This is a genomic window from Ignavibacteria bacterium (genome assembly GCA_016707005.1).
Lineage (GTDB): Bacteria > Bacteroidota > Ignavibacteria > Kapaibacteriales > Kapaibacteriaceae > UBA10438.
Map to the genome: position 1 here is coordinate 290,687 of JADJIQ010000001.1, position 57,671 is coordinate 348,357.

Genomic DNA, 57,671 nt, shown 5'->3' on the forward strand with positions numbered 1-57,671 from the left:
CGACGGTAACGCACTGGCTGCGGAGATACGAGCGGAGGTAGCGGCAGACGTCGCACGTCTGACGGCATCCACGGGGATCGTACCCGGCCTTAACCTTCTTCTCGTTGGTGAGGATCCTGCAAGCACGGTCTATGTGCGAAACAAGTCCAAGGATTGTGAGAAGGTTGGCATTCACTCCACCATCGTTCGTATGCCGGCAACGGCAACCGAGGAAGAAGTAGTGGAGCAGGTTCGTCAGTGGAACAATGACCCTGCCGTACATGGGATCCTGGTTCAGCTGCCCATCCCAAAGCACATCAATGAACATCGTGTGATACGATCGATCGATCCGGCCAAGGATGTGGATGGTTTTCATCCTGAGAATGCCGGCCGACTCCTCATCGGTCTCGAAGGCTTCATTCCGTGTACTCCATATGGGGTCTTGGAAATGCTCAAACGTTATAACATCGAAACATCAGGAAAACACGCCGTAGTTGTTGGACGGAGCAATATCGTTGGTAAGCCCCTTGCCATCCTTCTTGCACAAAAACGTCCGCAAGGCAATGCAACGGTCACGATCTGCCACACCGGCACACCGGATATTGCAGAACATACCCGACGAGCAGATATCCTTATCTCCGCTGTTGGTGTGAATGGTGTGATCACTGCGGATCATGTGAAGGAAGGGGCGGTTGTGATCGACGTAGGGATCAATCGCATCACTCTGCCTGATGGAACAACGAAACTGACGGGAGATGTCCTCTTTGACGAGGTTGCAGCAAAGGCCTCGGCCATCACCCCTGTTCCGGGTGGTGTAGGACCGATGACGCGGGCGATGTTGCTCCGCAATACCGTTACCGCTGCAGAGAGGATAGGGGGCCGATGAAACGTTCGCAATTACCGGTACTGTACTCGGACGAACATCTTGTTGTTGTGAATAAGCCCGCCGGTTTGCTTGCCATCCCGGACCGGTACGATGCGAACCTGCCAAGTGTGAAGTCCTTGGTCCGCGAGCAGTTCGAAAGTGCATTCACCGTGCACCGCTTGGATAAGGATACATCCGGCGTGATGATCATGGCGCTCACCCCAGAAGCGCACAAGGCCTTGAACGAACAATTCGAGAAGCACATTGTCACCAAGACCTATCTCGCCATCGTCTCCGGTATCGTAGACCGTGATGAGATAAAGATCGATATCCCGATAGCCTCAGATACTCGACGCAAGGGCCTAATGAAGCCTTCGGCCAAGGGCAAGGAAGCACACACGATCATGCGGGTTGTGGAACGTTTTCGTCTGGCTACGTTGGTCGAGTGCGACCTGATCACCGGACGTCAACACCAGATCCGTGTGCATTGTTCGGCTGTAGGCCATCCACTATTGGTGGATCAGGACTATGGCAAAAACAAGCAGTTTCTGCTCTCCACCATCAAGCGCCGGTACAACCTGGCCAAGGGTGCCGAGGAACGTCCGGTCATTGAACGCCTCACCCTGCACGCAAGCAGAGTGAGCTTTGACCACCCCGTCTCGGGCGAACGGATCACCGTTACCGCCGAGCCCCCAAAGGACTTCTCGGCGGCCATTCAGGTTCTCCGGAAATACGCAGCTCCATATGCATCAGCATTCGATGCTGAGTTCTTCTGAGGAACAGGTCGTATCTTCGCCTATTCTAGTCGCAGGAAAACGATGATCATCATACTGTTCGGAGCCCCCGGAGTGGGGAAGGGCACCCAGGCCGTCATCCTCGCCGAAAAGCTTGGAGTGGCCCATCTTAGCACGGGCGACGCATTTCGTGCAGCGATCAAAAATCAGACACCGGTTGGTGTCTTGGCCAAGGAGTATGTGGATGCAGGCAAACTCGTTCCTGACGAGATCGTGGCCCGCATCGTCGAAGAAGCCATGGAAGGCGAATCATTTGCCCTAGGCTGCATCCTCGATGGTTTCCCGCGCACGCGTCCACAAGCAGATGCACTCGATCGTATGCTCGCCGCCAAGGGTCTGAATATCTCATCGGTTGTCAATATCAATGTTGATGATGCTACCATCATCGGCCGACTCCTTCAACGCGGACGCGCCGATGACTCCGAATCCATCATCCGTCACCGACTTGACATCTACAACGATGAGACAGCTCCGCTTCTGGAATTCTATTCAGATAAGGGGCTCCTCACCTCCGTTGATGGCATCGGTGAAGTAGAGACCGTGAACGAGCGGATCCTTGCTGCTATTGCCTCTTCAGGTGTGACAGCACATCACGTGCCTGATACGACGTCTGACCGGACCTGAGAAACTGACCTACCTGTACGAGGTCATCTCCTGCAGTAAGCAGAGGCGACTCTTGATAGCCGTCTTCTTGCGCCTGCCCTAATCCAACATTGGCCAGAAGTGCATTGCACAGGCACTTTCGGTCTACCGTATCCTCAACCTTGCCGCCCTTGCGCACGTAGTCCTCTACGGGCTCAGATGCACACAGGTAGACGATGGCTCCATCCTCGCGGACGGCAACTTGTCGGAGATATCCTAGGTCACATTTGCGAGGTCGGTCCTCATACACAGACCGCTCAGACTGCGTGCCCGGTAACTGAACCACCTTGAACGGGAAGCCCGTAGGCGAAGCGTTCGGATCCGTGAAGACCGCAGAGCCCTCAACGACCTGTTGGCTCAAGATGCGCGATATCACCGCCTCGCGAAGGTGCGGTGCCACACCGGATTCTTCACAGAAGGCAAAGGCAGTGCCGACTTGAATTCCGGCTGCTCCACGCTCGATGGCCTCTGTTAGCTTCTCCGGAGATCCATAGGAGCCGGCCAACCAGAACGGGAGTCCTAGTTCCCGTATCTCTTCAAGGTCTGCGTGATCCTTCTCACCATAGATCGGTTCACCACGCTCATTGAGCTTCATTGGGCCGCGAGGAGGGGCGTTGTGTCCGCCTGCAAGTACACCTTCGATCACAAAACCTTCCACGGACCCGGTCGACTTTTTCACGAGGTGCGACGCAAGGGTACTTGAGGAAATGATGGCAAGGAAGGCAGGGCGCTTCAATGGTTGAGTGGGAAGCACATCCAAGGACTCTCTCGGTGAGACCGTGGTTGACACATCAGCATTGCCGGATGGCCCACTCAACGTGATCTTGATCGAGGCATTCTCGTGGAGAGAGAACCTGTCGAGCACTCCCGGGATCTCCCTAGGTACCCCGGCACCCATCAGAACATAGTCTACGCCTGCGAGCATCGCTCCGTAGGTGGCCGCGAGGTTCGACGTTTGGAGCTTCTCGAGAAAGTTGATGCCAACAATGCCATCGTGACCCTCCTTCGCAAGCCAAACCTCTACAAAACCGGATGCGATGTTGAGCCGTTGCAGTGTGCGAGTGGGTGTAACCGAGGGCACTGGACTCCTCTTGAACCGTTCGCCTGGCGCTATCCCTCCCTCGACGAAATAGCTTGCCAAGATCTCGGAAGCCACCCCAGGGTCAACGAAATGGGCCAATGCCCTTCGGATATGCCCTCCTGGGTCGCCGTTCTGCAGCCTACGGACGATGACGGAATTCAAGGCTGTACCGGATACTACTCCTAGCTCGCCTTCGGTAGAAACTGCACGGGCAAGACGCCAGTCGGAAACCCCAACTCCCATCCCGCCTTGTATGATTTTGGGTAATTGCATCAGATTAAAGACAAACCACTCCGAAATATATTGCACCCTTTGACCTTGTCGATATCCACATTGCTCTGTGGATATCCTGCACTCTCCATCGTTATCTAATGACTGGCGTAACAGTATGAAGCGGAAAGGAATAGCATGAGAAGTTAAAGTGACGTAATAAGAGGGAATGCAGATGTGGAATGAAAATTGATTACGTTTCCACACTTCGGTCTCTTTGTTACATTGACCTACGGTTTGGTGTGCGCCTTCTATTGGCCCTCTGTACATCGGTCCTGCTGACGCAGGGAATCCTCATTGCCCAGTCTCAACAGGGTGATGTGGTAGGGTCATTATCCGGAGGCGTAGTCAAGTACCAAGGTGAACTCTCCGATGACTCCTTCGGTCCGGGAGCGTTCTTTTCGCTCAGATATGCTGCCATGGATCGACTCTGGATCGAAGCCCGGTTCGGACTTGGCGAGTACCGCTGGAAGATCACTGACGCCAAGCTAGCTCGGTACCCTGACTACTTCGGAGCCAATGCGCAGATAGGTGACCTCTACCCTGCGTCCATCACCACGATCGAACCAGAAAACGAAAGTCGCGTAACACTTGGGGATCTCTCCGTGAGTTACGTGCTTGTTGACGGGATCCCGGCAAGCCCCTTCATCACTGCGGGGGTTGGTGTTGTCAACTTTGCACCGTCAACAAGTGAATCGCACACGCAATTGCCGAACTCAGCCGCTGGGAACTACCCCCACACGGTAGCCAGTATCATCCTCGGCGGGGGAGTCCAGATCCCGGTCTCGGAGCGAGTTGGCATCCTTTTGCGCGGAGAACACAGGTTTGTGTTTTCTTCCTATCTCGACGACATTTCGTTCAACGGAAGTAATGATGCGCTAAGCACTTTCTCCATTGGCCTAACCTATCGCTTTAATGAACCTGAAGCACAGGAAGCTGATCCGAGCTATGACAACGAATGCGAGTATTGTGAAAATTGTGGGGATAATTGCGATGAGTGCTGCGACGAGGTATCTGATTGCGATCAAAGGTGCTTAAGAGAATGTTCTAAGAACTGCTGTTGCTGTTGTGCACACTGTTGCTGCTGTTGCTGTGGAAAAGCAGCGACTCCTGCAGTAGAGGCGCCTGCGCCCGCACCCGCTACCGTTCCATCGCCTGGTCCGGGGCCTGTTTCAGCTCCAGTTTCAGGTCCGGTACCGGAGCCGATGGATGTGCCGTGTCCGGCCGGACAGCATCGGGAGTGTTATGGTCCACCGGGGTATGGTATATGTGTGGATGACGACCCGCCGAAGGGTCCGGAGCCGATCCTTTGGGAACTGGCTCGCCCCCTTGATGATGGAAGTCTTTTGCGTGAGGTTGACGGAAAATGGTACCGCAAGCAGATCCTGCCTGACGGAACAGTTCGAGTAACAAAGGGGCTCCTGCCGTTTGAGGCATCGGAGTGTAAAGAATGCAAAGAGAAACAACGCCGGGAGAATCAACGATGACAACGTTCCTCAAACACCTTTTCCTCAGCGCCGGCGTTATCGTGGTCTTGTCGTGCCCAGTGTCTGCTCAGTCACGTCAGGGCGACGTGGTAGGGACGATCAGCGGGGGGATCTACAAGTATCACGGCGAACTATCAGACGACTACTTTGGTCCGTCAGGGGCGATATCTCTCCAGTTCGCTGCAATGGACCGCCTATGGGTCGAAGCTCGGTTGGGGATCGGTGAGTACCGATGGAAGATCACGGAAGCCAAAATGGCCCGCTTCCCCCAATATTTTGGTCAAGGGGCTGTTATCGGCGATAAATACCCGGGCTCACTCACGACCATTGAAGCTGAGAACGAGAGCCGCGTGACTACGGCCGACTTCCTCGTCAGCTACGTACTCGTGGACAACATCCCCGCTGTGCCGTTTCTGACCGCCGGCATAGGTCTTGTGAACTTTGCCCCATCAAACAGCGGTGAACATTCTGCTCTACCCAACAACGAGGCAGGGATCTATCCAAAGACCGTTGCGTCCATACCTCTCGGTGGAGGACTCAGGATCCCATTCTCCAGAAGCGTTGGACTTCTCCTCCGTGGCGAGTATCGTTTTGTGTTCTCTGAGTATCTGGACGATCTGACAGAAGCTGGTGCGAATGATGCACTAACGAATATCTCGATCGGTCTCACATATCGGTTCAACAACCCAGAACCGAAGGCAAAACGTCAAAAACATGCCTGCCCTGTCTGCGGATGCGGAACACCGGGCGATTGTTGTTGCCAAGCTCCCATTCCGGCGCCTGTGCCAGCGCCCGTTCCGGCGCCTGTGCCAGCGCCAGTTCCAGCGCCTGTGCCAGCACCCGCTCCGGCGCCTGTTCCAGCACCTGTACCAGCGCCCGCTCCGGCGCCAGAGCCTGCACCAGAACCAGCGGTAGCGCCGACGCCAGCTCCAGCCCCGGCAAAGAAGCGGACGTCGTTTGCAAAGGACATTCGATTCAAGGTGAATACGGACGAGTTCGATTTTGACCAACCCGAAACAGCAAAGAACCTGAACGAGCTCTTAACATATATGCAGGAGTCGTGTGAGGAGTTGCAGGTGATGGTTGAAGGACACGCCTCAGCCGATGGTCCGGCCCAGCGAAACAAGGACCTATCAGATCTGCGAGCGCAGAAGGTTCGTCAGTGGCTTTTGGAGCAGGGTGTACCGCCAAACAAGGTTCGCGGAGCCGTTGGATACGGATCTGCTATGCCGCGTGTTAAGGAGCCAACACCGGCTCAATCCAAGAAGATGAGCAAGGATCAGCTCGAAGCAATACGTCGTCAAAATCGTAGAATCGAGGTAGCCGTCTTGCGGGAGTGCTCTGTGTAAATGAATTAAAATTCATCCTACATTCATTGGGTTCATGTGGAAAACTCCTAACTTGCTTTTCTCATGGTAACCCAACTCTCCACAAAGAAGGCAATTCGCGTCGCAGTATTCGTGGCGGTGTTCATCGCAGTGATGTCCATCAGCTTCATACTGCAGGCTCATGATGCGCCTGTTGGTACCGAGACTCTCATGGCCGCTCCGGCCCCAGTAGCTGAGACAGTGACAGCCGAGCCAGTTTCGTACGAGATGTCAGACGCTATAGATGGACTGGCCTCGTGGTATGGCGGACAGTTCCATGGCCGCCGAACAGCGAGCGGAGCCCGCTTCGACATGCACGAGTACACGGCAGCCCACCGCACACTCCCGTTCGGCACCGTCCTGCGAGTAGAGAACCCTAAGACCGGCAAGGCTATCCTTGTTGAGGTCACCGACCGCGGCCCGTTTATTCGTAAGCGTGTAATCGACCTCTCCTATGGCGCTGCCCGCGATCTCGGCGTATCCGTATCTCCCGTAGAGATCGACGCTCTCACCAAGACCGCCGTCTCGGAATTCTACGAAGAGAATGACAGCACGTTCCTCGTCTTCTCTCCGGATCTCAAGCCACTCGTGGTCAGAACCTCGAAGCTCGATACCCTGGCTGCATCCACAACGCTTACAAATGTTATGAAGAACCGGTCCGAGAACGAATATGTGATCATTCGTCCGGGCACCAAGGGGCTTACGTATACACGCGCCTGTATGGCGGGGGAATAGCGAATAGCGAATAGCGAATAGCGAATAGCGAATAGCGAATAGCGAATAGCGAACAGCGAATAGCGAATAGCGAATAGCGAATATCGGTCAGCTTCCTTGCAGGATCCACTTAACGATCCTCTTTACAACCTCAGGGTTGACCGTTTCACCGAGGCGTGACATTTCTTCATCCGTGCATTCGTCGCAGGTTTGAAACATGTGGTTCACGTCCTTGATAACCTCGATCACGGTTCGAGTGCGCTGAGACGACGTTTTCCGTAAGGCGGCAGCATGTTCTTCGCCAGGGATCTCCGTATCACGCTCTGCATAGAGAGCTAGCAACGGTTGACGCATTGCACTGAAATACTCCGATGGTTGATACCAAAGGTAGGATCTTAGCCAAGGAAGAAGGGATGAGGTAATATAAGCTTCTCTGCCGGCACGCTTGAATTGAGCAGCCATAGGGTATCGCACGAGCAGATCCGGCCGTTCATCAATGATTGAGTCTGCTAACTCGAGTATCCGGGGAACGACCACGCTATCAACTCCTCCCAACAAAACGGTGGTGCACCATTGATCGACCATACCGGTAGCAACCGAGATCAGCTCTTCGTCCGTTTCGCGGAGTCGTTCCCGAGCTGCGATCTGCGTTAACAGCGTATTCCGTCCATCCATCGCTGGTGTGCTCATGAACACGACACGCGACACACGATCAGGATAACGATTTGCGACAACGGCAGCAGCCAAGCCCCCTTCGCCGTGACCGATGATCACGATCCTTGATGTATCTATATGAGGATGGGTTCGAATCCGTTCAAGCGCAGCACTCATATCCGAAGCCTCATCGTCGATGGACGTAATATCTCCGGTTCCGGTGGACTGGCCAACTCCACGGTCATCGATCCGAAGTGTTGCGATATTCTTCTGTGCGAACAACGATGCAAGTACCAAATAGGGGGCATGTCCCGACGAGCCCCTTGCATTTCGGTCGGTCTGACCTCTGTCACCGGCAAGTATCACAAGAGGATACCTTCCGAGCGTATCCGGGAACGTGAGCTCTCCGGCAAGCATGATCCCGGCCGGGCGGTTTGGGAACCTGATCTCAGACGTGATATAGGGTGGGGCCTGCCCCGGTTCCTGCGTCCGCTCCTGAATGATGATCTTCTTCAACACTACAGGGGAGTTCGTCTTCCGCTGTTTCCAAACCCCGGTGATGGTAGGGGGCTGAGCACTCGCCTGACCCTCAAAGACCAAGTCGTCATTGACACTTGTAAACAAGAGTTTACCGTCTGAACATGACACTGACGAAAATTGATTGCCAAAATACCCGGAGTTGGGATTATCCCACGTGGCGTCACATGGGCCGTTCACATAGGCCGAGATATGGATGATGACCCTGTTCCGGAGTCCGGAGACCGTTGTTACATCTCCCGACCAAGCGCCAGATAGAACGGAATCCACTGTTGGGAGCATCGTTGCAGGGTCGGTCTGTGCCGCAATGTTCAGCCAGCAAAGGAGAGAAAACACGGCCGCCAGGAACACGCGAAGGAACATATTTGTTATCACTAGGATAGGTGGACGTGAAACTCTTGCACCTAATTTGCGTAACTGGCTCGACAAATCTTGTCGGGTCAATACTTTCAACGTACCGGAGCATCGTACTATGCGTCGACTTCTTCTAGCCCTCACTGTTATGTGTTTGGGCGTTCTGACGTCTTCTGCCATCACACTCGACGAGATCATTGCCAAAAATATCGAAGCACGTGGTGGTCTCGCGAAGATCAAATCACTAAAGACCCTGGTGATGGACGGAACGATGTCCATGTCTCAGGGTATGGAATTGAACTTCACTCAGACCCAAAAACGTCCGATGAAATTCCGGATGGACATGAGCTTCCAAGGAATGTCCATGGTTACGGCCTATGACGGCACTACCGCCTGGGGTATCAATCCAATGGCCGGCAACAAGCCGGAAAAGCAGCCGGCGAGCGAAGCAAAGCGTATGGCGGATCAAGCAGACATGGACGGATTGTTGGTTGACTGGAAGGACAAGGGCTATCTGCTAGAACTTGTTGGACCGGAAGATATCGACGGTGCAACTGCGTATAAGATCAAGATCACGGACAAAGACAAGGAAGTAAAGTTCATCTACATCGATGCTACAACGTGGCTCGATGTGAAGCTTAGCATGCGCATCAGCATGATGGGACAAGAAGCCGATGTGGACATGATGATGTCCAATTACCAAGAAGTTGGTGGTGTTCAAATGCCGATGCTGATGGAGATGCGCTCCGAAGGACAAACAATTCTCTCGATGTCCTACAGCAATCCAAAGGTGAATACGGATATCCCGGATTCCCGATTCGCCTTCCCTGGCGAAACTCCAGCAAAAAAGAACTGATCGAAATCTGATCGTAAACACTCCTACCCCCGCCACGAGCGGGGGTAGCTGTATGTATGAGGGAGAACCCATGATCACGCGATTCACCACACACCAATACGTATTCATCGCTCTGCTGCTTTGCGCGGGCAGTGTTCATGCACAGATCACCTTCTCAGGTGGTATGCTTGGACCACTCAGAGCAAGATCGCTCGGTCCGGCTGTGATGAGCGGCCGCATCAGTGACATCGCGGTTGTGGATACGGCACCCCGACGGTTCTATGTAGGTGCTGCAGGGGGCGGAGTATGGCGCACTACCAATGCCGGTGTGACATTCTCATCGGTATTTGATGAGTATCCTCAGTCGATCGGTGCCATCACGATCGATCAGAAACGGCCGGATACCGTGTGGGTAGGAACTGGTGAATCTTGGACGCGCAACAGTGTATCCGTTGGAGAAGGGGTGTACCGTACCACCGACGAAGGGAAGACGTGGACGAAGTGCGGTTTGGATTCCACCGAACGCATTTCGAAGATCATGATCCACCCCAAGGATCCGAAGACGATCTATGTTGCTGCGCCCGGTCCACTCTTTAATGACAGCGAACATCGCGGCCTATACAGGTCAACTGACTTTGGCTCTACGTGGTCAAAGATCCTGAGCGGTGATGCCCGAACGGGATGTTCAGACGTGGTGATCGATCCGAAGAACCCAAAGATCATGGTCGCTGCCATGTGGTCGTTCCGCCGAACACCACATTCGTTCGTTTCCGGCGGTCCCGGATCCGGGATCTTCCGGAGTACGGATGCCGGGAATACTTGGACTAGGGTGCAGAAGGGGCTGCCCACCAGTGAGATGGGAAGAATTGCACTCGCGATGTCTCCACAGGATCCAAAGCTTATCTATGCTAGCGTGGAATCCAAGGAGTCCGCGATGTATCGTAGCACCGATGGAGGTATCTCGTGGGAACGCCGGTACGTTGGCTCTGTTGTTGACATTCGCCCCTTCTACTTCTCTCGACTCGTCTGCGATCCGAAGGACAAGAACGTTGTCTATAAGTGCGGAATGCAGATGTATCGCAGTGACGATGGTGGTCTGACGTTTACAACCATCGCCCAAGCGGCCCACAGTGATCATCATTCTGTGTGGATAGACCCATCGAATACCCAGCACATTATCCTTGGCACAGACGGTGGGGCGTATGAGTCCTATGAGCAAGGAAAGTCCGTTCGATTCTTCCAGAATCTTCCGATATCACAATTCTATCATGTTACAACCGATGACGCCACACCCTTCAACGTGTATGGCGGACTGCAGGACAACGGTTCTTGGCGCGGCCCTTCCGATGCAGATGGTGGTATCACCAATGGTACATGGAAGTTTGTAGGGGGCGGAGATGGATTCAATGTTGCTCCGGAACGAGCCGATGCGTCCATTGTCTATTGGGAATCACAAGGCGGTAATCTGAACCGTACAAACCTCCGAACGAAGGAAACAAAGAACATCGCTCCAACCCCGGAAGACGGTTCTTCCAAGCTTCGGTACAACTGGAATACTCCCATTGTGCGCGGCAAAAGAGCCGGTGTAATCTACGCGGGTTCGCAATACCTACACAAGAGCACGGACAAGGGCGATACCTGGGTGCGAATCTCCGCTGATCTCACAACGAATGACAGTACGAAACTCACACAAGAAGAAAGCGGCGGACTCACCGTCGACAACTCGTCGGCCGAGAATCACTGCACCATCTTTGCCATCGCTGAGTCTCCGCTGAATGAGTCGATCGTATGGGTCGGTACAGATGATGGGAATCTGCAGCGCACAACTGATGGCGGCACATCATGGAAAATGGTAGCGCCTCCATCCTCAATACTTCCGAAGAATACGTGGGTTTCATCCGTTGAACCGTCTTGGCACGATGAAACAACCTGCTACGTAACATTCGATGGTCACATGGGTGGCGATATGAGAACGTATGTGGCGCGTACAACAGATCTCGGTGCCACATGGACCATACTTCCTATGACAGATGTAAGGGGTTATGCCCACGTCATCCGTCAAGATCCGGAGCAGTCAAGGATCCTCTATCTCGGTACCGAATTCGGCTTGTGGATCTCCCTAGACACTGGTGCAACCTGGATCGCATTCAAGAACAACCTTCCCACAGCGGCTGTTCGCGATATCGCGTTTCAACGTCGTGATCATGCCCTCGCGATCGCAACACACGGAAGAGGGATCTATGTGATCGACGAGCTTGATGTACTCCGAGCGATCGACCCATCCGTGATCCGTGATGAGATCACACTTCTACCAACTGTTCCTGCAATACGAACGCAGGGTGGTGGAGCCGGACGTTGGTTTGGCGGAGACGCTGATTATGTCGGAGAATCAAAAACCGAGTCAGCACGTGTGTGGTACGTATTGAAGGATCGTCATGTCCGCGGCTCCTTTACGATCACGATCAAGGACAGTTCCGGAACCGTGATTCGATCCATTCCCGGGTCCTCGAGAAAGGGGCTCAACAGCGTTGAACTTGCAATGCGTAAACCAGCCCCGTTAACAGCGAGTTCGGAGGTAGGAGGAGCATTTGGCTCGCTTATCGGTCCGCTTCTTGCTGAGGGGACGTATACAGTGGAACTCAATAAGGCGGGGACGATTGCTACCACAACCATACGCGTTGTGACCGACTCGATCTACGGACATAGTGACGCAGACAGGGAAGTACAACAACAGCTTGTGGCTCAATTGTATAGTCTCAATGAAGATCTGGCTATCACTGTTGCCCAGGTACAGGCTGGTCGGGATGAGTTGTTGCGTCGGCTTGCCGATTCAACACTTACCGATCAGGCAGCCAAGGCAAGGATCAAGGCTGGGTTCGATTCGCTCGACGCATTGAACAAGGAGCTCGTGAACACAAAGGTTGGATTGATCACCGGCGAAGAACAACTGCGCGAGAGACTGTCTTCGCTCTATGGCGAGGTGAATGGGTTCCTCGGTCGTCCAACGAGCAGTCAGCAATCCTTGGCCTCTTCACTAGGAGCACGAGTGGCGTCGGCAACGAACCGAGCCCAAGAACTTCTCTCACCATGGGGACTTGAATCTCGCCGCGCCGTAGAGGACAGACTTCGCAAGGCACGAGGCAGGAAATAGACCGTTTCAAGAGGGGGCTCGCCGTATCTTCGCAGTCTAGCATTCATGAACTGGACTTACGTGATGAAACGTACCCTCGTCTTCTACATCATAGCTGCATCATTCGCCATCCTCACACAGGGTTTCCAGTGTGCATCGTCGGAACTTGCCACTGCTCGTAAGGCCATGCAGGCCCAGGACTACGTCAAGGCAAAGACCGCTATCAATAAAGCACTTGTGACAAATCCCAATGACTGCGATGCATTGGTGATGCTTGGCGAGGTGAACGAAGCCCTGAAGGACACGGACGGAATGGTAGAGGCATATGGCAAGGCTCGTCTGTGCCCGGGCGTGAAGCCTGAGCAACAAACGATGATATCGGTCAACCTTTATAACCTCTGGGTAGGACAATACAACGGAGGGATCACAAACTTCAATAAGTATGTTGAGGCAAATGATACCCAACGGCTTAGTGATGCTCGAACAAATCTTGAGCGTGCCCTCGAGATCAAGCCTGAATATTCAGATCCTCTCGTTCTGCTTGGACAGATCCTGGAGATCAAGGGTGATACTACCAAGGCCATTGAGATCTATCAGCGATGGTGGGAAATGGAGCGTCCGGGTTTCGAAATCTTGCGTTCCAAGAACATCACAATGATCTCTACACGCGGAGACGTGATCAAGGCATTGGGCACTGCAGCCTTTACAAAGATGGACAGCATCACGAATGGCGTGATCTATAAGGACCGGTTTGACGTTGGTGGACGAGATCTCATCGTCTTTACGATGGCTGAAGGGGCGAGTGAAGCAGTCATCGAAGGATGGACCTACAATGCACCGGCATCGGTGTCAGAGATGGAGAAGTGGCGCACTCGCAGCGCTACGATAAGCCCCCTGAAATCCCTGGCATTCATTGCGTATCAGAGAGGCACCTACACGGATGCACTTACCTGGACCAATCTGGTGATGCAGGCGAAACCTACCGATCAAGAGCTTGTTCCTCTTCGTACGCAGCTTCTTCAGAATCTTGGCAAAACAGATGAAGCAATGGCCGAACTCAAGGCGCAGATCGCGAAGGAACCAACAGTTGTACTGTATCGACTTCAATATGCGGCCATGCTCTCTGGAGCAGGGAAGTACGAAGAGTCCGTGTCAGAGTACAAAAGCGTGATCCAGATGGAGCCTAACAACGAGACTGCTCTGTACAACCTTGCAGCCAACTACAAGAATATTGCGAGTACAAAGCAGAGAACAGAACTGGAGAAGATGGACAAGAGCAAGAACTATCGTCCAGACACAACCTATCTGACCGATCTCAAGACATCTGCAGAGTATTTCGAACGTCTTCGTAAGTCATCGTTCAAATACCGCGACGATATCGTCGTCCTAGAGCAGCTTGCAAATGTCTATGAAGTCCGAAAAGAGACAGCCAAGGTGAAGATGCTCATCATGGAACTGGAGGCTCTAGAGGACAAATACCGCACAAGCAAGGATTATTACCTCATCATGGAGGGGCTGTATGGCCGCAACAAGATGGTGGACAAAATGAAAGAAGCACAAGAGAAAGGAGCCAAACTATAATGGCAAACAACCCAAATAACCCCAACGATCCGCAAAACCAGCAGCAGATGACCATTGAACTCGGCGAAAAAGAAGCCGAAGGTATCTACTCAAACCTTGCGATCATTTCCCACTCACCCGCCGAATTCGTGGTGGATTTCACACGGATCCTTCCTGGGGTGCCAAAGGCTCGGGTTCACGTTCGGATCGTGATGACTCTCCAGCATGCCAAGCTTCTCCTGCACGCCCTTGCCGATAATATTGGGAAGTATGAGAACCAGTATGGCGAGGTTCAGGTTGACGGGCAACACCAGCCGTTTCCGCCAGGTGTGACGAACATCAACTGATCCTTCGTATCTTTGAAGTCTTGTCAAATCGAGTCAAACCGAAAACCCTGGTGTAATTATGAAGCGTACGTATCAACCAAGTCGTCGTCGCCGCGTCAACGTTCACGGTTTCCGTGCCCGTATGGCAACTAAGAACGGCCGTAAAGTCCTTGCACGCCGTCGTGCTAAGGGCCGCGCCCGTATCGCTGTCAGCTTCGCACGCTAAGAAAAGCCCCCTCCCATGGTCGTTCGACCATTAAAGGGTCAAGGCGCATTCAATGACGTAATGCGGTCCGGTCGTCGTACAACGTCCGGGCCGCTTTCGTTGACGGCGGCCTTTTCCGGCGATCGTTCATCAGTCGAGACGTTCACATTTGGCGTCACGATCGGCAAGCGTACGGCCAAACATGCCGTTGTGCGAAACCGAGTTAAGCGTCTCCTTCGCGAAGCCGTTCGCCGATCGGTTCCGGCACGATCCCAAGCACTCTCTCGGGCCGGCATCCATACAGTCGTTCTCGTGTGGCGTTCTGCACCCAAGTCTCCAATGCTACTGCGCCTCTCGGATGTCCATCCCCATGTAGCCGCAGCCCTAGACCAAGCGATCTCCGTATGCAGCAGAAACGCCTAACCCCGATCGCTGTTGTCCTTGTGGCCATTATTCGGTTCTACCGAGTGGCCATTTCGCCGATGTTCCCATCATCGTGCCGATTCACACCTACCTGCTCTCAATACACGCTCGAGGCCATACGATCCTATGGTGCTATTCGTGGGTCTTGGCTTGGTGTGAAACGAATCTCAAAATGTCATCCCTTCCACCGTGGCGGGCACGATCCTGTTCCCCCGGCTCCTGGTCATTCTCATCACGATCACGTGCATACGATCTAAGGTATCATGGACAGACAATCCCTTATTGGCGTCATCCTCATTTCCGTTGTTGTTGGTCTCTGGATCTTCTTCCAAAGTTCGACCACACAACGGGACGTAACGCCTCAGAAGACCGCTCAAAAGACCGAGCAACAAGAGGTCAAAAAAGCTGCAGTGGTGCCTGATGCACCGCCGGTGAATTTTCAATCGGCACCCTCCAGGACCATTACTGTTGCCTCAGACCTGTACCGGATCCGTCTCAGTTCCGACGGTGCAACGGTTCGGTCGTGGCAGCTGAAGAAGTACCACCCGTGGTACAAGGACAAGGACACATCGGCACATGTAGACATCGTCCAACCAGGTGCCTATGAATATGGGTTTTCGTTCCGCGCCATGAACGGGAAAAAGGTTGAGGCACGCTCGATTCCTTTCATGTGGGAAACGGATAAGGACAGCATCTACGTTGCTCCCGGTCAAACTCTGACCATTCGGGCTACTGCCATGGTCTCGCCTGGCGGAACCATTACCCGTTCCTACACCTTCTCCGGTGACCACTATGATGTGGGCACAGAGCTGGCACTTGATGGGATGGAAGGCGTGATCCCACAGACCAACCGATACGTCAACCTCGAGTGGTCTCGCGGTATTCGGTATCAAGAGGGGAGCAGCGTTGACGAATCGAATAACGCCGTTGCCATCGTTTCCACAAATGGCGACGTAGATGAATTGGATGCCTCAGAGTTCAATGCTCCGGTTGAGAAGAACGCCAACGGAACGATCGACTATCTGGCAACACGCTCCAAGTACTTCGCTGTAGCGATGATCCCTCCGAAGGGCTTCGATGGGTCTGCCTTCTACAAAGGTGTTCGTTACGGTCTGCCCGATGAAGGGTATGAAGAGCAGTATTCGCTCACCTTCAAACTCCCCTATGCAGGAGGCTTGCAGAAACATGCTATGACGCTGTATGTGGGGCCGATGCAGTACGATACACTGGCATCGTATGGCCTTACCGGGATCATGAATTTCGGCTGGAAATGGATCGTGAAGCCGATCGGCGAATACTTCATGCTGCCAACTCTGAAATTCATCAACTCCGGCATTCCGAACTATGGTATTGCGATCATCCTGTTCGCACTCCTCATGAAGCTCCTACTCTACCCTCTGGGGATCACCCAGATGAAGTCGGCCAGGAAGATGCAACTCGTTGCGCCGCTCATGAATGAGATCCGCGAGAAGCACAAGGATGACAACCAGACCCAGCAACAGGAGATGATGAAGCTCTATAGTGAGTATGGCATCAACCCTGCCGGTGGGTGCTTGCCCCTTCTGCTCCAAATGCCGTTCCTGTACGCTCTGTATGCAGTTCTGAACCTCAATATTGAACTTCGCCAGGCTAGTTTCCTCCCGTTCTGGCTGACCGATCTCAGTGTGCCCGATGTGATCCTGTCCTTGCCGTTCAAACTGCCCCTTTTCAACATCGACAAGTTCTCGGGTCTGGCTCTGCTCATGGGTGCCACACTCTTTATCCAGCAAAAGCAGGCAGTTACGGATCCGCGCCAAAAGGCCATGGTCTACATGATGCCGGTGATGCTCACGTTGATGTTTTCAACCCTTCCGTCGGGTCTAAACCTCTACTATTTCGTCTTCAATGTGGTTGCCATTGGGCAGCAGGTGTATCAGACCAAGTTTGCGAAGAATAAGCTAACCCTGGCCGATCTGAAGAAGATGCCCAAGAAGGAATCCTGGCTCCAGAAGAAGATGCGCGACGCCCAGGAAATGGCCGCAGCTCAGGGAAAAGCGATCCCGGGGCAGCAACAGGGTCGGATCGGTGGAAAAAATGGTCAGCAAAAGGGCAGTACGAAGCCAAAGAAACGCGGTTGACCCTTTGAACTGTAACAAAATCTGACACCTTGTGTCGGAACCTCGGATGGCGCATGCTCAGCGTGTTCCGATGAATCCTATATTTAGGGCTTGGAACCTCTGATGACCTTGATTCTAACTGTACAACTTTCCTTTTTTCGTTCCCCGAAAGGACCATGCATGAGTTCTGGTTCACTCTTCCGTTCGCTCATACTTGCCGCCTTATTGGTGCTTGTATCTGCGGGTGCTGCTAATGCCCAATTCACAGGTGCATATAAGCGCATCAAATTGCTCGAACAATTCACAAGCGCTACATGTCCTCCATGTGCTCAAGCAGCTCCGTATATCGAAGCTGTTGTGAAGCTTGAGAATGATATCATCTCTGTGCGCTATCACATGAATTACCCTGCTCCGGGCGATCCATGGAACGTGATGAATGGTAATCATCCACAGGTCCGCCACGATCTCTATGGGATCTCCGGTATTCCGTATCTGCGTGTTGGTGGTACGATGAACATCAATCCAACTGCTGGTGTAGCTGCGATCAACAATCTTGTCTCGCAGATCCCTCCTACGTCGATGGCCAAGATCGATGTGAAGCAAGTTGGCGGCAAGATCGAAGTAACGGTCAAGACAGACCGTGCTCTTTCAGGTGCTCACCTCTTCTTCTCAACCATCCAGCGTTCGGTAACGATCGCTAACCTGCCTTCTACGTTGCCAAACAGCAATGGTGAGCGCACATTCGGTGATATCATGATGTTCATGTATCCGGATGCTGCCGGCACGGCGATCACACAAGCTGCAGGTGAAACGAAGACCTATACGTTCACACCGGCAGTGGGCAGTGATCTTACATGGAATAAGACCAATCTCTACGGCATCGCATTCATCCAAGATGATGCTTCGCTCGAGATCATTCAGGCTGGTGCTTCGGTAACGAATGCCACACCGAACGCCTTCGATTATTTCGAAGGATCCAAGGCAACGGCGAACCTCTCCGGTATCTACGAGCGCGTAGACCGCGGTTCCACAGACACAAAGACGATCGCCCTGAACAACAGTGGATCCGAGCCTGTGACGGTTGACCTCACAGTTAGCAATTCTGAAGCTCTTGCTCAGATCGGCATGGCTGCAGAGATCGTGCCAGCAACGGTGACCATTCCAGGGAATGGCACGGCTACAACTGAACTCAAGGTCACAGGACCGGATCGTTCGGTGTTTGTATCGATCGGAACCTCCTTGGCCGCTACGGATGGCCTTGGCGGCATGGTACCGAACGTGTATTACCTCGTCAATGGCGGTAAGGTTGTGAACTATTACGGTCTTGGTAATGAAGGTGCTCCGCTGACGCAGATCGCCGCTCAATCATCTGCCAAGTATCTCAAGGATGTGGTCTATATGCCATATTCAACAGAGATCCTCACGAACTACCCATCAAGTGAATTCGATGCAGCGATCTTTGCATTTGATGCATACTGGCTGAACCTGCGCGGAACAACACTGACAGAAATCGAAAACCTTCTCAAGGCAAAGAAGGGCATTTGGATCCAGTCGCAAGCAGGTATGTACGCTGCATTCGACCGTTATTCCACAAATGCAGCATTCGATCCAACACGTGTTTGGTATCGGACAGTTGCCGGTATTGACCTCAGCAAGTTCGAATTCCGTGCAAACTTCGATGCAAATGGTAACCCAACGTCACTCATCCAGTTCCCTGTAAAGGGCGTTACGGGTGATCCGATCGGTGGCGGTATCACATTCACGGGCAATGCAGCAACGCAAGACTATCCGTACTACGCTCTTGGCACGGACATCATCAAGCTCACGTCGGGCTCCAAGGCCAAGCCGGTGCTGTATTACGACAACAACCAAAACAATGTGGCTATGGTTCGTGTAGAGCCTACCTATGGTGGACGTCTTGTCTACGGTTCGGTTGGTTCCGAGATCATCGCTGCTACTGCGTCTCGCAATGCACTCACAGAAAAGGTCATTGACTGGTTGCTTGGAACTGATGCTGCCGCTCCAAAGATCGCTGTAAGCCTCAGCACGCTCAACTTCGGCGCTGTTGAAGTTGATGCTTCAAAGGAAATGTCCTTCACACTTACCAACACCGGTAATTCTGAACTGAACATCACAGACTACGCTCTTACGGGTGCAGATGCAATGTCGTTCGATATCACAGGTGGCGGGATTGTGAATGGCGTACCGATCAAGGTTGCAGCCGGTGCAACACATGTTGTGAAGGTCACCTTTGCACCTACGTCCAAGAAGACGATCTTCGGTGCTGTTCTTGCCTTTGTTTCAAATGCAGCTGATGCTCCAACTGTTCAGCTTCGTGGTTCGAGCACTGTTACAAGTGTTGAAACAGAAGTTGTCAGCGAAACCGGTGCCATCGGACTCTCGCTTGTCGGAGCCAACCCTGTTGCCGACAACTCCGCTGTTCGTCTCACATCGAACGGAAACGTGACCGTAACAGTTGTTGATGCAGCGGGACGTACGGTTTCGACGCTGTTTGACGGCGCTGTGAACGGCACGGAAACGGTCTCGATCGCTTCCTCAACTCTCACGTCAGGTACATACTCGATCGTAGCGACAAACGGAGCTGATCGTGCTGTCCTTACAGTGGTTGTAGTGCGCTAACCATTCGCGTAAAAACAATAACGGCCGTCTCGCTTTTGGCGAGACGCCGTTTCTTTTTCTATTCTAGGATCGGAGCAGCTCCGCTATCTGCGATAACTATACTTAGCGTTTGCCGGAAGCGGCGTGCGTAGTCGATAGTCGCCAAATCCTGTATTGTCTTCGAACGTGAACGACAAGTTGTTTGGGTATAGCCACCTCGTAACAATGGAGACTCCGTTCTGTGCCGTGAATCTCTCTGTGTTCATCGGTTCACCGTAGATGATATATACTCGCCCCATATCCGTGAGCCATCCCTCTGTATAGGACTTGAACCTGCGATTGGCCTGCTCAATGCGAGAGTAATATTCTTCTAGAGCCTCGTTTCGTACTGTTGATGACGTGGGATCGAGTTTCTTCCAGTAGTCTTCAAATCTCGTGAGTCGTTCTATCTCCGTTGCTCCGCCTTGGATCACATCGATGTCGCTCTGGTCGGCTACATAGATCAACTGCTTGATTGCCTTTGTAACGTCACTGAGGACTGCCCCAGTCATAGAGCGCGGGACCACATACGGTCGTGTGCGCTCCGCAAGAACGATGTTCGTATCTGCAACCTCGGAACCACCCACCGGGTGAAGCCGCAGTCGCAACGAATACGTGCCTGGGATCATTCGTGGTGGTGTTGTGAGTGGTACAAAGGACTGTATGACGTTCCTCTCGGCGATAAAGGGCTCTCCCGTTCCGGATGCAAGCATACGTCCGTCTGTAGCTTCGATGGTCCATGCGAGGAGACCCTTCGTGGGCACATCCTTGAGGTAGATCTCTACAAAGGCGAATAGGGATACCTCGTTCGACCACACGATGTCTCCAACATAGGGCACAATGGAGAATCGATCACCGCGCTGTTCAATGTCACTTGCTAGCATCACGGAGCTCATGTTCGTTGACCCTGTTGCCAGAGAGGGGACAACGATCTTCCGTGTAACAGTATGATCGCGTCGTCCAAACACGTCGCGTGCAATGATTTCAATGCGATATGTACCCGGTCGAAGCTCATATCGTCGAACAGCATTGTCTGCTTTTCCGGTCTTCCCCCGCGCAACGGCATAATCGTCCTCAACCACGCTCCGCTTATACGTTGAATCGAACAGCTTTCTGCCGGCTGTATCGCGAACGGTAGTTGTAACGGAGTACTCTCCAACCATCGTGCCGTTGTACTCGGAGAACTGCAATGACTCATAGGGCACGGATACATAGACATCGACCCGTGTCATGGCGGGGTTCACGACGCTTCGGAATGACAGCACATCAACCATGAATGGAGCGGGTATCGCTGGCTGTGCAAGCACGTTTGACATTCCACCCGCGAGGGTGCACAATGCAATGAGGGTAGGTGTTTTCATGGTATTGGTCAGATCCGAACCGACACCTTCCATTGGTCGCGTGCCTCTCGTGCGAGGCGTTCCCGTTCGTCGGGATGTGCGATGTGGATCAGCGTCTCCGCACGTTCTCGAAGTGTCTTTCCATGAAGATAGGCGATGCCGTGTTCTGTTACCACATAGTGCACATGCGCTCTTGAGGTAACCACTCCTGCACCGGGCTTCAAGATCGTTGCAATGCGACTCACACCCTTTGCCGTTCGTGAGGGAAGTGCGATGATCGGTTTGCCGCCTCTCGATAATGCAGAACCCCGCATGAAATCTACCTGACCACCGACGCCTGAGTAGGGGGCCGTTCCGATCGAATCAGCACAGACCTGGCCACTGAGATCCACTTCGATGGCGCTGTTGATCGCCGTCATCTTGGGATTCCGTTGGATCACCGTTGGGTTGTTCACGTAGGCCACATCAAGCATGGCCACCATCGGATTATCATCGATGAACTCGTACACCTTCTTGGTTCCCATCACAAACGTTGCCACGATCTTGTTCGGGTGTACCGTTTTACGTCTTCCATTCACAACGCCCTTCTCAAGGAGAGGGATCAGACCATCACTGAACATCTCTGTATGAACGCCAAGGTCCTTGTGTCCGTGAAGTTCGTGAAGAACAGCGTCGGGAATAGCGCCAATGCCCATTTGCAGGGTAGCCCCATCATCAACAAGGGATGCAACGTGACGTCCGATGGCTTGCTCCACCTCTCCCAGCTCCGGCGGCTGTACCTCAAAGATCGGATCATCCACTTCAACCATGTACGTAAGTCGGTTCATGTGAACCAAGGCATCTCCATGCGTACGCGGCATGTTGGGATTGATCTGAGCGATCACGATCTCAGCCGAAAGGAGTGCTTCATGCGCTGCCTCAACCGTAACTCCGAGTGAGCAGAACCCATGTTTGTCAGGGGGCGAGACGTTGATCAATGCAACATCGATGTCGAGAATGTTGCTGCGAAACAGGTGTGGGATCTCGGAGAGAAAGACTGGTGTATAGTCTGCACGACCTTCTTGTACGGCCTTGCGCATGTTCCCGCCGATGAACAGACAGTTCACCCGGAAGCTATTGGCATACTGTGGCTCCGCATACGGAGCAGGTCCCTCTGTGTGGAGATGAATGATCTCTACATCCTGCAACCGAGCTGCCTGACGGACCATCTCCTTGATCAGAGTCTGGGGCGCAGCTGCCACGCTATGAAGATAGATCCGGTGTCCGGACTGAATGGCTGCTATCGCAACTTCGGCACTTACCTGCTGACTCATGGAGTCTCCATTGTGATCGAGACTGCAAAGTTAGCGTTTGGTATCTTCGCTGGAAGCAAGGGAATACAACATGGACATCAAGAACATCATTTTCGTCATCGTCCTGCTCATGGCAGGGGGCTTCTTCCTTCGTAGTGCGATGCGCCTGATCGCGTGGTTGCGGGTAGGAAAGGCCGATGATCGATTCAGCCACATCGGCGAACGCATCCGCACAACACTTGTTGTTGGCTTTGGCCAAAGCAAGATCCTGCGAGACCGCGTGGCCGGACCGATCCACGCGATGATCTTCTGGGGCTTCTTGATCCTGCTGTTCTCCGCGCTGGAAATGGTTCTCGAAGGATTCCATGAAGGTTGGTCATTCAACTTCCTTGGTCCAGTCTACTCGGTAATAACGATCCTCACGGACATCTTCTGCCTGCTGATCATCGTTGGCACGATGATGTCACTCTGGCGCAGGTATGTGACCAAGGTTCGCCGACTCCAAGTTGAACACGAAAAGGTGGAAGCAGGCATGATCCTGCTTACGATCTTCTCGATCGTAACTGCCCTCTTTATCCAGAACTCGCTCAGACTTCATGTGTTCGGCGAGGACTTCTCCTGGGCTGTTCGCCCTGTTGGACGTCCGTTTGGCGCTATGCTTCATGGCGTGCTCGGTGATGCGAGCGGGGTTGTTTTTGAGGTAACCTGGTGGATGCACGCCGTTCTCATCCTGGCCTTCATGAACTACCTCCCGTTCTCTAAACACCTCCACGTTCTTACGTCCATTCCGAATGTCTTTCTAGGACCCCTTTCTCCAACGAACAGCATGGAGAAGATCGATTTTGAGGCTGAAGGTGTTGAGAAGTTCGGCGTAGTGGACATTGAAGATCTGTCGTGGAAGTCGTTGCTCGACGGATATACGTGTACCCATTGCGGACGCTGCACAAGCGTCTGTCCGGCCAATCAAACGGGCAAGGTTCTCGACCCGCGCGGCATCATTGTTGCCATTCACGACCGTACCGTAGACAAGGCGCCCCTTATCCTGAAGAAAGAAGCAGGGGGCGAACTTTCTCCGGATGAACAGGCCGTTTGGGATAAGAAGCTCATTGGTGACTATGTAGATCCAGATGCTCTTTGGGCATGTACCACATGCGGTGCGTGTATGCAGGAATGTCCGGTGAACATCGAACACGTCCCGGCCATCGTTGGAATGCGCAGGTCGATGGTGATGATGGAATCCCAATTCAACGATGAGTCGGCGTTGTTGCCGGACATCTACGGGAACATGGAGACGAATTCCGTTCCCTGGGGCGGGTTTGGTCAGGCAGACCGCGCAAACTGGGCCGAAGGGATGGGCATCAAAACGGCCGCAGAAGACCCGTCGATGGAGGTACTGTTCTGGGTCGGATGTGCCGGATCCTATGACGAACGCGCAAAGAAGACCACAAAGGCCTTCGCCGAACTCATGCAGATCGCCGGAGTGGACTTCCGCATCCTGGGTACGGAGGAAAACTGCACCGGTGATGTGGCACGCAGGACCGGCAATGAGTATTTGGCCGATATGCTCACAAAGACAAACGTAGAGACCTTCCAGCGCTACGATGTGCAGAAGATCGTGGCCACGTGCCCACATTGCTTCAACACCCTCAAAAACGAATACCCACAGTTCGGCTTTTCAGCGGAGATCCTGCACCATACACAGTTCATTCAGGAGCTGATCGAAACGGGTCGTCTTGTGATCGATCGTACGAAGGCTTCTGCCGAAGCTGTGACCTATCATGACTCGTGCTACTTGGGTCGCTACAACGACGAATATGAGGCTCCTAGGGCTACTCTGGAAAATGTGCCGGGCCTTACAGTGCTCGAACCTGCAAGATCGAAGGATCGCGGTCTCTGCTGCGGCGCAGGTGGGGGACGTATGTTCATGGAGGAACACGTGGGAGACCGCGTGAATGAAGTTCGGACGAATGAACTTCTGGGAACTGGCGCTCAGACAATAGCCGTGAACTGTCCATTCTGCACAACGATGATCACCGACGGCGTAAAGGCCGCGGAAAAGGTTGATTCAGTGCAGGTGAAGGACATCGCCGAGATCTTACGGGACCGGGTGAAGGCGTAAGATGGGACGTAAGATGGGACTGAAGATGGGACGCTGGTGCGTTACATTACGCGGGTGCTGAGGGCGAGCTGGCGTGCGAGCTGACTCGTGAGGGTTGTACGGTTGAACTGTTCAACGACGGACTCATCCGGGCGGGGGAGAGCCCCCTTCTTCCATGCATCGATCATTTCATTGATGCAAAGCGCGATCGCCTCAACATCATCCGGGTCTGTGATCCATGAAGCACCGTAGCGCTCGGCGTCTTTCCTGAGTGCTCCGTTGGGGACGCTTACCAGAAGGGGTTTTCTCGTGCCGAAGTACTCGTACAGTTTGGCACTGGAGATGGTGTCTGCATTCCGTGTATTGCCTACCATCATCCACAATACATCACTTTCCATGAGTAGCTTCACAGATTCTTCGTGGGCGCAATATCCATGATCATGGATCACGTCTGAGAGCCCGAGTTTTTTAGCGGCCTTGCTGTATTCCTCGCGCAGTAGTCCCGCAAAGTGGAGTTCGATCGGCACGTCCTTGCGTTCCGACATCACCTTCTTGACAGCTTTGAAGAATGGTATCGGTGTTACAACATCGTAGAAGATGCCTGCATAGGTCAATCGAAATACGCCATCATTGCGCTTGGTAGGGGGCGGAGCAGGAATATCCTCGGGATCGAACCCGTGCGGAAGGATCACCACATCCTCAAAGTTGAGGTGGTTATACGTTGCGATCAGTCGCTCTTTGAGTCTGCGATTGGTAACGGTCACACGTGATGCATGCGTAAGCACGTCGTGCTCCAATGCTTGATGCCGATGTGCATGCCACGGTGTTGGATAGAAATGAAACTGATTTCCATACCAGAGGTCGCGGTAGTCAACAACAAGCGGAATACCTGTCTCTTCACTGAGTTCAGCGGCAGCCATCATCGCAGAGAATGGGGGACCGCTCACAAAGATCGCATCAAAGGTATGCTCCTTCACGAGTTCTCGTGCTAGAGCTAAGGCCTGCTTGGCCCAACTGCGCTTGTTGTCCGGAATGAAGATCGTATCACTTGCCTTACGCATGATCTTGCGCATCCACTCACGCGGCATCTTCACCGTACCCTTGCCTTTGAGGAGGGAATTCGGATCTGCTCCACTGGTACGATGGATGACGATGTCTCGTCCCTCAAGCTCTTCGAGCAGGGACGGATCATGAGCGTAGTAAGCCGTTGGTCCCGTAGTGATGACGTGTGGTTGCCATCCGTTGTCGGGAAGGTATTTGACGAATTTTGAGACGCGCTGAACGCCGCTCAATCCCATCGGCGGGAAATAATACGCGAAGACGAGGACAGAATGTTGTGCCATTACTCCTTACACGATCACAAGTTCGCGCGGGGCGGTTGTAAGGATCTGCGGGCCGTTCGGCGTCACAACCACATCATCTTCGATACGCATGCCGAACTTGCCCGGCAGATAGATCCCGGGCTCGATCGTGATCACACAATTGGATGGAATGGTCTCTCCCTTGTTCGCAGAAGAAACGCGCGGATTCTCGTGTACTTCGTACCCAAGTCCATGGCCAAGGGAATGACGGAAATACTCTCCGTAGCCGGCACGCTCAATAACCGTGCGTGCTGCTTTGTCGAGTTCCGCTGCTCCAACGCCGCTTACGGCTGCATCTAAGGCCGTCATGTGTGCATCATAGAGCACACCGAAGACCTCCATGACCTTCTTGCCCGGCGTGCCAACGCAGAAGGTGCGGGTCATGTCGCTATACAAGCCGTTGACGCAGCAACCAAAGTCCACGGTTACCACGTCGCCACTCTTGATGACGGCAGAACTTGCTCTGCCATGGGGCATGGCACTGCGTACCCCTGCTACCACGATGATGTCGAAAGCATCCTTTTCAGAGCCGAGCTCACGCGTTGTAGAGGCGAGGAAGGTAGAGACCTGTTGTTCGGTCATTCCCGGCTTGAGAATTCCCAACATGCGTTCGTAGGCCGTACTTGCTATCTGAGCAGCATGGCTGATACTTTTGATCTCGGCCGTACTCTTCACTCGTGTGATGTTCTCAACGATGTTTGACGTCTCTACGAGTTTTGCGCTACCGAGCGCCTTCTTCATCACCTTGTGTGAAGCCACGGAGTGTTTTGTAGGATCAAAGCCAACGGACTTCCAGGTCTTGGCCAGCCCCTTCTTTGCCACGGTTCCCCAGGAATCGCGATCGATGATCACTTCAAGACCGTCGACCTTGATCAGTTCCTTGCGAACCTGTACTTCGTAGAGATCATTGGTGAAGAAGTAGGCCTTTCTTCCGGTGACAATGGCTAGTGCCGTTGATCCCGAAAAGCCAAAGAGGTAGCGCAGGCTTGGCACATGCGAGACCACGTATGCATCAAGCTTGTTGACCTTCATTGCAGCGCGAAGTGCGGCAATGCGCAGTTTCGCTGTGTTGGTTTGGGCGGATGTAGCCATGTTCAGCGGGTGTTATAGTTCGGTGATTCTTTTGTGATGATGATGTCATGCGGGTGCGACTCGCGCAGTCCGGCAGATGTCATACGGACGAACCGTGCATCACGTTTCATGTCTTCGATCGTTGAACAGCCACAGTATCCCATTGCTGCTCGGAGACCGCCAACGAGTTGATAGATTGTGTCGGCCACATTTCCTTTATATGGCACGCGGCCTTCAATACCTTCCGGAACGAGCTTTGCGATCTCGTCTTCTACATCTTGGAAGTACCGATCAGCGGACCCTTGGTTCATGGCACCAAGTGAACCCATGCCGCGATACATCTTGTAGGCACGGCCCTCAAGGAGCACTTTCTCTCCCGGAGACTCTTCATGACCGGCAAGCATACCGCCAACCATCACGGTGTCTGCACCGGCAGCGATGGCCTTGGCTACATCACCGGTCTGCTTGATGCCGCCATCGGCGATCACGGGGGTATTCGAGCGTGACGCAACCTCGGCAACATTCATCACGGCGGTGATCTGAGGAACGCCAACACCGGCCACTACACGTGTAGTGCAGATAGAGCCGGGGCCGATACCAACCTTGACCGCATCTGCACCGGCATCGATGAGCGCTTGTGCTGCTTCACCTGTGCCGATGTTGCCGGCGATCACGCTCAAAGATGAGTAGCGACCCTTGATGGCGCTTACCATCGTGATCACACCCTTTGTATGGCCATGTGCTGTGTCAACCACAACAACGTCAACTCCTGCATCAACAAGTGCCGCCACCCGGTCCATCGTGTCAACGGCAATGCCGAGTCCGGCACCAACGAGCAGGCGACCTTGATCGTCCTTGGCTGCCTTCGGATATTTCTGCTTCTTTGAAATGTCCTTTACGGTCATCAACCCAACAAGTACTCCCGAGGCATCAACGATGGGGAGCTTCTCGATACGATGCTGATGAAGAATGCGCTCAGCATCTTCGAGTGTTGTCCCGATCGATGCAGTGATGAGACCTTCGCTTGTCATGATGTTGGCAACGGGTTCATCACTATTGAGTGCAAATCGCATATCGCGATTGGTAACGATCCCTACAAGCCGGTTCTCACTATCGATCACTGGGAATCCCGAGACCTTGTACTTGGCCATCAGATCCTGTGCATCACGCACCGTGTTCTCTCGACGCATGGTGATAGGCTTACGGATCATGCCGCTCTCTGAGCGCTTCACACGGTCCACTTCCTCTGCCTGGCGTTCGATCGACATGTTCTTATGGATGATCCCCAGGCCCCCTTCACGAGCGAGCGCAATGGACATCGACGACTCGGTTACCGTATCCATCGCAGCGCTGATGATCGGTATCCGAAGCTTGATGTTGCGCGTAAGAAAGGCTGAGGTATCTGCGTCGCGGGGGAGTGTCTCCGAATACCGCGGAACTAGAAGTACATCATCAAATGTGATGCCTTCGCTGAGGATCTTTTCGAGTGCCATAGGCAAAAATAGCCAAATGAACAGCGAATAGCGAATTCAGAATAGCGAATAGCGAATAGCGAATAGTGAATCAAAGGTCACCATCAACCATTCGCTATTCACTATTTGCTATTCGCTATTCGCTATTCGCTATTCGCTATTCGCTATTCGCTGTTCGCTATTCGCTATTCGCTACTCCGCCTGCAATCGTGCGGCGCGGATCCGTGCCTCGGCCCAATGCAATTCTTTGCGAGCGAGTTCGCGTGCATTTCTGTCAGGATCTGAATCTGCCTTGGCGCGTGACGATGCAAGATCATTTTCTGCGCTGGCAACATCGATGTCCTTGGCCTGAAGGATGTCTTGTACAACGATATTCACGTTGTTCTTGAGAACTTCAATGAACCCTTCGCGTGCTGCGAAGTACGACACGTGGTTCTTCTCATCCTCGATCTTCAGCACGCCGATATCCAACGAAGAGATGATCGGTGCGTGATTATAAAGGATTTGGAAGGGGCTTTGTGATCCCGGTACGCTTACAGCGAGTGCTGTGCCTTCGTAGGCCGTTGCGCGCGGGGTAACAACGCTGACGTTGAGGATGTGTTCAGACATATTAGTTCTGCGACTTCTTGTAGGCTTCCAATACTTCGTCGAGCGTGCCCTTATAGCTGAAGTAGCCTTCCGGCACATCATCCACGTCTCCATCAAGGATGGCCTTGAAGCCAGCGATGGTGTCGTTGATCTTTACGTAGCGACCAGGGAAGCCGGTGAACTGCTCGGCTACGTGGAATGGCTGGGAGAAGAATCGTTGGATCTTGCGAGCACGGTACACCGTCAACTTGTCTTCATCAGAAAGTTCATCCATACCGAGGATCGAGATGATGTCCTGAAGGTCCTTGTAGGTCTGAAGGATCTTCTTCACGCGTGTTGCCGTGTTGTAGTGGAGCTCACCGATGATCAGCGGGTCAAGGATCCGTGAGGTGGAATCGAGTGGATCCACAGCTGGATAGATACCAAGCTCTGCGATCTGACGGCTGAGAACCGTAGTAGCATCAAGGTGGCTGAAGGTGTTGGCAGGTGCTGGGTCAGTAAGGTCATCAGCAGGAACGTACACAGCTTGCACAGACGTGATGGAACCGCGATCCGTTGAGGCGATACGTTCTTGGAGGGCGCCCATTTCCGTTGCCAACGTTGGCTGGTAACCTACGGCAGAAGGCATACGACCGAGAAGGGCCGATACTTCAGAACCGGCCTGTGTGAAGCGGAAGATGTTGTCAACGAAGAGAAGAACGTCCCGACCTTCTTCGTCACGGAAGTACTCGGCCATTGTAAGTGCCGTAAGAGCAACACGAGCACGAGCTCCCGGTGGTTCGTTCATCTGACCGAATACAAGTGCTGTCTTGTCGATAACGCCGGACTCTGTCATTTCGAGGTAAAGGTCATTTCCTTCACGAGTACGCTCACCAACACCGGCAAACACGGAGTAACCGCCGTGCTGCTTTGCGATGTTGTGAATGAGCTCCTGGATGATAACGGTCTTGCCAACACCCGCACCACCGAAGAGACCTGTTTTGCCACCCTTTGTGAACGGCTCAATGAGGTCGATCACCTTGATGCCTGTTTCGAACATCTCCTTCTGTGTTGAGAGCGTTGCGAAATTCGGAGCAGAACGGTGAATGGACCAACGTTTTTCGCTTGCGATCGGGCCCTTGTTGTCGATCCCATCACCGATCACATTGATCAATCTTCCTAGAACGCCTGGTCCTACCGGAACGGAGATCGGTGCGCCTGTGTCAACGACTTCCATTCCGCGGACAAGGCCGTCAGTGGAGTCGATGGAGATCGCACGAACGCGATCTTCACCAAGGTGCTGCTGCACTTCACAGACGAGGACCTCTGCCTTGCCTGTTTCGATCGATGTACGATCGACCGTGAGTGCGTTAAGTACGGCTGGAATATGGCCATCGCCGAATTCGACGTCGATGACTGGTCCGATGACCTGAACGATACGACCCTTGTTCATGATGTTCTCGTTGAAGGGGGCTTGGGAGGATGTAATCAATAAAGTCTATAAAAATAAGGACATCGTTTGAATCGTCGGTAGAAAACTCCGCTGAGTTCTCCACAGCCCCCTAAATTCATACCCATGAAGCAGCCTCTTTGTGGCTTGTTGGTGCTCTTTAGCCTCGTGACTTTGGCGCGTGCTGACGGGCCGGACAGATCGACATGCCCGGAATCTCTCGCATGGTTGGTGGATCAAGTAGAGTGGGTGGTGCCAAGCGCTGGTCCCAAAGATGCCCTTCGTTCAAGAAGGCTTGTGGTGATTCATATGCGCGAGTATGGCAACTCTAGGGAGGTTGCCAACGCCGTCATGGTATGGCAGGCAAAGTCTCCCTCACCCAATGTGGAGGTTCTGTGCGTCTGGAGTTCGATCAGCGGTATGGAGCTTACCCGTCAGATCACCACGCTTCCAGGGTCGTGGAGCCACGTCCGGGATTACCAACACATTCCCGGTCTCCTCTGGTCACTACCTACCGGCCCCGCCATCGTGGCCGCCTACAACGAATCTGGCGTCAATGTGTGGCACGTGGAGGCCGACTCAACGATCGGTTACGTGATCGACCGTTGGGTAGAACAAGGTATCGTCCCCCCGGATCCATCTTTGCCGATAAACACCGTCGATGTTCGTCGGTGTTCCATGGAGCTACGTGCGTCATCCCCTGGATCAGGAGGTGCAGTAGCTGGAGGAGCTGATAAGGGAAAGCGGTGCTGGGTGCGGCGCGCGAACGGATCTTCAGTCCTGCGTGCCGTGATCGAATTCTTGCAGCCTGAGGCCGAGGTGACGAATGTGGCGCATGCAGAGAGTACTGACACGCTGTATGATCTCGACCTTGTAGTTCCAGCAACGATGGACCGGGCAAGGATCTGCGACTCGCTCGTGAACGTTCTGTCCTCGCGGTTTGGTCTGATCGCCGTGCACGAGGAAGTCTCCTACGTTCGACCGATCCTGAACGTAACCGATAGTGCCCTCTTGAGTTCACATACAAACCCAGGAACTTCGTGTCTCACCATCGGTGAGGTCGTTCGTATGTGGTCCCGCCGTTACAATGAGCGCGTAGCGGTGTTCTACACGTGGATGGATACGGCTACCATCGATATCCCCATTCGATGGGATCGAAGCGATTCAACGAATCAAGACCTCGCTCGTGCTGGACTGTCTGTTGTGAATAGGTGGCGCACTACACAACAATGGGTGATCCGTCCTCGCGGTGTACCGGAGTCCGAGGTTGTGTACCTGCTTGGTCGAACGTATGCCATGCCAACCATTAGTGCGTTGGTCCATCATGTCGATGGGCGCACGTGGTATGGGATGGAAGCGGGCATCATTTCCGGGAGCCTCAACTCGGGACACGGATTCTACGGCATCATGGGGTATCGGGTATGTGCTGAATACCAACATGCCGATCGGGGGATAGGGGGCTTCTCGATTGGCCTGGACATGAGCAGCTTCTTCGTGCTTCGAATGCGCTGTGGGATGTACACGGACTTTGAGGACCTGCTGTGGGTGAGTGTGATTCCGGAGATCGGTCTTGGGTATGTTGGCCGAGTTGCTCTCACCGTGGGAGGCACCATTCCCATAATTGGCATGCCAGCCGTCCCGGCATCTGTGCGTGTCTCCGCTACCTACAACTTTCTGCCGGCTGGTGCACGATGAGGGACCATGCTGGTTCACACGCCTACAAGCCCAATTCTGTGGTATTTTTGTTGGCTGTAATCGTAACCCCGTAACCCCGTAACCCCGTAACCCCGTAACCCCTATGACCTACATCGTCTCTGCCGCCCGCACCCCTATCGGATCTCTTCTTGGATCTCTGAGCGACCTCAGTGCACCGCAACTCGGTGCCATCGCTATCAAGGCCGCCGTTGAACGGGCAAAGATCAGCCCTGACGTCATCAGCGAGGTGATCATGGGCAATGTTCTCACAGGCGGTGTTGGCCAAGCGCCGGCGCGCCAGGCAACAATCTTCTCTGGTCTTCCAAAGTCCGTTCCTGCTATGACCATTAATAAGGTCTGTGGTTCGGGTCTGAAGGCAGTGATGTTGGGCGACCAAGCCATTCGTTGCGGAGATGCTCAGATCGTGGTCGCCGGCGGACAGGAATCCATGACCAATGCTCCTCATGCAATGCTCGATTCGCGTAAGGGCGTCAAATTCGGCAACGCCCGCATGGTGGACCTGATGCAATGGGATGGTCTGTGGGATGTGTACAATCAAACCGGAATGGGAGACGCCGCAGAGCTTTGTGCCTCGGAATGTAACCTCAGCCGTGATATGCAGGATGAATACACGATCGAATCGTATCAGCGAGCACAGGAAGCACAGAAGAATGGTTGGTTCTCGGATGAGATCGTTCCGGTCACGGTTACCGGACGTAAGGGTGACGTGATCGTTGATACCGACGAAGAGCCGATGAAGGTGAACTTCGACAAGCTCAAAACACTCAAGCCGGCCTTCAAGAAAGACGGTACAGTAACAGCCGCCAGTTCATCGTCGATCAATGACGGTGCAGCAGCAATTGTTCTCGCATCTGAAGCAGCTCTTACCGTACACGACTGCGAGCCGATGGCACGCATCATCGCTCAAGCATCCTTCGCTCAGGATCCGATGTGGTTCACCACGTCACCAGTGGAAGCGATCAAGAACGTTGTTGCTAAGGCTGGTCTCAAGCTCGATGATATCGACCTCTTTGAGATCAACGAAGCTTTCGCTGTTGTTGCTCTTGTCGCGAAACAGCAACTCGGTATCCCACGCGAAAAGATCAACGTGCAGGGCGGCGCCGTTGCCCTTGGTCACCCGATCGGCGCCAGCGGCGCTCGTATCCTTACCACGCTGCTGTATTCACTGAAGCGTCAGGGTAAGAAGTACGGTCTTGCAACCTTGTGCATCGGCGGCGGAGAAGCCTCAGCCGTTGTGGTGGAGATGGTGTAAGAGAAGAGGCGAAGAGGCGAAGAGGCGAAGAGGCGAAGAGGCGAAGGGGCGAAGGGGCGAAGGGGCGAAGAGGCGATCTAACAAATAAAAATCAATGAGGAACAATGAAGACGATTACGTTGATCGAAGGTGATGGGATTGGTCCAGAGATCTGTGAGAGTGTTGTGGCGGTCTTTGCTGCAGCTAAGGTTCCGGTGACATGGGAAAAGGCCATCGCAGGCTTGGAGGCGATCGAGAAGTTCGGGAATGGTGTGCCCCCTGAAACATTTGATAGTATCACAAAGAACAAGATCGCGCTGAAGGGGCCTACAACAACGCCGGTGGGTGGTGGTCATAAGAGCGTGAACGTCACCATCCGCAAGGGACTTGAGCTCTATGCGAATGTCCGTCTGGCGAAGTCCATGCCTGCTGTAGAGACGCGCTTCGACGGAGTGGACATCCTCATCATTCGTGAGAATGTTGAGGACCTCTATGCGGGGATCGAACAGTTCCAAACGCCCAACGTGGCGCAGTGCCTGAAGCTCATTACACGTCAAGGCTCCATGGCTGTGATACGCTATGCCTTCGAAGAGGCACGCAAGCTCGGCCGCAAGAAGGTTACCTGCGTACACAAGGCGAACATCATGAAGATCACGGACGGACTCTTCCTCGAAGTGTTCCGTCAGGTGGCTGCCGAGTACACAGATATTGAAGCCAACGACATCATCGTTGACAACTGCTGTATGCAACTGGTGTCGCGTCCGGAACAGTTTGACGTGCTCGTTCTTCCAAATCTCTACGGCGATATCGTCTCCGACCTTTGTGCTGGTATCGTGGGTGGCCTTGGTGTTGCTCCTGGTGGTAACATCGGAAGGAATTGCGCGGTGTTCGAAGCCGTTCATGGATCGGCACCGGATATCGCAGGGAAGGGGCTTGCCAATCCAACAGCTATTCTTCTCTCGGGTGTTCAAATGCTCCAATACATGGGCCATATCGGACACGCAGAGATGATCCAAGATGCTCTCACCGCAACCTTGGCCGCAGGGGTCAAGACTCGTGACCTTGGTGGTTCAGCATCGACAAAAGAATTCACAGATGCTGTGATCGCCAGGCTACATCCGAACCATGACGTGGATATCACGCCGGTTGCCACTGTGACCCCGGCCTTCCATGCTCCTGAGGTGATCAATGAAGAGTGGACGTTGCGCGGTGCCGATGTATTCGTTGAGCATCGAGGCGGTCTTCCTGCTATGCCAGAGTCTGTTGGTCCATTTACACTTCGTATGCTCTCCAATCGTGGAACAAAGGTGTGGCCCGGACCTACTCCGGATATTCTGCTCGTAGATCAGTTCCGGTGTCGCTACATGGCAGACGGTTCCGTTACTCGCACGGACGTTATTGAGTTGCTCAACGAGGTAACAAGTAAGGGTAAGATGTGGTGCCATGTGGAACTTCTCCATGATGCCTCGGGTCAGGCTAGATATTCTAAAGCGCAGGGTGAATGACCGACGTACCAACGACATCTGAAGAGACCGCAGTTCGTCGCCCATGGTGGCGTCGAGCTGCGGTCTTTACGTTTCGTTGGATCTACCGTTTAACCGGTACCGCCATCATTCTTGCCGGCCTCATCGTCCTGATCGCGCAGACAGACATGGCCCGGTCATTCATGAGAAAGCAGGTCTTGGATCTGCTGAATGGTCAGCTTGAAGGGAAGGTTGCCTGTGATGATGTCCATCTCGACATCTTCCGCGGTCTTGTCCTAGAACATCCACAGTTGTACGCTAACGGGACAACGGTCCTCGAAGCTGATCGACTCTCAGTAGCCTACGATCTCGCGGCATTGTTCGGTAGAACGTTGGCCGTTAATCGAGTAGAACTCATCCGTCCACGCATCGCTGTCATCCAAAGCAAGGACAGCGTCTGGAATGTATCGCGCATCGCAAAGCCGTCCGCCGACACAACTACATCGCCCCCTCCCAACCTTTCGATTCGAGTACGGGGCATCTCGATCACAGAAGGGTCGGTGATCATAGATGACCGCACCACGCAACGGGGTGATGGATCTGTGTTCGATCCGCTGCATCTCTCCTTGAGGGCATTTGAACTTCGTGCAGCTGTTCGGCTTGCACTGATGGATCGCGATTATACAATTGCGATCAACCACCTGTCGTTCTATGACGAGTTCATCCGTACTATCGACGTGCGTGAGATGACGATGACTGCACGGATCACGCCCAAGAGTATGGATCTGCAGACGTTGGCGCTGAAGCTTGTGCGTACGGAGTTGGTGCTGCGTGCTCGTATTGATGGTCACGATGTTTTGCGCGATGGGATCAATGACTCGATCCTTGCTCTCCATCCTATCGTTGGATCGATCGAGGCAGACCGTGTCTATGGTCCTGATGTACACTTCGTTGTGCCCGATGTAGACATTCTCGATTCGTATGGCCTAAAGGCTAATGCCGTGTTCGCCGGAGCGAACTTCAACATCGATGATATTGACCTTCGTGCAGGAGACGGCCACGTGAAAGGGTCTGTTCATCTCACGGCCCTTGATGATCCGGATCACCTCGGCGTAGACATCAATGTGCACGAGTCACATGCCCGATATGCCGATGTTCGGCGCAGACTTCGTTTCGTACCACTTCCTGAGTTGACATTCCTAGGTACAACAACCATCGAGCGAGTTCATCTTCGCGGACACCCTGCAGATTCCCTCTGGTTCGAAGTTCATGGGGCGGATAGACCCGGCCGTGTTGACGGAGAGATGAAACTCTTCCTCGCCACGAAGAGACTTGGCTATGAAGTGGACATGGCGATCAAGCAAGGAGACCTCTCTGTTTTTGGAGACTCTTCTGTTGCAACGATGCTTAATGGTAGAGTTCTGCTCAATGGTAGGGGTGTAACGCTGCAGGATCTTGAGGGGGCGTATCAGATCGAGCTCGACAGGAGTATTGTGGCTCATCGTCCTGTCCGTCGTGCCCGACTCATGCTCCAAGCCAATGGAGCTGGCGAGTTACGTGTTGATACGTTGTTCGCAGACCTCACTCCGTTCCGTCTCGACAGCATAGATGAATATGCGCTCACACCAGATGATCGATTGGTTGGGTACAGCGGGGTGATCGATGTTGCTGATGCAAGCCATCCTCGATACAATGGACATCTTGAATTCTCTGCCATCAATCTTGCCTCGCTCCTCGAATCAACATCCTTGCCAACACGCTTCACGGGAAGGGTGGACATTGATGCAGAAGGGATCGAACTCGACAGTCTCATTGGCAATGTCAATGCTGAGATCGATGAATTCTCACTCGATGACCGGGCGCTCCTTCCTTTTTCAGTTCGCGCGTCGATCACCAAGACAGGGGAGAGTAAGAAGGTCACAATTGAAGCTCCGTTTATGTCGGGTGAAGTACATGGGACCTTTCAACCGTCGAACCTGATCAGTGCTTTTGGAACCGCCGTTGATAACACGTTCGATGCCGTGAAGCAACGCATTCGGTACTTCTATCCAAGCTCTGGATATGTTGAACATCTTGGGTCGCCGGTGAAGCCATTGGAGGCAACATTCAACATTATTCTTCGAGATGCCTCCCCGCTGAATGTCCTGATGGATAGTGTTACGTTGTCCGCATCTGCCCGAGTTCGTGGACGGATCATGTGTTCAGTTGACAGTATGTTCCTCGACGTCGACACACTGGATGTTGAAGACCTGATCATACAGACAGACTCAACGCGTGTAGTGAGTGACAAGGTTCACCTCTCAACCACAACCCGTCTTGCCGATGTAGCAACATCGCCTCGATTGATCGAACTCACGGTGAAAGGGCGCATCGATTCGATGCTGACCGTGAATTCTATCCGCATTAAGAAGCCGATCATCGACATGTCTGCTCGAGGAGATTCGATTCGACTGCGCGGTAGAGCAGAAGTGAATGAGATCACCGCAGGTGTTGGTCTCTACGGTCAGTTCTACGCCGATTCAGCCAATCTCACGGTCGACTCTCTTCATGCGATCGTTGACGCAGCACGTGGCCTGGAGTGGCGTTCCTTGCATGCTTCTGGGATAACGTTGCATGAAGGCAACTTCCGCGTTAGTGATCTCGCCGTTCAGCGACAAGACGCAGAAGTAGTCGTTGCGAATGGTCGGTTCTCTCTTGAGCGTTTTGAAAACCTAACAGTAGTTGTTCAGAACTTCAACCTCGCCAGCATTCCGCGTTTCGTAGACCTTTCAGACGGTCATCCCGTACGACTTGTCGATGGTATGGTTCGAGAGCTTACAGCCCGGATAAATGGTCCATGGGAGGCGCCAGTGATGGATCTCGAGATCGATGCCATCGGCGTTCGATACAACGGCGAACTCATTGGTACACTCGCCACCGCGCTCCATCACGAGAATCGTGATGTAACAGGCTTCCTTACGATCTCCAATCCGGCACTCAAAACCGAGACGAAGACCCTTGATCTTGTTGTGAAACATCTGCCCCTTGACCTCGGACTTCGCGATGTGAAGGAGAGACTTGTTGACCAACGTCCGATCGATATCGAGATGCGTGCTAATAAACTCGCTTTGGCCACCATCGAGCCCTTTCTTCCGGCCATCGAACGACTACAAGGAGTGGCCGATGGCATCATCACTGTGAAGGGAACAACTCCGGATAAGATCGACCTTGGCGGAAACGCCCGCTTCAAGAATGCCAGCTTCTTGTCGTCCGCTACGAATATCATCTACAACGCGGACGGAGTACTTCATCTCGAAGGTTCGAACCTTCACCTTGATACAGTGATCGTCCGGAACCTGGACCGCGACAGAAAGAACGGCATTGCCTATGCAAAGGGGCTCGTGGTTTTCAATGGCCTAGCTGTGGAAAGTCTCGATTTCACTCTTCGTTCACCTGGTGTGATGGTGATGAATAAGGCCTCACAGGCCAGAAGTCCGAAGATCTTTGGAGATATCATCATTGCTACAGGCAAGAAGCCGATCCATTTTTATGGTAAGCTTGATGCGCCCGTTCTTGAAGGCGATATCAACGTTCTCTACACGGATATCATCTTTCCGCAAGAAAGGTCTTCCACGAGGCAACGATATACAGCGTTTGAGTATAACCGCGCCACAGATACCAATAAGCGCTTCAACTCAGTGTTGGATCAAGCGCGGAAGGAACGTATAGCGTCGGACTCATCGTTGGACAAGAGCGGACGTCACCCTGTTGCCGACGCTATCGAGAACATCGTGAAGAGCACAACGGCATCGTTCGTTGATATCCTTCGTTATGATCTCGACATCTACCTCAAGGGTCGCACACTCATGACCATGGTCTTTGGAATGTTTGAGATCCTCATTGCAGACCTCGAACAGGTAGACCAGAAGATCCCATTGAACTTTACCGGACGTTTTGTTGACGGCTCAACGAATCTTCGCGGAAAGGTTCGCGTGAAGGACGGTACATCCACGTACAAATTCTATAAGCCATTTGTGGCAAGTGGAACCTTGGACTTCACATCGGGCGGGATGACGGATCCAACTTTGGATCTCAAGGCCGTATACAAGGACCGGAGAACATTGGAAAGTGGCAAGACAGAAGACTTCCGCGTTGAGATTGCCATCACGGGAACCAAACAAAAGCCTATAGCTCGTTGGTCGGTTTACCGTAGTGACCGTAAGCAAGAGGGAGACTCTGCGAAGATCACGGGCGATGCCTTGATGCTCATCCTCGTAGGGAAGACCCAGGACGAGCTCACTTCAAGTGGTCAAGGCAACTTGGTCGGTGAAGTGAACGCTGCATTTTCTGCCGCAGCAACAAGCGCCCTCGGTGATCTTCTAAGCGGAATAGGGGGCATTGTACAAAGTACCCAGATCGATATCGGTTCCGGATATCTCGCAGGCCCGCCTCACGGTTTCAGGTCAGCTCTTCAGCGATGTGAGCTATCGCCTCACAGGTCAGATCAGCGACTTTGCCGGGAACAGTACCATCACGATCTCGTTGCCGTTCACGGTCCTCTCAGACGCAGACGCCATGCGATACTTCATGCTCGATGTATCCCGCTCAGTGAACACCACGGGCAACATCACTCGATATCAGCGCCTCTGGGAAGTAAAGCTGGGTGCGCGACTGCCGTAGTTAGAGTGCTAGAATGTTAGTCTGCTAGATTGTTAGAATGCTAGATTGTTAGAGTGCTAGAGTGCTAGAGTGCTAGATTAACTCTAACAATCTAACACTCTAACACTCTAACAATCTAACTGACTTCCTTCATCAGCTCACGAGCGATCACAATGTGTTGGATCTCACTCGTGCCTTCATAGATCTCCGTGATCTTGGCATCTCGGAGGTAGCGTTCAACGAGGTACTCACGAACGTAGCCATAGCCGCCGTGGACCTGAATGGCTTCAAGAGCATTGTACACTGCGGTCTGTGAGGCCATGAGTTTTGCCTGTGCGGCGGCCTTGATGTAGTTCTGGTGCTGATCCTTCATGTAGGCGGCGCGATAGACAAGCATGCGTGATGCTTCAAGTCGTGTTGCCATGTCTGCAAGCTTCAGCTGGATCGCTTGGAGGTCGGCGATCGGCTTGCCGAATGCTTTACGCTGTGTTGAATAGAGCAATGCTGCGTCGAATGACCCCTTTGCAATGCCGAGTGCTTGCGCTGCGATACCGATACGACCCCCATTGAGGGACTCCATTGCGATCTTAAAGCCCTGTCCTACTTCTCCTAGTACTTGTTCATCCGGAACGAAGACATTGGTAAGCCCAATGGAGCAGGTATCGCTCGAACGAATACCAAGTTTGTCTTCCTTGAGACCTGGCTCAAATCCTGGGGTGTCGCGCGGGATAATGAAGCAGGAGATCCCGCGATGACGCAGCTCACGATTGGTCTGCGCCATGACGAGGTAGGTGCCTGCCGTAGTTCCGTTGGTGATCCAATTCTTTGTGCCATTGAGAACCCAGCCACCATCGACTTTTTCAGCCGACGTATGCTGAGAAGTTGCATCCGAGCCGGCTTCCGGTTCGGAGAGGCAGAATGCTCCGTGAACTTGACCTGTTGCTAGGGGGCGAAGCCACTTCTCTTTTTGGGCATCGGAACCGTAGGTCTCAAGTCCCCAGCAAACAAGAGAGTTGTTCACCGACATGACAACACCCACGGACGCGTCCACGGCTGATATCTCTTCCATGGCCAAGACGTAGCTGAAGGCATCTAGTCCAGATCCGCCCCATTCAGGAGAGACCATCATTCCAAGAAAGCCCAGTTCGCCAAGCTTCTTCACGATCTCCGTTGGGAACACTCCGTTTTTGTCACGCTCAATGGACGTTGGAGCAACCTCATCACGCGCAAACTGGCGCGCTGTGTCGCGGATCATTTCGTGGGTCTCTGTGAGCTGGAGCGTGAACATGCTAAAAGCCTTGCGTGTAAATATCGTGAGAAGACAAAATTACGAAACACCGCTGAGTAGCCGAGAGTTCACGTGTTTTTTCAAACCTTAGCGATACTTCCAAGGATAACTGCTCGGCTCGCTCCGGTCACTCTTGGGAGATTGCCGGTTTGGTCATTGAGGGTCAACCACCCCAGATAGGCAAAGGCCATTGCCTCCTTTGCATCCCAATGCTCATGAACAGCGATCGTGACCTTCATACCGTTCGCCTCCACCAACGTTCCGATTCGTTCCAAGAGATAGGAGTTCTGCGAGCCCCCTCCTGATACGATGATCTCCGTTGTTAATGGTGCATACCGCTTAACATGATCAGCAACAGACCATGCGGTTACCTCGGTCATTGTGGTAACAACATCCTCTAAGGGGCTTGAGGGGTGAGAGTATTTTGTGATGAGTCGACGTGCCTCTGCCTCCGAGAACAACTCCCGTCCGGTGGATTTAGGCGGGTCTTGCGCATAGTAGGGGAAGGACGTGCATTCTTGGAACATAGGCGGAATCACCCGGCCTGCTCTACCGATATGACCATCCGTGTCATAACGTTTTCCGAATGTGGACCTGATCCCTGTGTCGATCCACACGTTGCCAGGACCCGTATCAAAGGCCCAAACGTCGCTCTGAGAAGCACCACACGGTAAGATGGTAATGTTGGCCATGCCGCCGAGGTTAAGGGCAACACGGTGGACGGATGGGTGAATCAACGTTGCGGCATCGAAGATCGGGACGAGAGGAGCCCCTTGCCCACCGAGGGCGATATCGGCGGAACGGAAATCATGGATCACAGGAACGGACACCAATGCAGCGAGTGCCGGTCCGGATGCTGCTTGCCAGGTGGATACCGGCGGATGGTGCCAGAGCGTTTGCCCGTGGATAGCCACAGCGTCGAGAGGTGTTGCTGAGGTGTTTTCTCCGACCACCTCTGCATACTCGCGAGCGAGGGAGAACGGAAGGTCGCAGAGTTCCTCCATGGTCGCACGGCCGGACAGTGCCTTCATGATGAGGTCTCGTGTGTCATCGGAGAAGGGGCGTGTCACAAACGAACGAAGGGAGACCACGTGGCGGTCTCCCTTGTTTGAAATTTCACAGACTGCCATATCGATCGCATCGACCGACGTGCCCGTCATGATCCCGGCTATCACCATTACGGTGTTACGATAAGGTCAGAACGGCGAATGTCGCCAGTATCCTTGCCAAGATTCAGAAGCTGCGGTTTTGACTGTGCAACCTTGTCCTGGATGAACAACAATGCATTCATCAGTGCTTCTGGACGTGGCGGACATCCCGATACGTAGGCATCAACCGGGAGGAATTGATCGATCCCTTGCACAACAGGATAGGAGCGGAACATGCCGCCAGTGGACGTGCATACACCCATTGCGATGCACCACTTTGGATCGGGCATCTGGTCCCAGATCTTCTTTACGACCCAAGACATCTTGTACGTAACCGTACCGGCTACGATCATAAGATCTGCTTGGCGCGGTGAGAACGAGAATCGTTCAGACCCAAAGCGAGAAGAGTCAGCTCGCGGACCCCCAAAGGCCATCATCTCAATCGCACAGCAAGAAATCCCCATTGGCATCGGCCACAAGGAATTCTTTTGAGCCCAGGTGATCAGCGAGTCAACAGTTGTTGTGACGAATCCGTCACGAGCGATCTGTTCGTTCAATCCCATCGGAGAGCACCTTTCTTGATGACGTAGAGATAACCGCTGAACAACAAGACCATGAACAGCACCATAGCGGCAAGACCGTAATATCCAAGCTCACGGAACTGCACGGCCCACGGATACATGAACACGATCTCGATGTCAAAGAGAATGAACATCATGGCAACGAGATAGAACTTTACGGTGAAGCGCTCTCGGGCTGTCTTCACCGGTTCCATACCGGACTCATACGTAGAGAGTTTCGCACGCGTACTTTTCCGCGGACCAACGTTCTCTGCGATCAAAATGTTCATCACGCCGAAGATCAGACCGAGAACGATCATGATCATGAGCGGCAAATAGTCGAGGATCATCACAACTCCTGTTGTCGAGATGGGCAAAGATAACGATTCTCTCAACCCGTCGTAGTTTCGACGTATGCCAATTGTTCACGCCTTCGAATGTGGCCCTGTTGCCACCATGTCGTATCTGGTCTGCGACCTAACGTCGGCGAGTGCCTACGTGGTGGACACCCCGTATGGATGCACGGAACCTGTTATGGAGGAAGCCCAACGTCAGGGCTGCGCCATCACGGACATCCTGCTCACCCACACCCATTGGGACCATACGGCCGACTGTGCGTCCCTCGCGGCAGCAACAGGGGCTAGGGTGGTGGTGCACGCCGCCGACCAGTACCGTCTTACCGATCCGATGGCACATTCGATCTGGCCATTACCATTCACCATCCCCCCGGTGGTTAACGCCACTATCGTGGATGGTGAATCGGGCATCATTGAGGTAGGGGGCGGGCAAGCCCCCTTACGATTTATCCACACTCCGGGTCATACCGAAGGTGGGATCTGTTTTGTGGACGATACCTCGCGGTTTTGTTTTGCCGGAGATACACTTTTCCAAGGCAGTGTTGGACGAGTGGACCTCCCTGGCGGAAGCGGTGCTACCTTGCTTGAGTCCATACGGACAAGGCTTTTTGAGCTGCCTGACGAGATGATCGTCTTTCCGGGTCATGGACCTACAACAACCATCGGTTACGAGCGCCGGGACAACCCATTCGTTGGGGAGAATGCTGAATGAAAAACGTTTCACACAACCTTCATGCGAGCCACATCGTCCGCAAACTACTTTTGTCTGTTGCTTTGGTTGTACTTGCGGCGTTCGTAACCGCGTGTTACTCCTTTCGTGGCGGGTCGGTTCCGGAACATATCCAGACGATGTCTGTTGCATCGGTCATTGACCGAAGCGGTTTCGGTGACCCTACCTTCCGAGAGTTCTGCACGGAGACGCTTGTTCGCAGGTTCCGGAGCGACAACACCGTTCAACTGGTGGAAGACAATGGCGACGCGCGTCTCTCTCCTGTACTCGTCAGGGTTCAGGATCAGATCGCAACGGTTCAATCGGGGGATCTTGAGAACCAGCGTCGTATCGTGGTGGCAGTAGAAGCGGAGTACTTCGATGCCGTCAAGAACAAGGTGGTGTGGAAGCGGACGTTCGAGAACTTCGACGTCTACGATGTAGCAGATGCAACAGAGGGAAGACGGCAAGCAGCCGAACGCGCCCTCCGACGTATCGCAGATGACATGCTTCTGGCCGTTGTCTCCGACTGGTGAACGAACCGAACCCGAACGTTCTGTTCTCTTCACTTTCTTAGGTCTGGTCACGCCATGGAAGATCTGCTTCTCGGTGCGTACTTTCTCTCTCTCTGTGTCCTCTTCGCCTTCGGTCTTCATGGCCTGGTGATGATCTACTACTATCACAAGACGCAGAAGGTTACGCACGAAGCCCCGACCCATTCTCGGGAAGACCTGCCTATCGTCACCATCCAACTGCCGTTCTATAACGAGTTGTATGTGGTGGACAGACTTGTTGAGGCCGTTTGCCTCATTGACTATCCGAAGGACAAGCTCGAGATCCAACTTCTCGATGACTCCACGGATGAAACAGTGGACCTCTCGCTTGCCCTCGTTGAACGCTTCCGCACGGAAGGCTTCGATATCAAGCATATCCATCGCACGAACCGTCAAGGCTACAAGGCCGGAGCTCTCAAAGAGGGTCTTGCCATGGCCCGCGGTGAATTCGTTGCCATCTTCGACGCAGACTTCGTCCCGCACCCTGACTTCCTCATCAAGACGGTTCCATACTTCGCAGATGAAAAGGTGGGCATGGTGCAGACACGTTGGGAACATCTCAACGAAGACTACTCCTTCCTTACCCGCGCACAGGCACTTGCCCTAGACGGTCACTTCGTGATCGAGCAGCAGATCCGTCACAAGGCCGGCTTCTTCATCAACTTCAACGGCACAGCCGGCGTATGGCGCAAGAAGACGATCGAAGATGCAGGGAACTGGCACAGCGATACGCTCGCTGAAGACCTTGACCTTTCCTACCGCGCTCAACTTCGCGGCTGGCGCTTCGTCTTTCTGAATGACGTAACGTCACCAGCAGAACTTCCTGCCGATATCAACTCGCTCAAGACACAACAGTTTCGCTGGACCAAGGGAGCCGTTGAGACAGCGAAGAAACTTCTTCCTTCGGTATGGAAGAGTGGTCTCTCGCTCAAGCACAAGCTTGAATGCACAGTGCACCTGACAAGTAACATCGTGTTTCCGTTCATCATGCTTGTAGCATTCCTGAACGTACCGATCGTGATCATCAAGAACGAAGTTGGCGGATATGATGCCTTCTTCAGCTTCATGTCCATCTTCGTCCTTGCAAGCATTTCGTCGTTCCTGTTCTACATGTACGCCCAGCGCGCTATTCACCTCGATTGGCAACGCCGCCTTCTGCTCTTCCCGGTATTCATGGCCGGCTCGATGGGCCTTGCTGTCAACAACACACGTGCTGTGTTCGAAGCGATCATCGGAAAGAAGACGGAGTTCAAGCGCACACCGAAGTACGCCATCGAGCAGAACAATGACCAATGGAAGAAGAAGCGCTACGTCCAGCGCAAGATCGGTTGGATCGTGATGGTAGAACTTGGTCTCGCTGCCTACTTCGTCTTTGGTATCGTAACCTCCATCAGCTACCTCGAGATCGCTGCAATTCCGTTCCAACTGATGTTCCTCATCGGCTTCGGAACCGTTGGCACTCTCTCTTTGCGCCACGCACTCGGTCGCTGATCTCACTCCTCAAGCAATGATCCAACAGAAGGTTGAGCCTCGGCTCGACCTTCTGTTTTATTTTGTGGCCCGTAACCCCGTAACCCCGTAACCCCGTAACCCCGTAACTCTGTAACCCCGTAACCCCGTAACCCCGTAACTCCGTAACTCCGTAACTCCCGCACCTATGAAACTCGTAACCTACCTCTCGAATGCCACTGAACGCACAGGTGTGATCGTTGGTGATCGTATCATGGATCTAGAACGTGCTCATGCTGCTTCCAAAGGTGTGGAGTTGCAATGTTCCGCATTGCCTGCAGAGATGAATGCCTTCCTTCGCCTCGGACAATCAGCGATTTCTGACGTTCAGTCACTGATCTCCTGGTTCTCATCGGCAGAGGCATCGGAACAGCACGGAGTTTCTGTACCGGTAGAAGGGACAGCGCTCTGTGCCCCTGTACCACATCCCACATCGATGCGCGACGGATATGCCTTCCGTCAGCATGTTGAAGCAGCAAGGCGTAATCGCGGCGTGGAGATGATCCCGGAGTTCGATGAGATCCCGATCTTCTACTTCACCAATCACCAAGCGGTGTTCGGTCCGGGAGAGATCCACGTGCAAGAACTGCATTGTGATAAACTTGACTTTGAACTTGAGTGTGCGATCGTGATCGGGAAGCAAGGACGGAATATCAAGGCCGTTGATGCTGATTCCTACATCGCCGGTCTGATGGTCATGAACGACTGGAGCGCCCGCACGCTGCAAATGAAGGAGATGATGCTCAACCTCGGTCCAGCAAAGGGCAAGGACTTTGCAACCTCCATAGGTCCATGGCTGGTTACCTCGGACGAACTAGCTGATCGAACGATCTCTACGCCAAATGGCAATCAGTATGATCTGCCGATGTCCACATTGGTGAACGGCACACAGGTCTCCTCAGGTAACGTGAAGGACATGTCCTGGACGTTTGCCCAGATTATTGAACGCGCCAGTTATGGCGTAACCCTCTATCCGGGGGATGTGATCGGCAGCGGGACGTGTGGTACAGGTTGTTTCTTGGAACTCAATGGGTCCAAGGTCTACGACCCGGCATGGTGGCTCAAACCCGGTGATGTTGTCACGTGCGCCATCGACGGTTTGGGCGAGCTGACGAACTCGATCACTCTTGATTCTAGCGACGTACGATAAAGAGTGCGGTTCTGAATCGTTGCGTGGTGCCCCAGGTCAGGAGATACTGACCTGCTGGGAGTGACGAAGTAGTGATGTGCTGTTCATGCGCATCGAGGACCGAACCTTGGTTCACGAGGATCCCTTGCATGGAATAGATCGACCAGGTTGAAGGCGCATCGTCAGGATCGAGATCGCGCACAATGAGTTCGGTATTGGTTACCGCACATTGGAGAGTGGCATGTGATGAAGGGGCTAATGACTCCGATACAGACGTTGCTTCATCGAAGATGAAGGTACCCGTTTCCGCGGCCATATAGACCTTGTTGGTCGTTGGGTTGATGTGAAGAGACCACACGTTGCGTATCGTGTCTTCGCGCTCATTCACGCCCCATTGAATGTCATCGAAGCGTTGCCAGGAATCACCACCATTAGATGACCTGAAGACAAGGCCATCACCGATGATCGATGTTGGAAGATTGCTGGTGCGAAATCCTCCGAGAAAGATGTCGTCCTTCCCATCTCCACCATCACGGACGGCAACAGACCAAAGACTCGTGTCTGAGAACGCTATTCTATCCCATGTGGCTCCGCCGTCAACGGTCTTGAGCAGTCCACCGTTATCTCGAATGGAATCCGGCGCGGTGATCGCTACAACGGCATAGCCAGTAGTTGGGACGCGACGTGAGAAAACGATCTTTGGTATCTCTGCATCACCGCTAATGGAGAGATCGCCTCTCAAGACCGGTACCCGACGCCACGTTCGGCCTTGGTCATCAGAACGGGCTATCACGCCCCCTTTACATCCAACGAAGAGAATGTTGTTGCTATCGGCGCGTTGAGCGATCGTGCAGAGTCCTCTTGTGATTTGCGATGGCACAACCGAGATACTATCCCACGTGGCGCCATTGTCTACGCTTTTCCAGATCCCATTATTCGTTGTGCCCCGCGCACCATAGAACGTGCCAGGAACCCGGGTGTCCTCAATGAGCGCTTCGGAAATGTAGTACATAAGTGCCCTTCGCGCATCCGTGAGCACGCGCTTCCAGGTAACTCCAGCATCGGATGTTCTGCGAACGCCGTCGAATCCAAATCCACCAACGATCATCACGTTCGTGTCGAGTGTGGATCGAGCTCCGGACGAGATGAAGTTCGGTACATCTGTACTACCGATCTCTACCAACTCCCACGATGAACCACCGTCGAACGAACGGTACATTTGATTGGCCCAGTTCCCGGCCCAGATCGACGTTGCATTCTGAGCATTAAAGAGAATGGTGAAGGAGAGTTTCGGATTGACCAGCTTCCAACTCTGGCCTGAGACAGGGAGGATGGACAAGCAGACAATGCAGAGAACGATGAGCTTTTTCATGTGGTGATATGAAGAGGCTTAACGGATGGTGATCATTGCACCAACGCGATCACCTGCCACTACGCGTATTAGGTAGGGGGCTGTTGGATATCCAGAAAGGTCGATGCGTTGGATGCCGCCGCCGCTAAGGGTGCCGGTGGAGACAAGCTGACCAAGGACGGTTGTGATTGCGTAGGTGCCGGTGTTCACGGATTCTGGCATCGTAACGAGGACATTGTTTCCCGTAGAACGAAGATCGATCTCTCCTGCAAAACGACGGATCTCATTGACGGATGTTACTGCCGTTGAGCGGTATGCACCAACCTCAGTGGCCATCAACACTTCACTGTGTCCATCAACATTCACGAGAGCAAACCCCCAAACATTGGCAACCGACTCACCGAGTTCATTTTCCGTCCAAGAAACATTGCTGAGATCCTGCCAAGTGGTGCCGCCATCCGGTGACCTGTAGACAATGGAGTCGCCTTTGAGTGCCGGATTAGATGTTGAAAGTTGTGAACCACCAACAAAGATCTCATCTCCACTCTTGGTAGGAAAGACTTCAAGCGCATAGAGCGAAGTATCCTGAAACTTCATCACCTTCCACGTGAGACCATAATCTTCGCTCACGTGGAGGCCACCGTTGCCGGTATTCTGAATAAGTGAGAATTGCGCCGTAGCATAGACCTTGCCGGGTGTTGTTGGGCTCCAGCGGATCTGAGAACCATCGGTATCCGGTTGTCCGCCAAATGCATAGCCACTACTTGCCCATGTTCTGCCTCCGTCTGACGATCTGTAGATCGTTGATCTTCTTCCGCAGGCTAGCATGATATGAGCGCTATCTACATCCGGGCAGATAGCAAGCGCACGCATACGATCGGTTCCAGTTAGGCCCGGGATCGCTCCGATCGAATCCCAATTCTCTCCACGATTAACACTACGGAAGATCACTCCCGGTGAAGAGCGAATGACGTACATGGTATCTGGGCGTCCAGGATGGAAGGCAATACTCCCATTGCAGGAGACTTCAAAACGGAAACCAACCGGGTCCTTAAGTACGTTCTCCCACGTCATCCCGGCATCAGTTGAGCGGTCAAGCCCGGTGAATCCAACGCCCCCTGCAAAGAGTGTCGTTGTGTCTCTCGGATGGTAGAGGAGTGTGCTGATCTGAGAAGTACCACTAAGGTCGCCGACGGAAAGTTCTTGCCATGTTCCTCCGCCGTCCGTTGATGCTAAGAAGCCCCGTGAATAATTGCCAGCAAGCACAGAGGATCGATTCAGGGGATTTGATGCAACAGAAAAGACAGCTTTTTGAGGAACGGTCATGAGCCATTCCTGAGCACCACCGGGGAAGACAACGAGGAATAGTGCGAGCAACGTAAGAGCGTACCGACGGATCATGATGGACTCCAAGAAAAACGAAGGGGGCGCCGAACAGAACGTCCAGCACCCCCAAGTATACGAATTCGAAAAGTGATCGGCTTAGCGAACCACGATGAATGGCTTCATGATGCGAACGCCGTCAACAACAAGTGCAACGTGGTACGTACCAGCAGAGAATGCCGTAGCGTCGACATTCACACCGTGCATACCAGCTGTCATTGACTGTGTAGCGACGCTTTGGAGTTGGTTGCCGAGCATGTCATACACTTCGATTCCAACAGTGGCTGCCTTGTCGAGTGTGAAGCTGACTTCAGCTGCTGACATTACAGGATTTGGAGCGATCGCACCAAAACGGAACGAATAGGACTTTTCGTCCTCAACACTCACTACACCGGAGCTGGCGAAGTCGATGCTTGATCCACCGTTCCAGATCATCTGTGCAACCGACTTTGGAAGGAGAGACGTAATGGTACCTGTACCCGTTCCAATAATCCGCAGAATAGGAACATTGTCAACAGTTGGAACTACGTCAGGCATATACGTGCGGAACTCCATATCGCTGTTGTTCGTGAGATTGGTTCGGTCTGCATACGCACCACCAGCCTTCGGGCGTGACGTAAGGAAGATATCTGTGTCGAACATGCTCGACAAAGGATCGAGTTCCGTGAACGTGCCGTTCGTTTGCTCGTCGAACACGCGAATTGGTGCAAAACTGTGGATGGTGGTAGTATCAGTGTTGATATCAACCCACTTCACAACAACGTTGTTGCCATCTGCAGTGATCGCCGCCTGAATCTCAGCTCCGCGACCATTATCGTCAACAGAAATTGCAGGTGCACCGATCGCCGTTGCGATCGAATCTTGCAATTCGATCATTTGGAAGTTCAAGGTCGCCAATTCGGCAACTGGGTTCAACGTCCACGTGCCGGCCTTGTAGTTTGCCTCAACAATGTGGAATGTGAGGATCGTGTCGATCTGGTTTGGATCGGTGGTGCTACGAATACCAGTTGCTAGACGATAGAACACGGAATACTCGTCCGCTCCGAATACAAGGAAGTCGCCACCTGGATATGGAGTAAGGCCAGGCTGGAAAGCGATGTCTCCGCCATTGGCAGCTGCAAACTGATCAAGCAAGCTAACAGGCATAACGTTTTCGGCGCCCCACGTAACGCCTTGGTCCGTAGACTTCATCACTTGGACGCTACGAGTTGCTTCAGCTGCAGTAGGGTTGTTGAATGCGGCGTAGATCGTGCCAGCGGCATCACCCTTGATGGCTACTGGAGCGTTGAAAGAAGACCCGAGGCCACCAGTGCTTGGTGCCCAGTGATCCATTCCCCACGCTGACGGGATCGTTGGTGTTTGACCAAAGTCTTCAACAATGAGATTGAAGTTGAAATATCCGTAAGCGCCGTATTGCACAGTGGCATCAGGATTAAGCGTACCAGCCCAATGTATAGCGCCGCTTGTATTGTCTGCGTAGAGATCACCAAACTGAACCGTATATCCCGTTGCAGGAGGCGTTTGGTCATTCAATGGCAGCTCATACGAACCAGCAGACGTGCGGTTCCACATGCTAAGACCGCCATAGTTGAGGGCTGGCATTGGATAGCGGATACCGTAGATCATAACAGGGTACTTCGATGGGTCCGTACCTTCATCTGGATTAACCCAGCCGAATACCGGCATGCCGAAGAAGATGTCGTTCGTGCTTTGAATGATATCGAATGACCAGGTTGAACCGTTGTTCGCTGAACGAACGATACCGATATCAACACCGTTGATCTGATTGGATGCGTCGAACTTCGCCTTGTTTCGAGCGATGTTCAGAGTGTTGGACTTTGCGTCATACTTGAACATGTCATTCGACGATGTCCCATACGGCCAATAGTGGAACTGGCTGCGGACATCGGTTGTGAAGACGCGCGTGAACAAGATGCCTTGACCGCGCTCTTCTGGCTTACCAGCTGATTGCATCGAGACATCCGAGGCAGATAGGGCCATTGGGATCCGATCGCCCTTTGTGGCCATTTGAGCCGCTGGCTTCTGTGCAACACTGAACACCGCGGAAGCGGCGAACGTCGCAACGAGGAGAGCATGCTTCATGTAAAACTCCAAGAGTGAAAACTGGAAAACGTGAGTGTCCGAATTTGGGGGTACCAATTACGGTAAGGGGCTAAAGATAAGGATACCGTCTCGTTTGTTCATTGCTGTTAGGCGACCGGAGATCGGTATTTTCGCTGTTCGAGTTCTCACCACTCACAAATGTTACAGTGCATGACCAGATCCGACATCCTCGCACTTCTTGAACCAGTCATCGATCCGGACCTCGGACAGACTCTGGGGGCGCTTGGTGCCATCCACGACGTAGAGATATCCGGAGATCGCGTTCGCATCTTCCTTCAAGCAGTACAGCCCCTTCATTGGGTTGCTCGGCGCCTGGATCATGATTGCAAGGCAACGGTACTTGCAAGCTATCCGAATGCCGACGTTGAGGTACTTGTTCGTGAAAAGGGCGGAACAACGCGCAGGACGCCGGCCCTCGCCGGTATCAAGAATCTCATCGCCGTTGCCTCCGGCAAAGGGGGAGTGGGGAAATCTACCGTAGCCGCGAATTTGGCCGCGGCCCTCGCACAACGAGGTGCCTCAGTCGGACTTTTAGATGCCGATATCTATGGTCCGTCTCAGCCAACGATGTACGGTCTTGCATCACAGACCATGCGAGCCGAAAAATCCGCTGATGGCAAGATCACGGGGTATCCAAATGAGGCCTATGGCGTCAAGGTAGCATCCATCGGTTTCGTGATGCAGCGAGATCAAGCAGCTATCCTTCGCGGACCAATGCTTGCAGGGTACTTCACGATGCTGGTTGAACAGATCGTTTGGGGCGAGCTCGACTTTCTCATCTTCGATCTCCCGCCAGGTACCGGGGACATTCAACTCACGCTCACGCAGCGTATCCCTCTCACAGGAGCAGTTGTTGTCACCACTCCTCAGGAGATCGCACTGGCAGATGTTCGGCGTTCCATCCAGATGTTCACCAAGGTGAACGTTGACGTGTTGGGTATCATCGAGAACATGAGCTATTTCACGCCCCCTGACATGCCCGATCGCAAGTATCACATCTTTGGCCAGGGTGGGGGAACGACCGTTGCAAAGGAATTCGATGTGCCGTTCTTGGGAGAGATCCCGATCGATGTGCGCGTTCGGGAAGGGGCTGATGAAGGCTTCCCATTCGTTCTCGATCCGGAATCTGGAGCTCTTGGCGATGCATTCAGGCAGGTTGCAGAGAACATCGTGCGTGAAACGCGCAGAGCAAACGCGCGTTCTACAGACTCAGCGGTTGAGATCTCACTATGACCGAGACTATGCGCCTTCGCATAGAGGCCGCGCTCGTTGATGTGCGCCCCTTCCTCATCGTTGATAACGGCGATGTGGAGATCGTACGCTATGAGGAATCCACGGGCGTGTTGGAGCTCCGTTTCCTTGGTGCGTGCAAGACATGTTCCATGTCTGCCATGACCTTGAGGGCCGGAATTGAGCGGGCGATACGATTGAATATTCCGGAAGTTCGTAGAGTCGAAGCAATTTCGTAAGTTTGTAATCTTGTGCGTCACACCAGGGCGGTTAGCTCAGCTGGTTCAGAGCATCTGCCTTACAAGCAGAGGGTCGGGGGTTCAAATCCCTCACCGCCCACATCGTGCAAGCGTGGCGGAACTGGCAGACGCACCGGACTCAAAATCCGGCGGGCTCAACACCCGTGCGGGTTCGACTCCCGCCGCTTGTACAAGCAATTACACCCTCAAGCCATTATGCGTGTGAGGGTGTTTTCATTTGTACTGAGGTAAACAATAAGAGCGCGCCACGAAGATCGTGACGCGCTCTTTTGTTGAGAGGCTAGAGAGATCAGTTACCGAACAATGTTGACCATTGTGGAAACTGTGCCAAAGCCACCGTCGATCACAAGGTAGTATGGACCGCTCGGTACATTGAGAACACCCAGGGATGCTTGATGGCTTCCTGATGTTGCGAAGCCAAGGTTGATAACAGCAACACTGCCCCCCGTTACATCAACGAGTCGGGCGGTAACAATAGCATCGCGGTCGATGGAGTACGAGACACGTGCTTCAGCGGATACGGGATTCGGTGAAACGTTGAGTTCTGAGATGCTGGAAGAGACCTCGTCAACACTCGTGGTGACCGGTGGGAGTTGGATCAGTGCACCACCACTTGGAAGTGCCGCGAAAAGACCAAACGCTGCTCCGTCCTTGTTAGCGCCTGGATCGAGGAATCCGGATGCGAAAACGGAGATGGCCTGGCCTCCAAGAGTGGAGACATCGGCTGTGAACGAGGCGATCGCTGCACCGCCGGCTGGAGCCACGCCGATCACGTACGAACCCGCTGGCACGCTCTTGTACTCCGCATACTGCCCATAGGACAGACCAGGGATCAGCGGAGCGCCACCGGCAAGAATATCAACCTTTGGCGCATCTGTAGCCCCGTGGAAGACGAGGATATCAACGTTCCCGGCTACTGACGAAGTAGAGCGTACATCACTGGCAGAGAATAGGCTGAAGCTCCGCGGAGCTGCACTTGCGTCACCGTTCGGTGCAAATCCGGTTGTATCCAGAAGTCCACTCGCCGTAACGATGTACCGACCTGGCGCGAGATTCACGTTGAAGGTAGCGAGCGATTGTGCCGAGGTATCGGAGGTTCCGGGTGCGATACCGATAGGTATGTTAACTCCGGCAGGTACGAGCAAGAACTCTGTTGCCGTGCGGAATGCAAGATCATTGACGAGGCGGCTCGTTCCGGCCCACACATCAACAACAGATGCACCAGGGTCTGCCGCGTTATGGATGATCTGGACAAGTGCCATTGGTGGGGTAGGGACGCTGGGCAATGCGATGAAAGCGCCGCCTGTTGGGGCAACAGCAAACAATCCAAATGCTGGTCCACCACCATTGGCTGCCGGGTCAAGGAAGCCTGAAGCTACAACCACGATGGCTGCACCACCTAGGGCTGAAACATCGGCACGGAATGTTGCAATAGGTACGCCACCGGTCGGTGCGATCCCCAAGTCGTAAACACCGGGCGGAACCGTCAAGTATTCCGATGCAGAGCCATAGGAAAGGCCCTCAATGAGTCTTGAACCACCGGCAACAACGTCTACCGCAGGAGCATCGGTCGAACCGTGCCACGCAAAGAGGTCCACGGTTCCCGGTTCTTTCGCTGCTGTTCGCCCACCTACTGGAAACACGTCAAACGCTAGTGGCTTTGCATTAGGATCAGCATTTGTTGCGAAGCCGTCCTGCTTCAACAGACCGTTCGCAACTGCAACATAGACTTGGCCTGCTTCAAGTGTGAACGTCTTATCGAAGATCTTGGAGGCAGCACTTGTGCTGGTGTCTGGGGCGATAGCAACCGTGATCGGTACGCCGGCCGGAACATCCGCGTAGCCGAACGCTGTGCGGAATTTGAAATCATTGATCAGGATCTCGCCGTTCGCATACACGTCAACGGATGCTGCTGCTGGGTCAGCTGCATTGTGAATGATCTGGATCTTAGCCGTCTGGGCCGAAACTGCAAGCGCACTGCACAGAACAAGTGCGAACGCGGATATGACATTAAACACGAAAACCTCTCTGGTGGTGATGAGAAGAGTGAACGAAGACTGAATTCTTCGAAAACAAACCTCATCGACTACCTGAGAGGTTCCCGTTGAACCTCGTTACCGAGAGAAAATCTACTTGACGGCGTTGGCGATCAGTGAATCAGCGTTTGTGTCCGTGTAGTCATTGTCACGCACCGAAGCACGCACAACGCCTTTGTCGAGGACGTAGATAGCCGGAAGATCCGTTAGCGTGATCGTTGACTGGTACGGGTGCTTATCTGTTTCTGCCCGCATCGACCATACTTCAACGCGACTCATATCAACATTGGCTTCGATAAGAGTCTTCATGACCTGAGGGAATAGGCGCTGAGTGCCTCTACAGGAGCATGTTGGCTTTACGAAGATGCAGACCTTACGGTCTGTCTGCGCAGACATCGCCGTAGAGATGTCAGATACTACCGTAGCGTTCGGAGTAAACGTCTGCATCTCGGCAACGAACCACGAATAACCAGGAGTCTTTGTGAGCTCATCCATCGTTAGCTGCTCAGCGGCAGTATCGACGGGCTCAGTGGTCGAGCAGGCTGTAATGCCTACCACACAGGCGATGACGAGGGCAAGGATCTTCATAGGGTCACCACTTCATGATGTTGATTTCGTCGACATAAACTGTTTGTTTGTTCCGGAACAATGCCAGAACGATGGCAAGGCCAACGGCTGCTTCAGCTGCAGCAACGGCCATGATGAAGAACACGAACATCTGTCCTGAAATGTCACCCGAGAACGCCGAGAATGCCACCATGGACAGGTTCACGGCATTGAGCATAAGCTCCAGAGACATGAAGATGATGATTGCGTTGCGTCGCGTCACTACTCCTGCCACACCGATCACAAAGAGAACGGCGGAGAGAATAAGATAGTAGTCGAGTGGGATCGTGGTTGGTATCATCTGGTCAGCCTTCTTTCACATGGCGCTTGGCAAGGATCACGGAACCAATAAGTGCCGCAAGTAGAAGCAACGATACTGCTTCGAACGGGAAGAGATAGGTCGTAAAGAGCGATTGGCCAATGGCCTCCGTTGTCCCGATCTCCAATGCCTTCGGTGACAGGTCCATTTTGCCCGTTGGACGTGCGATCACGGCGATACCGATCATCACGGCCAAGACGAGGGCCATGAGTGATCCAAGGGTTGTGCGTAAGGAGCTCCGACCGGGATGCGGTTGTTCCTTGCCCACATTCAGAAGCATGATCACAAAGACCACGAGCACCATGATCGCTCCGGCATAGACCAGCACCTGCACAGCCGCAACGAATTGCGCCTGCATCGTCAGGTACAGACCAGTGAGCATGAAGAAATGCGCTACCAAAGACATGGCCGAGGCAACGGGGTTCTTTCGCGTGATCGTGAACACCGCTGAAGCAACGGCGCCGATGGCGAATACGGTAAACATGATGACTTGGAGACTCACTGCCGGCTATCCAAGGTTAGGAGCAAAAATGACGTCCCCAAATATACGAAGCCAAGCGTGCCTTAGCTCTATGCCTCAAACCGTTCCACTGTCTGGACGCCCTTGATCTTATGGAGCTTGTCGAAGATCTTCTTGAGATGGTCCAGATCGGTCACATAGACGGTTAAAATGCCCTCGAAGATCGAATCATAGGCATCGATGTTCACACCGCGGATATTGGTCTTGGAGATGGACATCACAGCGCTGGTGATATCATTGAGCATCCCGGGCCGGTCATCCCCGGTGATCTTCACAGCGGCCAGGAATTCACTTCGTTGAGATTTTGCCCAATCAAGAGCCACAAGTCTCGGTTTGAGCTTGTCGTGCAGGTCGATAACATTATGGCACGTAGCCCTGTGCACCTTGATCCCGCTGCCAATGGTAACGATCCCCACCACATCATCACCCGGAACGGGATTGCAACACCGGGCATAGGAAAAGAGGATCTTGGCGCTCGGGATGTTCTGACCAATGATGTACACACCGTTGGTATTGTCCCGCGCTGTGTCCGTGTACTGCTCAAACGTGAGATTGGAAGGGGCTTCTTTTGGCGCATTTGAGGTTGGCTGAATGAGCTCTATGATCAGGTCGCCGGCCGATTCGGGAGATATGGTGCCGGAACCGAGAGCTGCATAAAAGTCAGATCGGCTATCATACTTGAGTTGCAGGAGTAGCTTCTCGAGGTCATCCTCGTTGATGTGGAGATTGAGCTTCTTTGCCCGCTTTTCCCACAGTTCTTTGCCTTCAGCCACTCGAGCCCTGCGCTCGTCATTGAGGATCCGGCGGATGTGAGTCTTTGCCTTGTGCGTGATGGCGATGCGCTCCCAATCCCGGTGCGGAGTTTGGTTGCGCGACGTGAGGATCACTACTTGATCGCCGGTATTCAAGGTGT

General features: G+C 53.3%; 47 protein-coding genes and 2 tRNA genes (2 of these 49 running past the window's edge). 28 read left to right on the forward strand and 21 right to left on the reverse strand.

Going from position 1 to position 57,671, the window contains the following annotated elements; all coding sequences use genetic code 11:
* The 3 genes in view from folD to IPI29_01315 are tightly spaced (at most 42 nt apart) and all read left to right on the forward strand, a layout consistent with a single transcriptional unit that may run on beyond the window.
* On the forward strand, positions 1–865 hold the 3' portion of the coding sequence (folD, locus tag IPI29_01305; protein MBK7411178.1) for a bifunctional methylenetetrahydrofolate dehydrogenase/methenyltetrahydrofolate cyclohydrolase FolD. Its footprint begins 14 nt before the window's first position; 865 of the gene's 879 nt are visible here — the last part of the coding sequence; its start codon lies off the left edge, out of view; it ends in the stop codon at positions 863–865.
* A complete protein-coding gene (locus IPI29_01310; GenBank protein ID MBK7411179.1) occupies positions 862–1,620 on the forward strand; it encodes an RluA family pseudouridine synthase in 759 nt (252 codons plus the stop codon). Before folD ends, IPI29_01310 begins: the two co-directional genes overlap by 4 nt.
* A 42-nt stretch (positions 1,621–1,662) precedes the next feature.
* Positions 1,663–2,262, forward strand: coding sequence for an adenylate kinase (locus tag IPI29_01315; GenBank protein MBK7411180.1), 600 nt, complete (start codon positions 1,663–1,665; stop codon positions 2,260–2,262).
* Here the strand turns inward: IPI29_01315 and IPI29_01320 are convergent.
* Positions 2,201–3,634, reverse strand: coding sequence for a nitronate monooxygenase (locus IPI29_01320; GenBank protein ID MBK7411181.1), 1,434 nt, complete (start codon positions 3,632–3,634; stop codon positions 2,201–2,203). The two genes, IPI29_01315 and IPI29_01320, sit on opposite strands and share 62 nt — an antisense overlap.
* A gap of 179 nt (positions 3,635–3,813) precedes the next feature.
* On the opposite strand from IPI29_01320, the gene IPI29_01325 reads away from it, so the two are divergent.
* The 3 genes from IPI29_01325 to IPI29_01335 all read left to right on the forward strand — a co-directional run bounded on the left by IPI29_01325 (position 3,814) and on the right by IPI29_01335 (position 7,220).
* Positions 3,814–5,118: a porin family protein gene (locus tag IPI29_01325; protein MBK7411182.1), complete on the forward strand. Its 1,305-nt coding sequence runs from the start codon at positions 3,814–3,816 to the stop codon at positions 5,116–5,118.
* The gene (locus IPI29_01330) at positions 5,115–6,467 is read left to right on the forward strand and encodes an OmpA family protein (GenBank protein ID MBK7411183.1); all 1,353 of its coding nucleotides are present in this window, start codon (positions 5,115–5,117) and stop codon (positions 6,465–6,467) included. Before IPI29_01325 ends, IPI29_01330 begins: the two co-directional genes overlap by 4 nt.
* Positions 6,468–6,599: 132 nt before the next feature.
* A complete protein-coding gene (locus IPI29_01335; protein ID MBK7411184.1) occupies positions 6,600–7,220 on the forward strand; it encodes a septal ring lytic transglycosylase RlpA family protein in 621 nt (206 codons plus the stop codon).
* 87 nt (positions 7,221–7,307) lie between these two features.
* On the opposite strand, the gene IPI29_01340 is transcribed toward IPI29_01335, so the two are convergent.
* On the reverse strand, positions 7,308–8,753 hold the full coding sequence (locus IPI29_01340) for an alpha/beta hydrolase (GenBank protein ID MBK7411185.1): 1,446 nt from the start codon (positions 8,751–8,753) through the stop codon (positions 7,308–7,310).
* 109 nt (positions 8,754–8,862) lie between these two features.
* On the opposite strand from IPI29_01340, the gene IPI29_01345 reads away from it, so the two are divergent.
* The 9 genes from IPI29_01345 (at position 8,863) to IPI29_01385 (ending at position 19,959) form a co-directional block, all read left to right on the forward strand.
* Positions 8,863–9,600, forward strand: coding sequence for a hypothetical protein (locus IPI29_01345; protein MBK7411186.1), 738 nt, complete (start codon positions 8,863–8,865; stop codon positions 9,598–9,600).
* A gap of 70 nt (positions 9,601–9,670) precedes the next feature.
* Positions 9,671–12,730, forward strand: coding sequence for a glycosyl hydrolase (locus tag IPI29_01350; protein MBK7411187.1), 3,060 nt, complete (start codon positions 9,671–9,673; stop codon positions 12,728–12,730).
* Positions 12,731–12,793: 63 nt separating this feature from the next.
* Positions 12,794–14,290, forward strand: coding sequence for a tetratricopeptide repeat protein (locus IPI29_01355; protein ID MBK7411188.1), 1,497 nt, complete (start codon positions 12,794–12,796; stop codon positions 14,288–14,290).
* A complete protein-coding gene (locus tag IPI29_01360; GenBank protein ID MBK7411189.1) occupies positions 14,290–14,616 on the forward strand; it encodes a DUF3467 domain-containing protein in 327 nt (108 codons plus the stop codon). The genes IPI29_01355 and IPI29_01360 overlap by 1 nt, the downstream gene beginning before the upstream one ends.
* A gap of 58 nt (positions 14,617–14,674) precedes the next feature.
* Positions 14,675–14,821: a 50S ribosomal protein L34 gene (gene rpmH / locus IPI29_01365; GenBank protein MBK7411190.1), complete on the forward strand. Its 147-nt coding sequence runs from the start codon at positions 14,675–14,677 to the stop codon at positions 14,819–14,821.
* Between the two features lie 15 nt (positions 14,822–14,836).
* The gene (gene rnpA / locus IPI29_01370) at positions 14,837–15,223 is read left to right on the forward strand and encodes a ribonuclease P protein component (protein ID MBK7411191.1); all 387 of its coding nucleotides are present in this window, start codon (positions 14,837–14,839) and stop codon (positions 15,221–15,223) included.
* The gene (gene yidD / locus IPI29_01375) at positions 15,205–15,480 is read left to right on the forward strand and encodes a membrane protein insertion efficiency factor YidD (protein ID MBK7411192.1); all 276 of its coding nucleotides are present in this window, start codon (positions 15,205–15,207) and stop codon (positions 15,478–15,480) included. The genes rnpA and yidD overlap by 19 nt, the downstream gene beginning before the upstream one ends.
* Positions 15,481–15,486: 6 nt before the next feature.
* Positions 15,487–17,340 carry a membrane protein insertase YidC gene (gene yidC / locus IPI29_01380; GenBank protein ID MBK7411193.1) on the forward strand — a complete coding sequence of 618 codons (1,854 nt, stop codon included), beginning with the start codon at positions 15,487–15,489 and terminating at the stop codon, positions 17,338–17,340.
* 159 nt (positions 17,341–17,499) lie between these two features.
* A complete protein-coding gene (locus IPI29_01385) occupies positions 17,500–19,959 on the forward strand; it encodes a choice-of-anchor D domain-containing protein (protein MBK7411194.1) in 2,460 nt (819 codons plus the stop codon).
* Between the two features lie 83 nt (positions 19,960–20,042).
* On the opposite strand, the gene IPI29_01390 is transcribed toward IPI29_01385, so the two are convergent.
* Positions 20,043–21,338, reverse strand: coding sequence for a GWxTD domain-containing protein (locus tag IPI29_01390; GenBank protein MBK7411195.1), 1,296 nt, complete (start codon positions 21,336–21,338; stop codon positions 20,043–20,045).
* Between the two features lie 8 nt (positions 21,339–21,346).
* Positions 21,347–22,630, reverse strand: a complete 1,284-nt coding sequence (locus tag IPI29_01395; GenBank protein ID MBK7411196.1) for an acetyl-CoA hydrolase/transferase family protein — start codon at positions 22,628–22,630, stop codon at positions 21,347–21,349.
* 70 nt (positions 22,631–22,700) lie between these two features.
* Between IPI29_01395 and IPI29_01400 the strand changes: the two genes are divergently transcribed.
* A complete protein-coding gene (locus tag IPI29_01400; protein MBK7411197.1) occupies positions 22,701–24,728 on the forward strand; it encodes a 4Fe-4S dicluster domain-containing protein in 2,028 nt (675 codons plus the stop codon).
* Positions 24,729–24,769: 41 nt separating this feature from the next.
* Here IPI29_01400 and IPI29_01405 read toward each other — a convergent pair whose 3' ends face one another.
* The 5 genes from IPI29_01405 to atpD all read right to left on the reverse strand — a co-directional run bounded on the left by IPI29_01405 (position 24,770) and on the right by atpD (position 30,631).
* Entirely contained in the window at positions 24,770–26,050 is a 1,281-nt protein-coding gene (locus IPI29_01405) for a glycosyltransferase (GenBank protein MBK7411198.1), read from the reverse strand.
* Between the two features lie 6 nt (positions 26,051–26,056).
* Positions 26,057–27,160, reverse strand: a complete 1,104-nt coding sequence (locus IPI29_01410) for an aminopeptidase P family protein (GenBank protein MBK7411199.1) — start codon at positions 27,158–27,160, stop codon at positions 26,057–26,059.
* Between the two features lie 2 nt (positions 27,161–27,162).
* Positions 27,163–28,632: an IMP dehydrogenase gene (gene guaB / locus IPI29_01415; protein ID MBK7411200.1), complete on the reverse strand. Its 1,470-nt coding sequence runs from the start codon at positions 28,630–28,632 to the stop codon at positions 27,163–27,165.
* A gap of 171 nt (positions 28,633–28,803) precedes the next feature.
* Entirely contained in the window at positions 28,804–29,220 is a 417-nt protein-coding gene (gene atpC, locus IPI29_01420) for an ATP synthase F1 subunit epsilon (GenBank protein MBK7411201.1), read from the reverse strand.
* Between the two features lies 1 nt (position 29,221).
* Positions 29,222–30,631, reverse strand: coding sequence for a F0F1 ATP synthase subunit beta (atpD, locus tag IPI29_01425; protein MBK7411202.1), 1,410 nt, complete (start codon positions 30,629–30,631; stop codon positions 29,222–29,224).
* A 123-nt stretch (positions 30,632–30,754) separates the two neighbouring features.
* On the opposite strand from atpD, the gene IPI29_01430 reads away from it, so the two are divergent.
* From IPI29_01430 to IPI29_01445, 4 genes are all read left to right on the forward strand, one after another.
* Positions 30,755–32,323 carry a hypothetical protein gene (locus tag IPI29_01430; GenBank protein MBK7411203.1) on the forward strand — a complete coding sequence of 523 codons (1,569 nt, stop codon included), beginning with the start codon at positions 30,755–30,757 and terminating at the stop codon, positions 32,321–32,323.
* Positions 32,324–32,426: 103 nt separating this feature from the next.
* On the forward strand, positions 32,427–33,596 hold the full coding sequence (locus IPI29_01435) for a thiolase family protein (GenBank protein MBK7411204.1): 1,170 nt from the start codon (positions 32,427–32,429) through the stop codon (positions 33,594–33,596).
* Positions 33,597–33,700: 104 nt separating this feature from the next.
* Positions 33,701–35,080 carry an NADP-dependent isocitrate dehydrogenase gene (locus IPI29_01440; GenBank protein ID MBK7411205.1) on the forward strand — a complete coding sequence of 460 codons (1,380 nt, stop codon included), beginning with the start codon at positions 33,701–33,703 and terminating at the stop codon, positions 35,078–35,080.
* Positions 35,077–39,717, forward strand: coding sequence for a translocation/assembly module TamB domain-containing protein (locus tag IPI29_01445; protein ID MBK7411206.1), 4,641 nt, complete (start codon positions 35,077–35,079; stop codon positions 39,715–39,717). Before IPI29_01440 ends, IPI29_01445 begins: the two co-directional genes overlap by 4 nt.
* A gap of 95 nt (positions 39,718–39,812) precedes the next feature.
* On the opposite strand, the gene IPI29_01450 is transcribed toward IPI29_01445, so the two are convergent.
* From IPI29_01450 to IPI29_01465, 4 genes are all read right to left on the reverse strand, one after another.
* Positions 39,813–40,964 (reverse strand): acyl-CoA dehydrogenase, encoded by a 1,152-nt coding sequence (locus IPI29_01450; GenBank protein MBK7411207.1) that lies wholly within the window; start codon positions 40,962–40,964, stop codon positions 39,813–39,815.
* Positions 40,965–41,044: 80 nt separating this feature from the next.
* Positions 41,045–42,142 (reverse strand): anhydro-N-acetylmuramic acid kinase, encoded by a 1,098-nt coding sequence (locus IPI29_01455; GenBank protein ID MBK7411208.1) that lies wholly within the window; start codon positions 42,140–42,142, stop codon positions 41,045–41,047.
* Positions 42,142–42,675 (reverse strand): NADH-quinone oxidoreductase subunit NuoB, encoded by a 534-nt coding sequence (gene nuoB / locus IPI29_01460; protein ID MBK7411209.1) that lies wholly within the window; start codon positions 42,673–42,675, stop codon positions 42,142–42,144. The genes IPI29_01455 and nuoB overlap by 1 nt, the downstream gene beginning before the upstream one ends.
* A complete protein-coding gene (locus IPI29_01465; GenBank protein ID MBK7411210.1) occupies positions 42,666–43,022 on the reverse strand; it encodes an NADH-quinone oxidoreductase subunit A in 357 nt (118 codons plus the stop codon). Before IPI29_01465 ends, nuoB begins: the two co-directional genes overlap by 10 nt.
* 64 nt (positions 43,023–43,086) lie before the next feature.
* On the opposite strand from IPI29_01465, the gene IPI29_01470 reads away from it, so the two are divergent.
* From IPI29_01470 to IPI29_01485, 4 genes are all read left to right on the forward strand, one after another.
* Complete coding sequence (locus IPI29_01470) at positions 43,087–43,740, forward strand: MBL fold metallo-hydrolase (protein MBK7411211.1); 654 nt, start codon at positions 43,087–43,089, stop codon at positions 43,738–43,740.
* A complete protein-coding gene (locus tag IPI29_01475; protein MBK7411212.1) occupies positions 43,737–44,273 on the forward strand; it encodes a hypothetical protein in 537 nt (178 codons plus the stop codon). Before IPI29_01470 ends, IPI29_01475 begins: the two co-directional genes overlap by 4 nt.
* A gap of 54 nt (positions 44,274–44,327) precedes the next feature.
* Positions 44,328–45,782 (forward strand): glycosyltransferase, encoded by a 1,455-nt coding sequence (locus IPI29_01480; GenBank protein MBK7411213.1) that lies wholly within the window; start codon positions 44,328–44,330, stop codon positions 45,780–45,782.
* A 166-nt stretch (positions 45,783–45,948) separates the two neighbouring features.
* Entirely contained in the window at positions 45,949–46,950 is a 1,002-nt protein-coding gene (locus IPI29_01485) for a fumarylacetoacetate hydrolase family protein (protein ID MBK7411214.1), read from the forward strand.
* On the opposite strand, the gene IPI29_01490 is transcribed toward IPI29_01485, so the two are convergent.
* The 3 genes from IPI29_01490 to IPI29_01500 form a co-directional block, all read right to left on the reverse strand.
* Positions 46,934–48,301: a hypothetical protein gene (locus IPI29_01490; GenBank protein ID MBK7411215.1), complete on the reverse strand. Its 1,368-nt coding sequence runs from the start codon at positions 48,299–48,301 to the stop codon at positions 46,934–46,936. The genes IPI29_01485 and IPI29_01490 overlap by 17 nt on opposite strands.
* Before the next feature lie 18 nt (positions 48,302–48,319).
* Positions 48,320–49,681: a hypothetical protein gene (locus tag IPI29_01495; GenBank protein MBK7411216.1), complete on the reverse strand. Its 1,362-nt coding sequence runs from the start codon at positions 49,679–49,681 to the stop codon at positions 48,320–48,322.
* Positions 49,682–49,762: 81 nt separating this feature from the next.
* Positions 49,763–51,766, reverse strand: a complete 2,004-nt coding sequence (locus IPI29_01500) for a T9SS type A sorting domain-containing protein (GenBank protein ID MBK7411217.1) — start codon at positions 51,764–51,766, stop codon at positions 49,763–49,765.
* A 171-nt stretch (positions 51,767–51,937) separates the two neighbouring features.
* On the opposite strand from IPI29_01500, the gene IPI29_01505 reads away from it, so the two are divergent.
* The 4 genes from IPI29_01505 (at position 51,938) to IPI29_01520 (ending at position 53,447) form a co-directional block, all read left to right on the forward strand.
* A complete protein-coding gene (locus tag IPI29_01505; GenBank protein MBK7411218.1) occupies positions 51,938–53,020 on the forward strand; it encodes an Mrp/NBP35 family ATP-binding protein in 1,083 nt (360 codons plus the stop codon).
* Positions 53,017–53,256, forward strand: a complete 240-nt coding sequence (locus IPI29_01510; protein MBK7411219.1) for a NifU family protein — start codon at positions 53,017–53,019, stop codon at positions 53,254–53,256. The genes IPI29_01505 and IPI29_01510 overlap by 4 nt, the downstream gene beginning before the upstream one ends.
* Positions 53,257–53,281: 25 nt before the next feature.
* Positions 53,282–53,356: transfer RNA gene (locus tag IPI29_01515), tRNA-Val, on the forward strand.
* Positions 53,357–53,362: 6 nt separating this feature from the next.
* A tRNA-Leu gene (locus IPI29_01520) sits at positions 53,363–53,447 on the forward strand.
* 123 nt (positions 53,448–53,570) lie between these two features.
* Here IPI29_01520 and IPI29_01525 read toward each other — a convergent pair.
* The 5 genes from IPI29_01525 to IPI29_01545 all read right to left on the reverse strand — a co-directional run.
* Positions 53,571–55,295, reverse strand: a complete 1,725-nt coding sequence (locus IPI29_01525) for a DUF4397 domain-containing protein (GenBank protein MBK7411220.1) — start codon at positions 55,293–55,295, stop codon at positions 53,571–53,573.
* Positions 55,296–55,406: 111 nt separating this feature from the next.
* The gene (locus IPI29_01530) at positions 55,407–55,901 is read right to left on the reverse strand and encodes a hypothetical protein (GenBank protein ID MBK7411221.1); all 495 of its coding nucleotides are present in this window, start codon (positions 55,899–55,901) and stop codon (positions 55,407–55,409) included.
* Between the two features lie 4 nt (positions 55,902–55,905).
* Positions 55,906–56,205: an NADH-quinone oxidoreductase subunit NuoK gene (gene nuoK / locus IPI29_01535; GenBank protein MBK7411222.1), complete on the reverse strand. Its 300-nt coding sequence runs from the start codon at positions 56,203–56,205 to the stop codon at positions 55,906–55,908.
* Positions 56,206–56,224: 19 nt separating this feature from the next.
* Entirely contained in the window at positions 56,225–56,740 is a 516-nt protein-coding gene (locus IPI29_01540; protein MBK7411223.1) for an NADH-quinone oxidoreductase subunit J, read from the reverse strand.
* Between the two features lie 68 nt (positions 56,741–56,808).
* On the reverse strand, positions 56,809–57,671 hold the 3' end of the coding sequence (locus IPI29_01545) for a bifunctional (p)ppGpp synthetase/guanosine-3',5'-bis(diphosphate) 3'-pyrophosphohydrolase (GenBank protein ID MBK7411224.1). The gene runs 1,330 nt beyond the window's last position; 863 of the gene's 2,193 nt are visible here — the last part of the coding sequence; the start codon falls outside the window, past its right edge; its stop codon occupies positions 56,809–56,811.

Coding starts and splice junctions, on each gene's coding strand:
- IPI29_01390 (MBK7411195.1), bottom strand. CDS start 21,338: ATGAAAACACCTACCCTCATTGCATTGTGCACCCTCGCGGGTGGAATG.
- IPI29_01410 (MBK7411199.1), bottom strand. CDS start 27,160: ATGGCTACATCCGCCCAAACCAACACAGCGAAACTGCGCATTGCCGCA.
- IPI29_01475 (MBK7411212.1), top strand. CDS start 43,737: ATGAAAAACGTTTCACACAACCTTCATGCGAGCCACATCGTCCGCAAA.
- atpD (MBK7411202.1), bottom strand. CDS start 30,631: ATGAACAAGGGTCGTATCGTTCAGGTCATCGGACCAGTCATCGACGTC.
- IPI29_01330 (MBK7411183.1), top strand. CDS start 5,115: ATGACAACGTTCCTCAAACACCTTTTCCTCAGCGCCGGCGTTATCGTG.
- IPI29_01320 (MBK7411181.1), bottom strand. CDS start 3,634: ATGCAATTACCCAAAATCATACAAGGCGGGATGGGAGTTGGGGTTTCC.
- IPI29_01500 (MBK7411217.1), bottom strand. CDS start 51,766: ATGAAGCATGCTCTCCTCGTTGCGACGTTCGCCGCTTCCGCGGTGTTC.
- IPI29_01325 (MBK7411182.1), top strand. CDS start 3,814: ATGAAAATTGATTACGTTTCCACACTTCGGTCTCTTTGTTACATTGAC.
- IPI29_01490 (MBK7411215.1), bottom strand. CDS start 48,301: ATGAAAAAGCTCATCGTTCTCTGCATTGTCTGCTTGTCCATCCTCCCT.
- rpmH (MBK7411190.1), top strand. CDS start 14,675: ATGAAGCGTACGTATCAACCAAGTCGTCGTCGCCGCGTCAACGTTCAC.
- IPI29_01395 (MBK7411196.1), bottom strand. CDS start 22,630: ATGAGTCAGCAGGTAAGTGCCGAAGTTGCGATAGCAGCCATTCAGTCC.
- IPI29_01430 (MBK7411203.1), top strand. CDS start 30,755: ATGAAGCAGCCTCTTTGTGGCTTGTTGGTGCTCTTTAGCCTCGTGACT.
- atpC (MBK7411201.1), bottom strand. CDS start 29,220: ATGTCTGAACACATCCTCAACGTCAGCGTTGTTACCCCGCGCGCAACG.
- IPI29_01510 (MBK7411219.1), top strand. CDS start 53,017: ATGACCGAGACTATGCGCCTTCGCATAGAGGCCGCGCTCGTTGATGTG.
- guaB (MBK7411200.1), bottom strand. CDS start 28,632: ATGGCACTCGAAAAGATCCTCAGCGAAGGCATCACATTTGATGATGTA.
- rnpA (MBK7411191.1), top strand. CDS start 14,837: ATGGTCGTTCGACCATTAAAGGGTCAAGGCGCATTCAATGACGTAATG.
- IPI29_01435 (MBK7411204.1), top strand. CDS start 32,427: ATGACCTACATCGTCTCTGCCGCCCGCACCCCTATCGGATCTCTTCTT.
- IPI29_01495 (MBK7411216.1), bottom strand. CDS start 49,681: ATGATCCGTCGGTACGCTCTTACGTTGCTCGCACTATTCCTCGTTGTC.
- IPI29_01345 (MBK7411186.1), top strand. CDS start 8,863: ATGCGTCGACTTCTTCTAGCCCTCACTGTTATGTGTTTGGGCGTTCTG.
- IPI29_01310 (MBK7411179.1), top strand. CDS start 862: ATGAAACGTTCGCAATTACCGGTACTGTACTCGGACGAACATCTTGTT.
- IPI29_01530 (MBK7411221.1), bottom strand. CDS start 55,901: ATGAAGATCCTTGCCCTCGTCATCGCCTGTGTGGTAGGCATTACAGCC.
- IPI29_01455 (MBK7411208.1), bottom strand. CDS start 42,142: ATGGTGATAGCCGGGATCATGACGGGCACGTCGGTCGATGCGATCGAT.
- IPI29_01315 (MBK7411180.1), top strand. CDS start 1,663: ATGATCATCATACTGTTCGGAGCCCCCGGAGTGGGGAAGGGCACCCAG.
- IPI29_01385 (MBK7411194.1), top strand. CDS start 17,500: ATGAGTTCTGGTTCACTCTTCCGTTCGCTCATACTTGCCGCCTTATTG.
- IPI29_01355 (MBK7411188.1), top strand. CDS start 12,794: ATGAAACGTACCCTCGTCTTCTACATCATAGCTGCATCATTCGCCATC.
- IPI29_01340 (MBK7411185.1), bottom strand. CDS start 8,753: ATGTTCCTTCGCGTGTTCCTGGCGGCCGTGTTTTCTCTCCTTTGCTGG.
- yidC (MBK7411193.1), top strand. CDS start 15,487: ATGGACAGACAATCCCTTATTGGCGTCATCCTCATTTCCGTTGTTGTT.
- IPI29_01335 (MBK7411184.1), top strand. CDS start 6,600: ATGTCCATCAGCTTCATACTGCAGGCTCATGATGCGCCTGTTGGTACC.
- yidD (MBK7411192.1), top strand. CDS start 15,205: ATGCAGCAGAAACGCCTAACCCCGATCGCTGTTGTCCTTGTGGCCATT.
- IPI29_01485 (MBK7411214.1), top strand. CDS start 45,949: ATGAAACTCGTAACCTACCTCTCGAATGCCACTGAACGCACAGGTGTG.
- IPI29_01360 (MBK7411189.1), top strand. CDS start 14,290: ATGGCAAACAACCCAAATAACCCCAACGATCCGCAAAACCAGCAGCAG.
- IPI29_01470 (MBK7411211.1), top strand. CDS start 43,087: ATGCCAATTGTTCACGCCTTCGAATGTGGCCCTGTTGCCACCATGTCG.
- IPI29_01405 (MBK7411198.1), bottom strand. CDS start 26,050: ATGGCACAACATTCTGTCCTCGTCTTCGCGTATTATTTCCCGCCGATG.
- nuoB (MBK7411209.1), bottom strand. CDS start 42,675: ATGGGATTGAACGAACAGATCGCTCGTGACGGATTCGTCACAACAACT.
- IPI29_01480 (MBK7411213.1), top strand. CDS start 44,328: ATGGAAGATCTGCTTCTCGGTGCGTACTTTCTCTCTCTCTGTGTCCTC.
- IPI29_01440 (MBK7411205.1), top strand. CDS start 33,701: ATGAAGACGATTACGTTGATCGAAGGTGATGGGATTGGTCCAGAGATC.
- IPI29_01505 (MBK7411218.1), top strand. CDS start 51,938: ATGACCAGATCCGACATCCTCGCACTTCTTGAACCAGTCATCGATCCG.
- IPI29_01350 (MBK7411187.1), top strand. CDS start 9,671: ATGATCACGCGATTCACCACACACCAATACGTATTCATCGCTCTGCTG.
- IPI29_01445 (MBK7411206.1), top strand. CDS start 35,077: ATGACCGACGTACCAACGACATCTGAAGAGACCGCAGTTCGTCGCCCA.
- IPI29_01400 (MBK7411197.1), top strand. CDS start 22,701: ATGGACATCAAGAACATCATTTTCGTCATCGTCCTGCTCATGGCAGGG.
- IPI29_01465 (MBK7411210.1), bottom strand. CDS start 43,022: ATGATCCTCGACTATTTGCCGCTCATGATCATGATCGTTCTCGGTCTG.
- IPI29_01450 (MBK7411207.1), bottom strand. CDS start 40,964: ATGTTCACGCTCCAGCTCACAGAGACCCACGAAATGATCCGCGACACA.